We start from the raw sequence: 54,628 nt of genomic DNA, 5'->3' as shown, positions 1-54,628 counted from the left end.
ACGACCCGGACGGCGTCACGATCGCCTCGTACTCCCCGAACACCTCGGCGAAGTGCCGGGCCAGCGGCTCCGCCTCGTGCCGGTAGCCGGTGTTGTAGTGCGCCTGGCCGCAGCAGGTCTGGGCCATCGGGAAGTCGACCTCCACGCCCAGCCGGGACAGGAGCTTCACCACGGCACGGCCGGTGTCCGGATAGAGCGTGTCGTTGACACAGGTCAGGAACAGAGCGACACGCATCGCGGCTCCTCGGGGTCGATCATCGGATGGGTGCAGGGTAGTGCGGGGTCGGGGGAGGGGGCGGGAGGTCCGGCCCGCCGGACGGGGCGGGCGGGCCGGGGCTCGCCTCAGCGGGCGGCGAGCCGTTCCCGGGCCGCGCGCCAGCGCGCGGTGTCGCCGCGCGGCTCGTAACGGGTCAGCGGCTGGGTGCGGGTGAGCAGCCGCCGCATGTCGTCACGGTCGCCGACCAGGCCGTGCGCCCGCGCCTGCACCAGGACGTTGCCGAGGGCCGCCGCCTCGGTCGGACCGGCCACCACCGGCAGCCCGCAGGCGTCGGCGGTCAGCTGGCACAGCAGCGCGTTGCGCACCCCGCCGCCGACGATGTGCACCACGTCCACGGACGTCCCGGCGAGCCGCTGGGCGTCCTCGATCGCCCGGCGGTGGGCGAGCGCGAGGGAGTCGAGGATGCACCGGGTGATCTCGGCGGGCGTCTCGGGCACCGGCTGCCCCGACGCCCGGCACGCCTCGGCGATCCGCTCCGGCATCCGGCCCGGCGCCAGGAACGCGGCGTCCCCGGCGTCCACCACCGACCGCAGCGTCGGCACCACGGCCGCCGCCCGCAGCAGCTCGCCGAGGTCCGGCTCGCCCCAGGCCCGTACGCACTCCTGGAGCAGCCACAGGCCCATGATGTTCCGCAGGTAGCGGACCGTGCCGTCCAGCCCCAGCTCGTTGGTGAAGTTGGCGGCGCGGCTCTCCTCGGTGAGCACCGGGGCGCTCAGCTCCAGCCCGGCCAGCGACCAGGTGCCGGTGCAGATGTACGCGAACCGTTCACCGCTCGCCGGTACGGCCGCCACCGCCGAGGCGGTGTCGTGCGAGCCGACCGCCGTCACCGGCACGGGCCCGGTCAGGCCCGTCTCCTCCAGCACCTCGGCGCGCAGCACGCCCGCCGGGTCGCCGGGCTGCCGCAGCGGGGCGAACAGGCTGAGGTCGATGCCCAGCCGCGCCGCCACGTCGTACGCCCAGTCCCCGGTGCGCGGGTCGACGAGCTGGGTCGTCGAGGCGTTGGTCAGCTCGGTGCCCTGCTCGCCGGTGAGCCAGTACGCCATCAGGTCCGGGACCATCAGCAGCCGCTTGGCCTGGGCGAACTGGGCGGACGAGCGGGCCGCGGTGAGCTGGTACAGCGTGTTGAACGGGGCGTACTGCAGGCCGGTCGCCGCGTACAGCTCGGCGGCCGGCACGGTCGCCCACACCGCTTCCGCGATGCCCTCGGTGCGCGGGTCGCGGTAGTGCACGGGGTTGCCGAGCAGCGCCCCGTCGGCGTCCAGCAGGCCGTAGTCCACGGCCCAGCTGTCGACGCCGACGGAGTCCAGCCGGCCGCCGGCGGCGGCGCCCGCCGCCCGCAGCCCGTCCAGCACCCCCGCGTACAGCGCGAGCACGTCCCAGCGCAGGCCCTCGGGCAGCCGCACGGGCCGGTTCGGGAAGCGGTGCGCCTCGGTCAGCTCCAGGGTGTGCGGGCCGACCCGGCCGACCATGACGCGCCCGCTGGACGCGCCGAGGTCGACCGCGGCGTACGACTTGACGGAGGTCACCGGCGTCACCGCAGGAACGCGGCGGCGACGCCCGCGTCGACCGGGACGTGCAGACCGGTGGTGTGGGTGAGGTCGCCGCCGGTCAGCGCGAACACCGCGTTCGCCACGTGCTCCGGCAGCACCTCGCGCTTGAGCAGCGTGCGCTGGGCGTAGAACTCGCCCAGCTTCTCCTCCGGCACCCCGTACACGGCCGCGCGCTGCGCGCCCCAGCCGCCCGCGAAGATGCCCGAGCCGCGCACCACACCGTCGGGGTTGACGCCGTTGACCCGGATGCCGTGCTCGCCCAGCTCGGCGGCGAGGAGGCGCACCTGGTGGGCCTGGTCGGCCTTGGTGGCGGAGTAGGCGATGTTGTTGGGGCCGGCGAACACGGCGTTCTTGCTGGCGATGTAGACGATGTCGCCGCCCAGCCCCTGCGCGATCATCGCGCGGGCCGCCTCGCGGGAGACCAGGAAGGAGCCGCGGGCCATGATGTCGTGCTGGAGGTCCCAGTCCTTGGCGGAGGTCTCCAGCAGCGGCTTGGAGATGGAGATGCCGGCGTTGTTGACGACCAGGTCCACTCCGCCGAAGGCCAGCGCCGCCGCCTTGAACGCCTCGGCGATCTGCTCCTCGGAGGTCACGTCCACGGTGACGGCGACGGCCTTGTCGGGCCCGCCCAGCTCCTCGGCGACCGCGGCGGCGTTCGCCCCGTCGAGGTCGGCGATGACGACGCAGGCGCCCTCGGCGACCAGCCGCTGCGCGATGGCCTTGCCGATGCCGCTGCCCGCGCCGGTCACCAGCGACACCCGGGTCGCCAGCGGCTTGGGCTTCGGCATCCGCTGGAGCTTGGCCTCCTCCAGGGCCCAGTACTCGATGCGGAACTTCTCCGACTCCTCGATCGGCGCGTACGTCGACACCGCCTCGGAGCCCCGCATCACGTTGATGGCGTTGACGTAGAACTCGCCCGCCACCCGCGCGGTCTGCTTGTCCTTGCCGAAGCTGAACATGCCCACGCCCGGGATCAGCACGATCGCCGGGTCGGCGCCGCGCATGGCGGGGGAGTCGGGCTCGGCGTGCCGCTGGTAGTAGGCGGCGTACTCCTCGCGGTACGCGGCGTGCAGCTCCTTCAGCCGCGCGATCGCCTCGTCCAGCGGGGCCGTCGGCGGCAGGTCGAGGACCAGCGGCCGCACCTTGGTGCGCAGGAAGTGGTCGGGGCAGGAGGTGCCGAGCGCGGCCAGCCGCGGGTGCTCGGCGCGGGCCAGGAAGTCCAGCACCACGTCGGTGTCGGTGAAGTGCCCGACCTGCGGCCGGTCCTGCGAGGCCACCCCCCGCACGTACGGCGCCAGCGCCGCCGCCCGCTCATGCCGCTCGGCCTCGTCCAGCGGCTCGTAGCCCTCGACCACCGGGCCGAAGGGCTCCGCCTTGCCGTGCTCGGCGAGGAACGCCTCGGCGGTGCGGATGATGTGCAGCGAGTTGCGCTCGCACTCCTCGGCGGTGTCGCCCCACGCGGTGATGCCGTGCCCGCCGAGCACACAGCCGATGGCCTGCGGGTTGGCCTCCTTGACGGCGGCGATGTCCAGACCGAGCTGGAAGCCGGGCCGCCGCCACGGCACCCACACCACGCTGTCCCCGAAACACTCGGCGGTCAGCTTCTCCCCGTCGGCCGCGCAGGCCAGCGCGATGCCGGAGTCGGGGTGCAGATGGTCGACGTGGGCCGCGTCCACCAGTCCGTGCATCGCGGTGTCGATCGACGGCGCCGCCCCGCCCTTGCCGTGCAGGCAGTAGTCGAACGCGGCGACCATCTCGTCCTCGCGCTCCACACCCGGGTAGACGTCGGTCAGCGCCCGCAGCCGGTCCAGCCGCAGCACGGCCAGTCCGGCCTCGGTGAGCGTGCCGAGGTCGCCGCCGGACCCCTTCACCCACATCAGCTCCACGTCACCCCCGGTCACGGGGTCGGTGTCGGTGCCCTTGGCGGACGCGTTGCCGCCGGCGTAGTTGGTGTTGCGGGGGTCGGAGCCGAGCCGGTGCGAACGGGCGAGGAGGGCGGCGGCTTCGGGATGGGGTGCCATGAGCATTCAGTCCTCAGTGAGAAGAAGTTCCAGCTGGGCGCCCGGATCGGGCGCGGAGCGCCCGCTCAGGGGCGCGGGGAACTGCGCGACCAGCCGCGACCGGCCGGCAGTCCGAAGATCACAGAACCCGACGGACGCTCACGCCCCCCAGCCGGCCTGCTGCCCGCCGATCCGCTCGGCGGCGATCTTCTCGGCCCACCCGGAGCGGGCGTACGCGGCGATCGGGTCGGGGTCCAGCCCCATCTCCTCGCGCACCTCGCGCAGCAGCGGACGGACGTCCGTGTTGTACGCGTCCATCAGCACCGCGTTGGCGCCCAGCACGTCACCGGAGGCCTGCGCCTCGGCCAGCGCGGCGCGGTCCACGAGCAGCGCCTTCGCCGTGGCCTCCTGCACGTTCATCACCGAGCGGATGATCGCGGGGATCTTCGCCTCGATGTTGTGGCACTGGTCCAGCATGAAGGCGACGTCCGGGGTGAAGCCGCCGCCGCGGATCACCTCGTACATGATCCGGAACAGCTGGAAGGGGTCCGCGGCGCCGACCATCAGGTCGTCGTCCGCGTAGAAGCGCGAGTTGAAGTCGAATCCGCCGAGCTTGCCCTCCCGCAGCAGCGTCGCCACGATGAACTCGATGTTGGTGCCCGGCGCGTGGTGTCCGGTGTCGACGACGACCTGCGCCTTGGGGCCCAGCTTCAGGCAGTGCGCGTACGCCGTCCCCCAGTCCGGCACGTCCGTGGTGTAGAACGCGGGCTCGAAGAACTTGTACTCCAGCAGCATCCGCTGGTTCTCGCCCAGCCGCTCGTACACCGCGGACAGTGCCTCGGCGAGCCGGTCCTGGCGGGCGCGGATGTCGTCCTGGCCGGGATAGTTGGTGCCGTCGGCGAACCACAGCTTCAGATCGGCCGAGCCCGTCGCGTCCATGATGTCGACGCACTCCAGGAGGTGGTCGACGGCCTTGCGCCGCACCGCCGCGTCGGGGTGGCAGATGCTGCCCAGCTTGTAGTCGTCGTCCTGGAAGGTGTTGGAGTTGATCGCGCCCAGTTTCAGGCCGCGCTCCTCGGCGTGCTTGGCGAGCGCCGCGTAGTCGTCGACCTTGTCCCACGGGATGTGCAGGGCGACGGTGGGCGCGACACCGGTGAACCCGTGCACCTGGGCCGCGTCGTCCAGCTTCTCGCGCGGGTCACGGGGCACGCCCGCCTGCGCGAACACCTTGAACCGGGTCCCCGAGTTCCCGTACGCCCACGACGGCGTCTCGACTGCCTGGGTCTTGAGCGCGGCCTTCGCCGCGGCGAGATCGGTCACTGCTGGGCTCCTGTTGCTCAACGGGTTGCTACACCGATTCAATGAAACGATTCAGAACGGCAAGCTATGAGCCCTCCGAGGGGGTGTCAAGCGCTGTGACCAACCCCGTTGTCCGTGACCCCGCCGTGACCTTCCACTTTCGAAATTTTTTCGACACGGACCCATTGACGCGACATGGCTGCCCCGCCTAACGTCCCGGCAATCCAGTTGAAACCTTTCACGACGCCGTGAGAACCGCCACGCCGTTCCCGCCGTGTCGTCGAGGAGCCCCTCATGACCCACCCCGACACGGGGCCGACCCCGGTGCTGGCGCTCCAGGGCATCTCCAGGTCCTTCGGCGCCGTACGCGCCCTGCGGGACGTGTCCCTGGAACTGTTCCCCGGCGAGGTCCACGCCCTCGCCGGCGAGAACGGCGCGGGCAAGTCGACCCTGATCAAGACGCTCGCCGGAGTGCACCGGCCGGACGCCGGCCAGGTGCTGCTCGACGGCGCGCCCGTCGTCTTCCACGGCCCCAAAGACGCACGCGACGCCGGTATCGCCGTGATCTACCAGGAGCCCACGCTCTTCCCCGACCTGTCGATCGCCGAGAACATCTTCATGGGCCGGCAGCCCCGCCGCGCCCTCGGCCGCATCGACCACAAGGCCACCCGTGCCGCGACCGCCGACCTGATGCGGCGCCTCGGCGTCGACCTCGACCCCGACCGGCCCGCCCGCGGACTGTCCATCGCCGACCAGCAGATCGTGGAGATCGCCAAGGCGCTCTCCTTCGACGCCCGCGTCCTGATCATGGACGAGCCGACCGCCGCCCTCACCGGCAGCGAGGTCGCCCGTCTCTTCGGCGTCGTGCGCACCCTGCGCGAACAGGGCGCCGCCGTCCTGTTTATCTCCCACCGGCTGGAGGAGATCTTCGAGATCTGCCAGAAGGTGACCACCCTGCGCGACGGCGCCTGGATCGCCAGTGAACCACTGGACGGCATGACCGAGGACGACCTGGTGCGCCGGATGGTCGGCCGCGACCTCGACGAGCTCTATCCCAAGCAGCAGGTGACCCCCGGCGAGGTCGCGCTCAGCGTGCGCCGCCTGACCCGCGAGGGCGTCTTCACCGACGTCTCCTTCGAGGTGCGGCGCGGAGAGATCGTCGGCCTCGCCGGACTGGTCGGCGCCGGCCGCACCGAGGTCGCGCGGGCCGTCTTCGGCATCGACCGGTGGGACGCCGGCGAGGTCGAGGTCGAGGGACGCAAGCTCGTCAACGGCGCCCCCTCCACCGCCATGGCCGCCGGGCTCGCCCTCGTCCCCGAGGACCGCCGCGCCCAGGGCCTGGTGATGGACATGTCCATCGAGCGCAACATCGGCCTCACCGGACTCCGCACGACGGTGAAGGCCGGACTGATGGACCGCGGCGCCGAACGCAGCCGCTCCCTCGACTGGGCGGTCAGGCTCCAGGTGAAGTACGCCCGGATCGCCGACACCGTCAACACCCTGTCCGGCGGCAACCAGCAGAAGGTCGTCCTCGCCAAGTGGCTCGCCACCGGCCCCAAGGTGCTGATCGTCGACGAGCCCACCCGCGGCATCGACGTCGGCACCAAGGCCGAGGTGCACCGGCTGCTGAGCGAGCTGGCCGCCGACGGCGTGGCCGTGCTGATGATCTCCTCCGACCTGCCCGAGATCCTCGGCATGGCCGACCGCGTGCTGGTGATGCACGAGGGCCGGCTGACCGCCGAGATCCCCCGCTCCGACGCCACCGAGGAAACCGTGATGGCCGCAGCCACGGGGAGGGCCGCCGCATGACGGTCGCCACTCCCCAGCAAGCCCCCGTGCCCGACGTGGCCAAGTCCGGTGGCACCCGCCTGGTGGACCGCGTCTTCAAGATGCGCGAACTCGCCATCCTGCTCGTCTTCCTGGTGATGATCGCCGTCACCCAGGCCGGCAACAGCGAGTTCCTGTCCGAACAGGGCATCAAGGACCTGCTGCTGAACGCGACCATCCTGGTCCTGGTCGCCACCGGCCAGTCCCTGGTCGTGATCACCCGCAACGTCGACCTGTCCGTCGGCTCCACCCTCGGCATCAGCGCCTTCGCCGCCGGCACCTACCTCCAGGACGGCGGCGACCCGGTGGTGGCCGTCCTCCTCGCCGTCCTGCTGGGCGTCGGCTTCGGCCTGCTCAACGGACTGCTGGTCAGCCTCGGCCAGGTGCCCGCCCTGGTCGTCACCCTCGGCACCCTCTACATCATCCGCGGCATCGACTCCATCTGGGTCGGCTCCCGCCAGATCACCGCCGCCGACCTGCCCGGCTCCTTCGTCGACTTCGGCTCCGGCGGCCTCTCGGCGGTGCCCTGGCTGGCGATGATCGCGCTCGCCGTCCTGGTCGCCACGGCCTACTACCTCAAGCACTACGGCAGCGGCCGCGAACTGTACGCGCTCGGCTCCAACCCCGAGGCCGCCCGGCTCGCCGGCATCCCGGTCCGCAAGCGCATCCTCGCCGCGTACACCTTCTGCGGAGCGCTCGCCGGACTCGCCGGCGCCCTCTACCTGGCCCGGTTCGGCAACGTCGACTCCGGCACCGGCAACGGCTACGAACTCACCGTCGTCAGCGCGGTCGTGGTCGGCGGCGTCGTCTTCACCGGCGGCTCCGGCAGCGTCTACGGCGCGGCACTCGGCGCACTGCTGCTGACCTCCATCAACAGCGTCCTGCCCGCCCTCGGCGTCAGCTCGGTCTGGGTGCTCGCGATCAACGGCATCCTGCTCATCCTCGCCATCGCCGTCGACCGGATCGTCGCGGTGCGTGTGGCCACCGCCCTGAAGAAGAGGAACGCCCGCCATGCCTGAGTCCCTCACACGAGCCGTCAGGTGGGACACGGTCGTCGGCGCCCTGCTGATCGTCCTGCTGCTGATGTCGTTCACCTTCGTGGACGGCTTCGGGAACGCGCTCAACCTGTCCTTCCTGATCGGCAACACCCTGCCCATCGCACTGATCGCGCTGCCGATGACCCTCCTGGTCGTCTCCGGCGAGATCGACCTCTCCGTCGCCTCCACCGCCGGGCTCTCGGGCGCGGTGATGGGCGCCCTGTGGAACCAGGGCATGACCATCGAGACGATCATCCCGGTCTGCCTGCTGCTCGGCGTGGTCTGCGGACTCGTCAACGGCCTGCTCGTCACCCGGCTCGGCCTGCCCTCCCTCGCCGTCACCATCGGCACCCTCGCCGCCTACCGCGGCATCGCCCAGATCGTGCTCGGCTCCGACGCCGTCACCGACTTCCCCGCCCCGTACCTGGACTTCGCCGCCGGACGGATCGGCGACACCTTCCTCCCGTACGCCTTCCTGCCGTTCCTCGTGCTGCTCGCGATCGCCGTGGTCGCCCTGCACGCCACCCCGTTCGGCCGCTCCCTGTTCGCGATCGGCGCCAGCGAGGAGGCCGCGCGGTTCGCCGGCATCAGGGTCAAGCGGCAGAAGCTGATCCTGTTCACGCTGACCGGCCTGATGGCCTCCCTCACCGGCGTCTTCTGGGCCCTGCACTACGCCAGCGCCCGCTACGACAACGCGACCGGCCTCGAACTGTCCGTCGTCGCCGCCGTGCTGCTCGGCGGCATCGACTTCGACGGCGGCAAGGGAACGCTCGGCGGCGCCGTCGCCGGTGTCTTCCTGCTGGGCGCGCTGCAGAACGTGATGAGCCTCCAGGACGTCTCGGCCCAGTCGCAGATCGTCGTCACCGGTGTGCTGCTCGTGCTGTCCGTGCTCGGTCCCCGGGTCGCACGGCAGATCGCCGTCGCACGCGCCGGACGCAGAGCGGCCGCCACACCGTCCTCCTCCTGAACCCTCCCTCGCAAAGGACTCCCGCCATGCGCAAGTCGTCCCTCCGCCGCACCGCCGCGGCCCTCGCCGCCGTCACCTCCCTCGCCCTGGCGGCCACCGCCTGCGGCGGCACCACCAAGGAAGACGTGAAGAACGAGGGCGGCTCGGCCGCCTCGGCCGGCAAGGCCGACCCGAACGCCGCCACCAAGAAGGGCCTGACCGTCGGCTTCCTGCCCAAGCAGGTCAACAACCCGTACTTCACCACCGCCGACAAGGGCGGCGAGAAGGCGGTGAAGGAGCTGGGCTCCACCTACAAGGAGGTCGGCCCGTCCAGCGCCACCGACACCTCCGGCCAGGTCTCCTACGTCAACACCCTCACCCAGCAGCAGGTCGACGCGATGGCCGTGTCCGCGCAGGACCCCGGCGCCCTGTGCACCGCGCTCAAGCAGGCCATGAGCAACGACATCAAGGTCGTCACCTACGACTCCGACACCAAGCCGGAGTGCCGCAACGCCTTCGTCTCGCAGGCCTCCGCCGAGGACCTGGGCCGCACCGAGGTGCAGCTGCTCGCCGAGCAGATCGACTACAAGGGCGAGATCGCGATCCTGTCCGCCGCGCAGACCGCGACCAACCAGAACACCTGGATCGAGTTCATGAAGGACGAGCTCGAGGACCCCAAGTACAAGGACATCAAGCTGGTCAAGGTCGCCTACGGAAACGACGACGCCCAGCAGTCCTTCCAGCAGACCCAGGGCCTGCTCCAGGAGTACCCGAATCTGAAGGGGATCATCTCCCCGACCACCGTCGGCATCAAGGCCGCCGCCCAGTACCTCTCCGGCTCCAAGTACAAGGGCAAGGTCAAGCTGACCGGCCTCGGCACCCCGAACGACATGCGCAAGTACGTCAAGAACGGCACCGTCGAGGCGTTCGAGCTGTGGGACCCGGCCAAGCTTGGCGAGCTGGCCGCCCGCACCGCCGTCGCGCTGGCCTCCGGCCAGATCACCGGCAAGGAGGGCGAGACCTTCACCGCCGGATCCATGGGCGAGTACACCATCGGCAAGGACGGCGTGATCAGCCTCGGCAAGCCGACCGTCTTCGACGCCAAGAACATCGACGACTTCGACTTCTGAGTCTCCGAGTCTCCTCACCCCGCTGGAGTGGTACTTCATGCAGCGCGTCTGCTTCCTGCTCAAGGTCCGCCAGGACAAGATCGCCGAGTACCGCGAACGGCATGCCGCCGTGTGGCCCGAGATGTGCGAGGCGCTCTCGGCCACCGGCTGGCACAACTACTCGCTCTTCCTGCGCGACGACGGCCTGCTCGTCGGCTACCTGGAGACCGACGACTTCCAGGCGGCCCTCGCCGGAATGGAGGCCACCGACGTCAACGCCCGCTGGCAGGCCGAGATGTCCCCGTTCTTCGAGGCGCTGGACGGTGCCCGTCCCGACGAAGCGATGAAACCGCTGACCGAGGTCTTCCACCTCGCCTGACCCGGAGCCCCGCATGAGAAGACGCACCGTCCTGGCCACCGCCCTGGTGGCCGCCGTGGCCGGCGCCCCGGGCACCGCCCGCGCCGCCGCGCCCGGCCCCTCGGTCACCCCGGCCGGCACCACCACGCTCGACGGCCGGGCGCTCTACTTCGTGTCCTACGACGGCCTGGTCAACAACAACTCCTTCCAGAAGAACGGCCTGCTCACCTACAAGGGCCACCAGTACGCCGCCTGGTACACCGCCGACCGCAACGCCGTCGTCGGCCGCCGCGCCCTCGGCGCCACCACCTGGCAGACTGTCAAGGTCGGGCACACCCTGCGCTACGACGACTCCCACAACGTCATCTCGATGGGCGTCTCGCGGCTCGACGGCCGGCTGCACCTGAACATGGACTCCCACAGCGACGGCTTCACCTACGTCAAGTCCGCCGCCGGCCTGCTGGACGATCCGTCCGGCCTCGGCTGGACCGCCGACCGCTTCGGCGCACCCGCGGCCACCCTCGACGGCCTCGCCCTCACCTCCCAGTTCACCTACCCCCAGTTCGTCGCCACCCCCGAGGGCAGGCTTCAGCTCAGCTACCGCGCGGGAGTCTCCGGCAACGGCCGCAACGCCCTCGCCGAGTACGACGGCACCCACTGGACGGCGCTCGGCGAGTGGACCAGCGCCACCGGCACGTACACCAGCGAGCACGGCTCCTCCACCGCCCGCAACATGTACCTGCACGGCATCGACTACGACCGCGCCGGCCGCCTGCACGCCTTCTTCACCTGGCGCGAGCAGAACGGCGCCGTGATGTGCGCGAGCGGCGGCATCACCAACCACGACACCGGCTACGTCCACTCCGACGACCGCGGCCGGACCTGGCGCAACGCCGCCGGCACCGTCGTCGGCAGCACCGGCGGCCCCGACCGGGTGTCCGTCACCGACGCGGGTCTGGTCGTGGACCCGCTGAACCCCGATCATTCCCTGATGAACCAGGAGAGCCAGTTCACCGACTCCGCGGGTCGGCCGCACGCGATCATCTCCTACGTCCCCGGCCGCTTCGGCCAGTGCACCACGAACTACGTCGCCGACCGCACGGCGTACGGCCGCGCCTTCCACCTGCGCCGGAACGCCTCCGGCAGCTGGCAGAAGACCGAGATCCCGGTCCCGCTCGCCTCCAGCCAGCGCACCCGGCTGGTCCTGGACAGGTACGACAACGCGTACGCGGTGTTCCCCTACGGCCGCATCGCCGCGGCCTCCGCCGCCTCCGGACACACCGACTGGAGGCTGCTGTACGACGGCGCGGGCCTGAACGCCTTCGGCGAGGTGGTGATCGACGAGACCCGGATCGCGCAGGACCACGTCCTGTCGGTGATGTACCAGGAGAAGTCCAGCGGTACGACACCGTCGGCGCTGCGCGTCGCCGACTTCCGCCTGCCCGCGTGACCGAGCCGCACCGCGGCGGCATGACGGTACTGTGAAGGCCTTCCCGCCGCCCCACGTTCCCCTGGAGGTCCCTGCCCGATGGCCCAGTCGGTGGGTATCAAGGACGTCGCCCGCGCCGCCGGAGTCTCCGTCGGCACGGTGTCGAACGTCATCAACCGTCCGGACACGGTCGCCACGGAGACCCGGGCGCGCGTGCTGTCCGCGATCGACCGGCTCGGCTACGTCCGCAGCGAGTCCGCGCGCCAGCTGCGCGCGGGCCGCAGCCGGATCATGGGGCTGCTCGTGCTCGACATGGGCAACCCGTTCTTCGTCGACGTCGCCCGCGGCGCCGAACGGGCGGCCCGCGACGCCGGGCTCGGCGTGATGGTCTGCAACAGCGCCCAGAACCCGGGCGAGGAGGCCGAGTACCTGTCGCTCTTCGCCGAGCAGCGGGTGCGGGGCGTGCTGCTCACCCCGGCCGAGGCGACCGGGCGGAACATCGACGCCTTCCGCCGGCACGGCATCCCGTTCGTGCTGGTCGACCGGGTCGCCGAGGGCACCACCGAGTGCTCGGTCTCCGTCGACGACGTGGCGGGCGGCGCGCTGGCCGTCCGTCATCTCGTCGACGCCGGACACCGCACGATCGCCTACGTCAGCGGACCGCCCGGCCTCAACCAGGTCCGCGACCGGCGCACCGGCGCGCTGAACGCGCTCGCCGAGGCCGGCCTCGGCCCCGAGGCCCTGCGGGAACTGCCCACCGAACGCCTCGACGTCGCCGCGGGCCGGGACGCCGGCGCCCGGCTGCTCGGCCTCGCCGACCGGCCGACCGCGGTGTTCTGCGCCAACGACCTGCTCGCCCTCGGTGTGCTCCAGGCCCTGTACGCGGCCGGCGTCAGCGTCCCCGACGACCTCGCCATCGTCGGCTACGACGACATCGAGTTCGCCGCGGCCGCGGCCGTCCCGCTCACCTCGGTGCGCCAGCCCGCCGTCACCATGGGCGCGCTCGCCGCCGAACTGCTGCTGGAGGAGACCGTGACGGACACCGGCCGCCGGCCTCACGAGCACCGCCGGGTGGTCCTCCAGCCGGAGCTGGTGGTGCGCCGCTCCAGCCTGGCGGGGCGCTGAACGGCCGGTCAGCAGGGGGCGAGGGCGGGTGCCCGGGGCTCGCTGAACCGCCGGTCAGCAGCGGGCGCGGCCGGTGCGGCCGGTCCGGCTGAACCGGCGTTCAGCAGCCGATGGTGATCCCCGCTCCCGCCCGGCCGGCGGACATGTGCTGAACTGGGACGCGGTCCGCACTGCCGTCCGTTCCGGGAGACCTGTTGAGCGTCAGCTACCGCCAGCCCGGCGTCGTCCTCACCGACCGCCGTTTCACCGTGCCCCTCGACCACGCCGACCCGGCGGGGGAGACGATCGAGCTCTACGCGCGCGAGGTCGTCGCGAACGACAAGGCGCACCAGGACCTGCCCTGGCTGCTCTACCTCCAGGGCGGCCCCGGCTTCGGCGCGAACCGTTTCGTCGGCAGGCAGGCCTGGCTCGGCCGCGCGCTCAAGGAGTACCGCGTGCTGCTGCTCGACCAGCGCGGCACCGGCGCCTCCACCCCCGCCAACCGCCAGACGCTGCCCCTGCGCGGCGGCCCCGCCGAGCAGGCGGAGTACCTGGCCCGCTTCCGCGCCGACGCCATCGTCCGCGACTGCGAGCTGGTCCGCCGCGAGGTCACCGGCGGCGCTCCCTGGACCGTCCTCGGCCAGAGCTTCGGCGGCTTCTGCACGGTGAACTACCTCTCCACCGCGCCCGAGGGCCTGACCGCCGCCGTCGTCACCGGCGGCCTGCCCTCCCTGGACGCCCACGCCGACGACGTCTACCGGGCGGCCTACCCGCGTATCGAGCGCAAGGTCGCCGCCCACTACGCCCGCTACCCGCAGGACGTCGAGCGCGCCCGCCGGATCGCCGACCACCTCCTCACCCACGACGTGGTCCTGCCGAACGGCTACCGGCTCACCGTGGAGGCGTTCCAGTCCCTCGGCATCCTCCTCGGCGGCAGCGAGGGCAGCCACCGCCTGCACTTCCTCCTGGAGGACGCCTTCGTCCGCACCCCGCACGGCCCGGCCCTCTCCGACGCCTTCCAGGAGGAGGCGCAGGGCCTGCTGTCGTACGCCGGGCACCCGCTCTACGCCCTGGTCCACGAGGCGATCTACGGCCAGGACGGGCGCCCCACCGCCTGGGCCGCCGAGCGGGTCCGTGCCGAGTTCCCGCAGTTCGACGCCGCCAAGACGCTCACCGGCGACGGGCCGCTGCTGTTCACCGGCGAATGCGTCTACCCCTGGATGTTCGAGACCGACCCCGCGCTGCGCCCGCTGCGCGAGACCGCCGAACTCCTGGCCGCTCGCACCGACTGGCCGCCCCTGTACGACACCGCCCGCCTCGCCGCCAACGAGGTACCGGTCGCCGCCGCCGTCTACCACGACGACATGTACGTCGACACCGCCCACTCGCTGGCGACCGCCCGTGCGATCCGCGGTCTGCGCACCTGGGTCACCGACGAGTTCGAGCACGACGGCGTCCGGGCGGGCGGCCCGCGGGTGCTGGACCGGCTGCTGGCCCTGACACGGGACGAGGCGTGAGACCGCCGGCCGTTCCGCGGCGCTAGCCTGCGGCCATGACAGAGTCGACCACGCTGAAGCCCATGCCCGACGACTGGCAGCGCGCCCTGGCGGTCGTCGCCCACCCGGACGACCTGGAGTACGGCTGCTCCGCGGCCGTCGCCCAGTGGACCGAGGCCGGCCGCGAGGTGGCGTACGTCCTGGCCACCCGCGGCGAGGCGGGCATCGACACCCTGGCACCCGCGGAGGCGGCCCCGCTGCGCGAGCGCGAGCAGCGGGCGAGCGCGGCGGTCGTCGGCGTACCGGTGGTGGAGTTCCTGGACCACCGGGACGGAGTGATCGAGTACGGCACCGCGCTGCGCCGCGACATCGCCGCCGCGATCCGCCGCCACCGTCCCGAGCTGGTGATCACCCTCAACCACCGGGACACCTGGGGCGGCGTCGCCTGGAACACCCCGGACCATGTCGCGGTCGGCCGCGCCACCCTGGACGCGGCCGGCGACGCCGGGAACCGCTGGATCTTCCCGGAACTCGTCGAGCGGGGCCTGGAGCCGTGGGACGGCGTGCGGTGGGTCGCCGTCGCGGGCTCCACGACCCCCACCCACGCCGTGGAGGCGACGGCGGGCCTGGAGGCGGCGGTGCGCTCGTTGCTCGAACACCGGGCGTACATCGAGGCGCTGACGGATCAGGACCCCGAGACGTACGTCCGGGAGTTCCTGGCCATGACGACGGGAGCGGCGGGGGAGCGGTTCGGCGGGCGGCCCGCCGTGGCCTTCGAGCTGTTCGCCCGCTGAAGCGAGCGGCTGACGGTCACTCAGACCGCGGTGCTCGGCGCGACGGTGGTGCGGTGCGGGCGCACCACCCGTCCGTCCGGCAGGAGTTCACCGGTGTCGTCGAAGACGACGGTGCCGTTGCACAGCAGGTTCCAGCCCTGTTCGGGGTGGGCCGAGACGATCGTGGCCGTGTGGTGTTCCGGGCTGTCGGAGCTGGGGCAGGGCGGCTGGTGGCTGCACATGACGTCTCCTCGATGCGATCCGCGGGGCTCGCGCCCACCGGTCGGCTGCTCCCTCTGTAGTAGCCGAGGTTGTTTTCCGTGGGATGAGAGGACCCCCACACCGGCGGGAAACCGTCGGTGAGTTCTCGCTCCCGGCGCCCGCTTAGGGTGGAGCGCATGCGTGATCACAAAGGTGACCTGGCGGTGCTGCGCGGAGACTGCGGCAGCTGCTTCGGGCTGTGCTGCGTCGCCCTCCCCTTCGCCGCCTCGGCCGGCTTCGCCCGGGACAAGGCGGCCGGAAAGCCCTGCCCGAACCTCCGGGACGACCATCGCTGCGGCATCCACGACCGGCTGCGCACCGAGGGCTACAGCGGCTGCACGGTCTACGACTGCTTCGGCGCCGGGCAGCGGGTCTCCCAGGAGGTCTTCGGCGGCGAGGACTGGCGCGGCGGCTCCCCGGAGCACGCCCGCTCGATGTTCGACGTCTTCCCCGTGGTCCGCCAGCTCCACGAGCTGCTCTGGTACCTCACCGAGGCGCTGACCCTGCCCGCCGCCCGTCCGGTCCACCGGGAGCTGCGGGCCGCCCGCGCGCGGACCGAGGAGCTGACCCGGGGCACCCCCGAGGAGATCGCGGCGCTGGACGTCGCGGCGCACCGGCGGGAGATCGACGTACTGCTGCTGAGGACCAGCGAGCTGGCCCGGTCGGGCGCCGGCGGGCGCAAGAAGGAGCGCCGGGGCGCGGACCTGATGGGCGCCCGCCTCAAGGGCGCCGATCTGCGCGGCGCGAACCTGCGCGGTGCCTGGCTGATCGCCGCCGACCTGACCGGCGCGGACCTGCGCGGCGCGGATCTCATCGGAGCCGACCTGCGGGACGCCGACCTCACGGACGCCGATCTGACCGGCGCCTTCTTCCTGACCCAGCCGCAGGTCAACGCGGCGAAGGGCGGGCCGGGAACCCGGCTGCCGGAGACGGTGTCACGCCCGCCGCACTGGACGGCGCGGGGCTGATCGCCGGAGGTGGTTGGCGTACACCCCGATCTTCGATAGGTTAGGCAAGGCTTACCTAAGGAGGACTCGGATGGGTGTCGGCATGAGGGACGGTCATGTCTGGGCGGCCACGCCCGCCGCGGCGGAACGCGCCCGGTCGGTACTGGCCGCCGCGTGGTCGTGCGGGGTGACCACGGAGGGCGTCCGCGAGGAACTCGTCGGCACGCACACCGTGACCGAGGACGGCAGGATCGTCCTTCACGTACCCGACGACAGCGCCCTGCTCGCCGCCGCGATCTGCGCGCCGCGCGGCGAGCCGTCCGCCGTGCTGGAGTTCGCCGACGTCGCGCCGGTACCGCTGCGCAACCGCATCCGCGCCCGGCTCTGGCTCGCCGGCTGGCTCGCCGTCGACGACGGAACCCTCGTCTTCCAGGCCACCCGCGTGGTGCTGCGCGGGCCCGCCGGCGCCGAGGTGATCGACCTCGGCGAGTACGCCGCCGCCACACCCGACCCGCTGGCCACGGCCGAGGCCCGGCTGCTGACCCACCTCGCCGACGCCCACCCCGACGCCGTCGAACGGCTCACCCGCCTCGTCGAACCCGGCAGTCTGCACGGCGCCCTGCGGGTCCAGCCGCTCGCCGTCGACCGGCACGGACTCACCCTGCGCATCGAACGCCGGCGCGCCCACGGCGACGTACGCCTGGCCTTCCACCGGCCCGCCGACGACGTCGCCCAGCTCACCGAGCGGATGCACGTGCTGCTCTCCCAGGCCGGCGCGGCCAACTGCCCGCGCACGCTACAGCGGCAGCGCACAGACGGCGACGGGTGACGGGAACGGCTCACCCACGCGTTGCAGCCCACCGCTCGCGCGGTCCACACGGAAGACGGTGACCGTGCCGGACCGCTGGTTCGCCGCGAACAGCAGCCGCCCGTCCGGCGAGAAGGCCAGCTGCCGCGGGAAGTCGCCCGCCACCGGCACCGTGCCGAGCAGCCGCAGGCGGGCCCCGTCGTCCTCCACGGCGAAACGGGCGACGCTGTTGGCACCCCGGTTGGCCAGATAGGCGTACGCCCCGTCGGCGGTCACCAGGAACTGGGCCGGGTAGTTGGTGACACCGCCGCGGTCCCCGCCCGACCCCGTGGGCCGCGCCTCGCCGATGTCGAGACGGCCGGTGTCCGGGGCGTAGGCGCACACCGCGTACGTGTCGTCGACCTCGTTGGCCAGGTAGGCGTACCGGCCGCCGGGATGGAAGGTGAGGTGCCGTGGACCGGCGCCCGGCCGGGTGTGCGCCCGGGAGACCTCGCCCAGCGTGCCCTTCCGCGGGTCCAGCCGGTACGTGTACACGGTGTCCGTGCCCAGGTCGACCGCGAGGACGTGCCGGCCGTCCGGCCCGGTGATCACCTGATGGGCGTGCGGGCCCTCCTGCCCCGGCCCCGGCGCCGGACTCGTGTGCGTGACCAGGTCGGTGCGCTCACCCAGGGCGCCGGAGGCGTCGATCGGATGCACGGCCACACTGCCGGAGGTGTAGTTGGCGCTGAACAGCCAGCGGCCGCCGGGATGCACCGACAGATGACAGGGGCCCGCGCCGCCGGTGCTCCGGCTGCCCAGCACCTTCCGGTCCGCGAGCCGCACGGCGGTCACCGTGCCTTCCGGCCGCTCACCGACCGCGTACAGCACCCGCCCGTCCGGATGCGCCGCGAGATACGACGGATCCGGTACGCCGGTCAGGGTGCCGGCGCCGGTGATCCGCCCGGTCGCCGGATCGTACGAGGCCAGCCCGATACCGGCGCCGCCGCCTTCGGCGGAGGTGTAGGTGCCCAGATACAGCGGCCGGGGGCCGGACGGCGCGGGCGAGGCGGAGCCGGCACTCCCCGGCTGCTTCTCCGGCTGCTTCTCCGGCGGTTTCGCCGAGCTCGCCGGAGCCTTGGCGTCCGGCCCGCTCCCGCAGGCCGCCGCCGCGGGCAGCGCCGCGCACATGCCGAGGAAACGGCGCCTGCCACAGCCCATCGATTTGCCCCTCGGCCGTACCGGTCGTCTGTCGTCGTGTCGTGCTGGTCGTCCGAGGCTCTCATGCTCATGTGGTGCGGCGGGCGGCGGACAGCCGGTTCCGCAGCCGTCGCCGGGTGGTACGCGCCCGGTCCCGCATCCGGGTCAGCCACGGCCGGCGCTCACGCTGCTCCCGGGTGCTGCGGTCCAGCTCCTCCAGCAGCCGGCGCGAGCGGTGCTCGATGTCCAGCTCGTCGATGATCCGGTTGGCCTCGGCCAGCACGGCACCGTGCAGCTGCCACTGCCGCGGGTCCCGGCGCACCTCGTCCAGCATCAGCTGGGCCAGCTTGTCGCGGGTGGCCACCGCCTGGTGCAGCTCGTTGGCCAGCCGCTCCTCCGCCGACTCGGCGTTGGTGCTGACATGGGTGGTGACCAGCACCGCGAAGCTCACGATCGCGTCCGCGATCTCCGACAGCAGCTGCTCCACGACCGCGCCGGTCTCCGCCTCGAACAGCGGCTCCGGCTCGCGCTCCTTCGCCAGGTCGGTGAGGGAGCGCGCGATCACCCGCAGCACCACCGTGCAGATCTCCAGCGTGTCCAGGCCGGTGCGCAGCACGATCCGGTGCAGCAGGCCCTCGCGGACCCGCGGATTGAGCCGCAGGCTGTCCTCCGCCTGCCGCAGCGCCGCGTCCACCTGCACGATGTCGTGGTCCAGGCGGCGTGCCTCGTGCAGCCGCTCGGCGGCGCGCTCCACCGGCGTACGGCCGGCCGCCTCCTCGCCGACCCGCAGCATCAGCTGCCGCATCCGGCGCGCCAGCCCTTCGATCGACTCGCCGGCCTCGCCCACCCACACCGGTGGTGGCAGCAGCAGATTGCAGCCGAGGCCCACGACCGCGCCGATCAGCGTCTCCAGCACCCGCGCCCACGCGTAGTCCCCGACGGCGGTGACACCGAGGACCAGCATCGCGCTGATCGCCACCTCCGCGACGTACTCGTCGACCCGCACCAGATGGCCCACCCCGAGCGACACCATGATCACCAGCGCCAGGCTCCACCAGGTGAGGCCCACCAGCAGACTGAAGGCGATGGCGACCAGCACCCCGGCCACCACCGAGTTCACCCGGCGGATGCCGTTGGTGAGGGTGGCGTACAGGGTGACCTGGACGACGAGCAGGGCGGTCAGCGGCGCCGTGAGCGGCGCCGCCTCGGGACTGAGGTGCAGGGCCACGACGTACGCGACGGTCGCGGCGAACGTCGACCGCAGGGCCTGGACGACCACGGGTTCTCGAAACCGCTTGATCCATCGTGCGGCGGGATCCGGCCACTCACGTACAACTCGCATCCCTTGCGCTGTTCCCCGTCACCGCGGATGTCGAACGTACCTTTGCGATCAGTTCAGGCGTTCAGCTTGTCGAGGAACGCGAACAGGTTGCGCCTGGTGCGGTCGATCTGCTCGGCCAGAGTGAGGCTCTCCTCGAAACGGCCTCCGCTCTCCGGGACCTTCTTTCCGCGCAGGTAGAGGGAGCAGGCGAGGTCGGTGCACATGTACAGGCCGGCCGAGTTCCCCTCGCGGCCCGCCGCGCCGGCCTTGCGGGCGGTCATCAGCGAGACGCCGCCGCGCGGATGGGAGGTCAGGCACAGGGCGCACATGCTCCGCTGGAGGAAACCGCGCTGCGGAGGCGGGAACCGCAGGCTGATTCCGGCCAGTCCGCCGTCGTCGCGCTCGGCCACCAGATAGCTGCGGTCGGGCGCCCCCGGATCCCGCCAGCCGAGGAAGTCCAGATCGTCCCAGGGGCGCTCGGCGAGATCGCGGGGGAGGGGCAGGCGCTTGGCCTCGCCCTTGGAGCAGTTGACGAAGGAGTCGCGGATGTCCTTCTCGGTCAGCGGTCGCACGGGGCCTCCAGGGAAACAAACCGAAACCTAGGGGGTCTAGGTTTCGCGGAGTCCAGGGTAGGCGCGAGATACGTGGCGCTGCCATCGGATTTCCGTGGGCGCGCCGCCGGTCAGAGCCAGAGCAGTTCGACGACCTGGTACGGGACGAGGAAGAGCCCGAGCGCCAGCAGCGGGAGTCCGCCGAGGACGACGCCGAGCGTGCGCGCGATCCAGGTGCCCACCGGCAGCGCGGCGGCGGCCCGCTCCGGCTTTCGCGGGTCGTAGGTGACGCGCACCCGCTGCGGTGAGCCGCCGACCGCGCGGGCGGCACTGTCGGGCTCCACGAAGCGCTGGACGCCCCGCGCGTCGGTGAAGGTGAACATCCGCTTCTTGCCGTCGTTGCGGTGGAAGGTCGCCAGCACCGAGATGCCGCGGGCGCGCAGGATCACCCTGTCGTACAGAGCGGCGGCCGCCAGGCACAGGATGGCAACGCCGGCGAGCAGCGGCTTGACACCGAGGACGAAGAGCAACGCGCCGAGGATGTCGCCGTGCCAGATCAAGGTCACCAGACCGGTCAGGTAGAGGCCGGCCACGGCGACCACGGCGACCAGGACGAGGCTCGCGCCCGGATCCGGCCGGAACCGGCCGCGCGGCGGCAGCGCCTCCTCGGTCACCAGCCGCGCCCCGTCGCGGCGCTCGTCCGGGTCGCGCACCGGTATCGCCCGCTGGATCGCCTGTGCGAACGCGGCGACCGCCGCCGTCTTGCGGTCGGTCACCTCGTACACGGTGGGCGGAGCGCCGTCCGCGGCCGTCAGCACGATCCGACCGTGCGCGCGGCCGCGCCCTCCGTCTCCGCGCGCTCGACGGCGGCCAGCGGTATCCGTCTGCGGACGCCGCCCTGTTCCAGGTGCACGGCGTCGCCCTCCAGCCAGGCCGAACCGGAGCGTCCGCGCAGCGCGACGGAGGGCAGGGAGGAGCGGGTGGAATGCGTCGTCATGGCCGAACAGTAGCCATCCGGCGGCGAATTCGGACCAGGGTGCGCGCCGGATCCGCGCGCGGGCCCGTCGACGGCCCGCGGGCGCCGGGCGTGCGCGCAGCGTTCCGTACCCTGTACCGACAGCACGCGCGGGGGCCGGCCGGGAGGCTGCCGTCGCTCCGCGTCCCGCCCGCCCGCTCGCCGCGCTTCGCTCATCCCATTAATTAAGTGGTTGAGTAATATCGGGCGCACCAGGGTGGGCAGGCCGGGACGGGTATGGGGAGGAGCCACATGGCGGAGCGGAACGGGCGCACGGTACGGGACCTGAGGCGCGCCAACCGGACGGCCGTGCTGCAACGGCTGTACTTCGACGGACCGCTCAGCCGCTTCGAGCTGGGCCCGGCGACCGGGCTCAGCTCCGGCTCCGTGAGCAACGTCGTGTCCGACCTCGTCGCCGACGGCCTGGTCGAGGAGGCGGGCAGCGTCGACTCCGACGGCGGCCGGCCCCGCATCCTGCTGCGGGTGGCGCCCGGCAGCGGTCACATGATCGGCGTCGACGTCGGCGAGACCCGCGTGCGGGTCGAACTGTTCGACCTCAGCCTCACCGAGCTCGCCCGCACCGAGCGCCCCCTCGGCCGGCGGCAGTACGACGTCGACGTGATCGTCGGCCACATCCGCGACGGCGTCGCCGAAGTGACCGAGGCCGCCGGCGTCGACCCCGAACGGCTGCTCGGCGTCGGCATCGGCGTCCCCGGCATAGTCGAGCACACCCCGGACCGCGGCGCCGTCGTGCACGGTCAGACGATCGGCTGGGGCGCCGTCCCGCTGGAGGAACTGCTCCGCGCCGGCTCCCGGCTCCCCGACGCAGTCCGCTGGTTCATCGACAACGGCGCCCGCACCCTCGGCCAGGCCGAGATGTGGTTCGGCGCCGGACGCGGCGCCCGCAACGCGGTCGTGGTCCTCTTCGGCTCCGGCGTCGGCGCCTGCCTGGTCACCCCCGAGGTGGAACACGGACGGGCCCTCGAATGGGGGCATCTGACCGTACGGGTCCAGGGGCGCCGCTGCCGCTGCGGCGCGCTCGGCTGCCTGGAGGCGTACGCGGGCGCCGAATCGCTGCTGGAACGCTGGCGTGAGGAGGGCGGCCGGCCGCCGGAGGGCACCGACGAGGAGACCGCGCTGACCGCGATGCTCGCCGCCGCCTACCCGGCCGGCGACGACCCGGCCGACCCCGCCGCGCTCACCGTGCTGGAGGAGACCGCCGAGTACCTGGGCGCGGGCCTGTCCGACCTGATCAACCTCTTCCAGCCCGAACGCATCCTGATCGGCGGCTGGGCCGGACTCCAGCTCGGGGCCGGCTTCCTGCCCGCCGTACGCGGGCACGCCGCGGCGTACGCGCTGCGCCACCCCGCCGAGCAGGTGACGATCGACCTCGGACGGCTCGGGCCGGACGCGGTGACCGTCGGCGCCGCGATCCTGCCGCTGGCGGACTTCTTCGCCCGCGGCGGCCGCCGCCCCGAGCCCGCGCCCGAAGGGCCGGCCCCGGCCTGGCGGGCGGCGCTGGAGGAGCGGGTACCGCGCTGAGCGGCGGATTTCCACGCCCGGCGCGGGGTACTCGCGTGATCGCCCGGAGGCCCCGGGCGAACGGAAGGAGTACGCCGTGGACGAGCACCGCGAGGAAGAGCCGGGCCGTGGGACGCCCGCCGTACCGCGGGATCTGCCGGACCAGCAGGCTCGCGAGGACGAGGACCCGTGGGACGTGCCCACCGGCCCCTCAGGACCCAAGGCCGCGGAACGGCCGCGGGCCGCGGACACGGACACCACCGAGGACGGCGCTGAACCCGCGGACGTCCCGGACATCGACGAGGCGGGCGGAGGCCGCAAGGGCGGCCCCCAGACCGGCACGGTCCACCCCGAGCACCCGGCACCGGACGAGTCGACGGGCTGAGGCACGCACGGGCCAGAGACTCCCGCCTCCGCCGAGCATCCCCTCCCAGGGGACGGGCGAACTGACGGCCCGACCGCCCACGCTCGCGTCCCAGCCGTCCGGATCACAACCCGCAAGAGCCCCCGACGCGGCCCCGGTCGCGGGCTGTCACCTGTCTGACTCCGCCGCTTGTCTGACTGCGACCCCGGCGTCCGCCGCCGCATGGCGCCCGCTGACGGCCCGCGCCCGGCCGAGGCCGGGCACGGGCCGTCCGGCGCCATCGCGCCTCGCACCCGGCCGAGGCCGGGGCCCCTCCTGCGCCATCGCGCCTCGCACTCGGCGCAGGTGGCTGCGGCATCTGATCCGAGGGCCCAGGGGCGTCCGCTGCCGCGTCGCGGCTCGTACCCGCTGTCGTCGGCTGTCGTCGGCTGTCGTCGGCTGTCGTCGGGCCTCCGCCATCTCCCCGGATCAGCCGCTCGTCCCTGCGCGACCGGGCCATCGCCCGCCACCCGTCGACGTCGGCCGGCCCCGTGGCGCCGTGGCCGTCTCCGTGGATCCGCCGTCCGCAACGCCGCGAAGGGGGCCCGGGCCCGCTGTGCCGGCTCGCGCCCGGCCCCGGCGCCGTTCGACCCGGTGGCGGCAGGCGGCCGTCGGGGCATGTCGTGGCCGCCCGCCAGGGCCGTTCACCCCACCTTCCGCCCGCGCAGGGGTGCCGTGTCCGCGCCCGCGCCCTGTTGGAGGCCCTGGAGGAATTCCTCCATGACCTCGCTCGCGGCGAGGCGGGGCCGCCAGCCGAGTTCGCGGTGGGCGCGGGTGCAGTCCATCAGGGGGAGCCGGAGGACCGCGTCGAAGAGGTGCGGGGAGGCCGGCAGCAGCCGCAGGCCCCACGCGGCGGCGATCGCCGAGCGTGCCGCGGTGCGCGGCAGCCGCACCGGGCGGCTGTTCAGCAGTCCGCCCAGCAGCTCGGCGTCGACCGGCGGGTCGGAGGCGAGGTTGAAGGCGCCGCGCACCTGCGTGGCCAGCGCCAGCCGGTACGCCTCGGCCGCGTCGTCGGTGTGCAGCGCCTGCACCCGCAGCCCCGGGATGTCCGGCAGGAACGGCAGCAGTTCGGGGCGGGCCAGCGGGCCCGGCAGGAACCGGCCGCCGAAGATCCGCCGCTGCTCGCTCGCCGACTCCCGCTTGAACAGGAACGCGGGCCGCATCCGCACCACCCGGATGTCGGGATGGTCGCGCTCGAACGAGTCGAGGGTGCGTTCCAGGTAGGCCTTCTCCCGGCAGTACGCGGCGTCCGGCCACCCATGGGTCGGCCAGGACTCGTCGACCGCGCGGTCCTTCGGCCCCGGCGAGTACGCGCCGACCGAGGACGCGTGCACCAGGGTCCGCACCCCGGCCGCGGCCGCCGCGTCGAAGACCCGGATGCTGCCGAGCACGTTCGTCCGCCAGGTCCGCGCCGGATCGTGCGTCGGCTGGAACGCCCAGGCCAGGTGGATGACCGCGTCCGCGCCCTGGAACTCGCCGCTCAGATCGGTCCGGTCCGAGGCCAGGTCCACCGCCGACCACTCGGTCTTCGGCGGCGCCCACTGCGGGATCCGGCGGGCCAGCCCCAGCACGGAGCCGATCTGCGGATCCTCCGACAGGAGGCGCACCACACTGGTGCCGACATTCCCGGTGGCGCCCGTGACCACGACCCTGCTGCCCGCTGTGCTGCTCACCTTCGGCTCCTCTCGGCCGTTCGCTCGCGGGCGGGCCGAGTACCCCTGGGCAGGGCAGGAAAAAGCCCCGACCGGACGGGGGAATCACGGTCGGGGCGGTCAGTGGTGGGTACGGATGGCGGTCGCCTCTCGGCGAAAGGCTCCACAGGGCTTCAGCCGAACGATCGTCCCTGTGGGCAAAAGGTGAGGCCCGGGGACACTGTCCCATCCGTACCCACGGACGGTTCAACGGACAACCACTCGGATGTGTTCCGTCCTCCGCCGCCGCGCGCGGTGATCCGCGTCACGTCGTGGGTGCCAGCGGACTGTCCGCCAGGGACGCCAGCAGCTGCGCCGGGTCGTCGTACACGACGTCCGCGCCCGCCGCCTCCAGGTCGGCGCGTGGAATCCCCCCGCACAGCACTCCCACACAGCGCACCCCGGCCCTGCCGGCCGCCTGCATGTCCCAGACGGTGTCCCCGACGAACACCGCCCGCTCGGCCGGCACCCCGGCCAGTTCCAGGGCCTGTTCGACCGGTTCGGGCGAGGGCTTGCCCTCCGCCACGTCCTCGGCGCTCGCGGTGGCGGCGATCGCCTCGTCGGCGTCGATGGCGCGGCGCAGGGCGGAAAGTTCCGCGCCGCTCGCGGAGGTGGCGAGGACGACCGTCCAGCCGTCGCCGTGCAGCCGCCGCAGCAGGTTCCCGGCGTCCGGCAGCGCGGGCAGCCGGTCGAAGTACTGCCCGTACAACGCCTTGTGCGCGGCGTTCAGCGCCTCGTCCTGGTCCGTGTCGCGGTCCTCGCCGAGCAGATGTGCGATCAGATCGGTGGAGGGAAGCCCCACCGCCCGGTGCACGGCGTGCATCGGCACCCGGTGCCCCGCCTGGCGGAACGCCTCCCACCAGGCCGTGACATGGAGGTGATTGGTGTCGACCAGCGTCCCGTCGACATCGAACACCGCCGCGCGTTCCTTCATCCACCGCTCCTTCCGCGCCCGTGACACATCACCTCACGAGCAAGTCGCCCAACCGGCAGGCCGCCGAACCGGCACGTCGCCTCACCGTCGAAGCCGTCTCGCGAGCACGGCGTCCCACGGGACAGGTCGTCCCACGGGCCAGGTCGCCCCACGAACCGGTCGTCCCACGGACAGGTCGTCGCGTGAGCACGTAATCGCACGAGTACCACCTCACGCCCCCGGCACTCGCCCTTCCCGGGTCCACGCCAGCAGTTCGTCCGCCGACCAGGACGTCACCACCCGTTCGGGCGGCACCCCGCACTCCTCCGCGCGGGCGCATCCGTTGATCTGCCAGTCCAGCTGTCCGGGCGCGTGGGCGTCGGTGTCGACGGCGAACAGCACTCCCGCGTCGACGGCCCGGCGCAGCAGCCGGCGGGGCGGGTCCAGGCGTTCGGGGCGGCTGTTGATCTCCACCGCGGTGCCCGCCTCGACGCACGCGGCGAACACCTCGTCCGCGTCGAACTGCGACTCGGGCCGGCCCCGCCCGGTCACCAGCCGCCCGGTGCAGTGCCCCAGCACGTCCGCGTGCGGATCGCGTACGGCCCTCACCATCCGGCGGGTCATCGCGCGGGCGTCCATGCGCAGCTTGGAGTGCACGGACACCACGACCACGTCCAGCCGGTCCAGCAACTCGGGCTCCTGGTCCAGCGAGCCGTCGTCGAGGATGTCGCACTCGATGCCGGTGAGCAGCCGGAACGGCGCCCAGGTCTCGTTGAGCCGGGCCACCACGTCCAGTTGCTCGCGCAGCCGCTCGGGGGACAGGCCCCGGGCCACCGTGAGCCGCGGCGAGTGGTCCGTGAGGACCGTCCACTCGTGGCCCAGCCCGATCGCGGCCCGGCCCATCTCCTCGATCGGGCTGCCGCCGTCCGACCAGTCCGAGTGCGTGTGGCAGTCCCCGCGCAGCCGGGCCAGCAGTTCCTCGCCACCCCGCTGCGGGCGCGGCGCCATCGCCTCGCTCTCCAGCTTCTCCAGGTATCCCGGCACCTGCCCGGCCAGCGCCTCCCGCACCACCTGGGCGGTCTTCGGCCCGACGCCCTTCAGCGACTCCAGCGATCCGGCCTCGGCCCGCTGCCGCACCTCGTCGTCGGACAAGGCCGTCAGCACCCGCGCCGCCGTACGGAAGGCACGCACCCGGTACGTCGGCGCCAGGGACCGCTCCAGCAGGAAGGCGATCCGGTCCAGGGCCTCGACGGGATCCATCGCCACCTCCTCGTCCAGGCCTCCAGGGTTCCCCAGCCCCCGCGGCCCCGCACTCCGTACCCGGATCGTTTGTCCGCCCGCCTGCCGGGTACTGCCGACATCCGCAGGGCGCCGACGTCCGTACGAGGAGGGCCGCGATGTCCGTTCCGACCGCACGACACCCCAAGGTCGCCGTGATCACCGGCGCCGACTCCGGCATCGGCCGGGCCACCGCCGTACGGCTGGCCCGTGCGGGTCTGGACGTCGGCATCACCTGGCACAGCGATCTGAAGGGCGCCGAGGAGACCGCCGAGGAGGTCCGCGCCCACGGGCAGCGCGCGGAGGTGGCGCACATGGACCTCACCCGGCTGCCCGAGGCGGTGGACGCCGTGGACGAGCTGGCCGACCGGCTCGGCCGACTCGACGTGCTGGTCAACAACGCCGGCACGGGCACCGCCACCCCCTTCCTCGACCTGGAGCTGTCGGACGTCCGCTCGGTCCTCGACATCGACCTCGTCGGGCCCTTCCTGTGCGGGCAGCGGGCGGCCCGGCGCATGATCCGGCAGGGCGACGGCGGCCGGATCGTCAACGTCACCTCGGTGCACGAGCACCAGCCGCGGGTGGGTGCCGCCCCGTACTGCGCCGCCAAGGGCGGTCTCGGCCTGCTCACCCAGGTCATGGCACTGGAACTGGCCGAGTACGACATCACCGTGAACGCCGTCGCCCCCGGCGAGATCGCCACTCCCATGACCGGCCAGGAGGACACCGACGTGGAGACCGAGCGGCGTCCCGGCGTACCGCTGGGCCGGCCCGGTGACGCCCGCGAGGTCGCCGCCGTGATCGCCTTCCTCGCCGGCTCCGACGCCTCGTACGTCACCGGCGCCTCGTGGACGGTCGACGGCGGCATGCTGCGGATGGGCCCGCAGGCCGGTTCGCATCTGACCGCCGACGACTGGCGGCGGCCCTGAGAGCGCCCCGGACGGTCCCGACACCATGCGTCTGCGCAGCAGCGACTCGGAGCGGCCCGGCTTCACCCGGGTCCGCCACGGCCGGGGGTTCCGCTATCTCGACACCCACGGCGATCCCCTGACCGACCCGGACCAGCTGGCCCGCGTCCGCGCCCTGGCCGTCCCGCCGGCCTGGCGTGACGTCTGGATCTGCCCCTGGGCCAACGGCCACCTCCAGGCGGTGGGCACCGACGACGCCGGGCGCCGGCAGTACCTGTACCACGAGGAGTTCCGCGCCCGCCGCGAGCAGGCCAAGCACGAGCACGTCCGCGAGGTCGCCGCCGCCCTGCCCGAGCTGCGCCGCAGGGTCGCCGCCGACCTGTCCGGCCGCGGCCTGAGCCGGGAGCGGGTCACCGCCTGCGCGGTCCGCCTGCTCGACCTGGGCTTCTTCCGCATCGGCAGCGACCGGCACACCCGCCGCAGCGCGACCTACGGCCTGACCACGATGCTGCGCGAGCACGTCCGCTGCGGGCGCGGCGAGATCGCCTTCAGCTATCCGGCCAAGGGCGGCACCGCGATGGTGCGGGCGCTGGTGGACGACCAGGCCCACACGGTGGTCCGCTCCCTGCTGCGCCGTCCGCCGCGCGGCGGGGAGCGGCTGCTGGCCTTCTGGGAGCGGCGCGCCTGGCACGATCTGCGCGGCGCCGACCTCAACGAGGCGCTGCGCCGGCTGTCCGGGACCGAGATCACCGCCAAGGACTTCCGCACCTGGCACGCCACCGTGCTGGCCGCCGTCGCGGTGGCGGTGACCGCCGTGGGCGGTCGTGCCGCCCCGGCGACCCGCCGCCGGCAGGCGGCGCGAGCGGTGCGCGAGGTCAGCCACTACCTGGGCAACACGCCCGCGGTGTGCCGGGCCTCGTACATCGACCCACGTGTCTTCGAACTGTTCGAGCAGGGGAGGACGATCGCCCCCACGCTCAGCCGGCTCGGCGAGCACGGCGACTTCGGCCGGCCCGCCACCCAGGGAGCCGTCGAGGCGGCGGTCCTCGACCTGCTCACCGGGTGACCCGTGTCCGGATGCCGATGGCCGGAACCGTCCTACGCTTTATGGCATGACCGAAGTCGCGAGCCCGCATATGTCCCACCCGCGGATCATGGTGCTCGGTGTACAGCCGGGCAGTCCGCCGTTCCGCATCATGGAGATCGACGGTGAGGTCGTCGGTCAGGCCAGAACCGTCACCGACGTCCTGGAGACCGCCGCCGCCTTCGGCATCACGGTCCACGACCTCGACGACCCGGAGGTGGTCCGCTGGGTGGGCGGCGACAAGTTCACCTGGAAGCCCCGGTAGGTCCGGCGGCGGGTGCGGTCAGCCGACCGTCCACTTCTGGTTGGCGCCGCCGGTGCAGGTCCAGATCTGCAGCCGGGTGCCGTTCGCCGCGTTGTTGCCCGTCACGTCCAGGCACTTGTCGGCCTGTGGATTGACGATGTCGCGCGCCGCGGTGACCACCCACTTCTGGTTGGGGCCGCCGGTGCAGTCCCACAGCTGGACGGTGGAGCCGTCCGCGGTGCCGTTGGCGGTCACGTCGAGGCACTTGCCGAGCGCCCGGAGCGTGCCGTCCGCGCCGACGGTCCACTGCTGGGCGGCGGTGCCGTTGCAGTCGTAGAGCTGGACCGGGGTGCCGTTGGCGGGGTTCGCGCCGGCCACGTCCACGCACTTGCCGGCCAGGCCCCGGACGGCGGCGCCGACGGGCGTGCCGCCGGTGGTCACCGAGACGTGGTCGACGACCAGCTGCTGCGGGAGGACGGTGGAGCCGTCCGGGTCGCCGGGCCAGTAGCCGCCCACCGCGAGATTCAGGATCAGGAAGAACGGCTTGTCGAACACCCACTGGCGGCCGCCCAGGTCGGCGGGCGTACGGCGCTGGTAGACCTGGCCGTCGACCGACCAGCTGATCGAGTCGGGCGCCCAGTCGACGGCGAAGGTGTGGAAGCCGTCCGCGAAGGCCTGCCCACCGGGCAGGGTGTAGCCGGCGCCTATGCCGCCGGAGCCGGAGTAGCCGGGCCCGTGCAGCGTGCCGTGCACGGTGGAGGGCTCGAAGCCGACGTTCTCCATGATGTCGATCTCGCCCGAGTTCGGCCAGCCGACCTGGCTCAGGTCGTTGCCGAGCATCCAGAACGCCGGCCACATGCCCTGACCGCGCGGGATCTTCATCCGGGCCTCGACGTGCCCGTACTGGGCGGTGAACCGTCCGGCGGTGTTGAGCCGGGCCGAGGTGTACTGACAACTGCCGTACCAGCACTGGTAGCCCGCCGGGTTCTCCCGGCGGGCGGTGATCACCAGATGGCCCTGGCCGTCCAGGGCGGCGTTGCGGGTGCCGGCCGTGTAGTACTGCCGCTCGTGGTTGTTGACGTTGTCGCCGGTCTCGGTCTGCCACTTCGAGGAGTCGACGGCCGTGCCGGCGGGCCCGTCGAAGGTGTCCTGGAACGTCACCGCCTGGGCGCCGGCCGGTTCGGCCCGGGCGGGGACGACCGCGGCGGAGGCGACCAGGAGAGCGGACAGCGCGCCGAGCAGGCATCTGCGGAGCAGGCGTGGGGAGGCCACGGCGATCCCTTCCGTACGGCACACCGGTGCACGGGTGTGCCGACTGAGGTGGGGGGTAAGGGCGTCCCCTTGATTCAAGACCTGAACTAAGCCTCCGTCAATGCACTGGTACGGACCAAGTCTGGGTCGGTGTGGTGCGCCCCGGTCTCAGCGGCGCTTGTGCACCGCGCGGCTCATCCGCCGGCCCAGCAGCAGATAACCCACCAGCGCGCCGGTCGAGTTGAGGATGACGTCGTCGATGTCGAAGGCGCGGCCGGTGACCATCGCGCCCTGCGCCAGCTCCACCATCAGCATGACGATCGCGGTGAGCAGCAGCACGCGCAGGATCCCGCGCGCCCGCGGGGCGAGGACCGGCACCAGGATGCCGAAAGGCACGCCGAGCAGCAGATTGCCGCCCACCTGCTTCACCGCGTCGCGCAGTGCGGGCTGGTCCAGATAGGCCTGGATCGAGCGGCCAGGACGCAGATTGCTGTGCGTCAGCGCCTCGGAGGCGGGGGAGGGCTCCAGGGTGAGCCGGGCCAGCACGACCGCGAACGCCACCATCATCACGAAGGCGCACACCATCGCCAGCGCGCGGCCCAGCATCGGCAACAGCCGCCGCGGCGGGCGTTGCTCCCGTTCCGCCGCCCGCTCCGCCTCCCGCGCCTCCTCCCGCTTCTCACCGGCGGGACGGGGCCGCGACGGCACAAGGGAACTCAAGCGCATGGCTGGCCACGCCATTTCGATCCTCCCGTTTCTCGACTTCCATGGTCACGGAGCCCGGTTACCCCCGGTACCGCGAGTCGACGCCGGGTCAGGCGCCGTAGACGACGCGGACCTTCTCGAAGCCCAGTGAGCCCAGCAGGCCTTCGAGCATGTCGGTGGTGTTCTTCTCCGCCCGCGCGGTCAGCCCGCTCTCCTTCGCCGCGTCGCCGATGTGCCGCACCGCGAGCCGCTGGACGGCCTGTTCGCCGTTCGGGTTGTCCGAGAACAGATCGCCGAGCCGGTCCAGCAGGCCCCGCTGCTTGGAGACGGCGTAGGAGCGTTCGGGGTCGAGTGCGGGCGAGCCGAGCGCCGCGTGCGGCAGCCGCAGCGTGGCCGACGTGCGCTCCTCGTTCACGGTGACGTCGTTCTCGCGGACCTTGCCGAGGTCGACATAGGCGTCGACGGTGCCCGCGCCCACGTACAGGGTGCGGGTGCCGCGGAGCGCGTCCGGCAGGTACTTGGCGTCCTTCTCCAGGTCCACCACGACCTGGAAGTTGCCGGAGGCCGCCTCGTACCGGCTCATGTCCTGGATCGACTGGAGCAGCGCGGGTCCGGAGCGGTCGTGGGTCTCGGTGCCGAACACGTCCTTCAGGCCCGGCAGTCCGAGCAGCCGGAGCGCGGCGAGCAGCAGGACGAGCACCACCACCACGGCGGTCGCGGCCTTCGCCCAGCCCGGTATCCGTCCGAGAGAAGTCGTCATGGTGACGGGCCTCCTTCCTCCTCCCGTCCGGATGCCCGCCAAATTCCCTACCAGACCGCCGGGTTGGCGGATCTACGTCGATTGCGGGGGAGTGGGGGAGCGGACCGGAGGGGGTGGCCTACCGGGCCGGGCTCCCGGGCCGGTGCAGGGCCGCCTCGCGGGTGGGCAGCGGCGGCAGCAGCCGCGTCAGCCCCGCCACCCGGAGCACCCGCAGGACCGGCGGGTGGGCGCAGACCAGGTGGAGCCGCCCGTCACGGGCCAGCACCCGGCTGCGGGCCCGGTACAGCAGCCGGAGCCCGGACGCGTCGAGGAACACGGCCGGGCCGAGGTCGATCACGACCTGCGGCGCGGGCGCCGCCGTCGCCTCGTCCAGCCACGGGGCGATCTCCTCGGCCGCGACGATGTCGATCTCCCCGTGGAACTCCAGGACCGTGTGGCCACGGTCCTGGAGGACCCGCAGATAACGGGAGATCGGTGCAGGCTCCTGCTGCACGACGACATCGCCTCCAACCAGCCCCGAGTCGGCGCGCAACTGCGCGCCCTGCCCTGCAAGTTACCCTCGCGGACTGAATTTCAGCATGTTCGATTGACATATGTCTGTGAATTGCGGCCGAGTTCTTTCGTGTCGTGAACAAAGGCTGACAATCATGTCTCCGTCATGTCTCGGCCACGCCTCCGGCACGTCTCCGGCACGCCTCCCGCACGTGTCCGGCGGATGTCCGGCGGTCTCGGACCCGCGTCAGTCCACCAGCAGCACCAGCTTGCCGGTGGTCCGCCCGGTGTCACCGATCCGGTGCGCCTCGGCCGCCTCGGCCAGCGGGAAGGTGCCCGCGATCGTGGCGCGCAGGGCGCCCTCCTCGACGAGCCGCGCGATCTCCCGCATCCCGGCCCGGTCCGCGTCGACCAGCATCCGCACCGCCCGCACCCCGAGCCGCTCGGCCTCCCGGTGGAAGTCGTCCGAACCGACCGGCAGGATCGAGACCACGATCCCGCCCGGGCGCAGCACCCGCAGCGACCGCAGCGAGGTGTCGCCGCCGATGGTGTCCAGCACCACGTCGACGTCCTCGACCGCCTCGGCGAAGTCGGTCTCCCGGTAGTCGATCACCTCGTCCGCGCCCAGCTCCTTCACGAACGCGTGCTTGCCCGCGCTCGCCGTGCCGATCACATGGGCCCCGAGCGCCTTCGCGATCTGCACGGCCACGTGCCCGACCCCGCCGGCCGCCGCGTGGATCAGCACCCGCTGCCCGGGCCGCAGCTCCGCCCGCTCCACCAGCGCCTGCCAGGCGGTCAGCGAGACCAGCGGCAGCGCGCCCGCCTCGGTGTGGCCGATTCCGGCCGGCTTCGGCACCAGGGCACGGGCCGGCGCGATCACGTACTCGGCGTGCGAGCCATGGCCGAACGGGTACGGCAGCATGCCGAACACCTCGTCGCCGGGCTCGAACGCGGCCACGCCGATCCCGGTCGTCTCGACCACGCCGGAGACGTCCCAGCCGAGCACGAACGGCGGCTCGCCGAGAAAGCCCCCGGTGGCGCGGTGCTTCCAGTCGGTCGGATTGACCCCGGCGGCGCGCACCCGCACCAGCACCTCGTTCGGCCGCGGCGCCGGCCGCTCCGTCTCGATCTCGCGCAGCACCTCGGGACCGCCGAGGACGTCCTGACTGATGGCTCGCATGCTCTTCACATCGCTCATGGTGGACCAGCCTGCCCGGTGCCGCGCGTCCGCGAAATGGCAGGATTGCCAACATTCGATAGGATCATGCCATGCGAGGCGAACAGCGGACCGAACGGGTCGTGGTCCTGGCGCTCGACGGCGTCTACCCCTTCGAGCTGGGCATCCCCAGCCGGATCCTCGGCGCGGCCGACGGCCACTACCAGGTGCTGACCTGCACCGCCGACGGCCGTCCGGTGCGCACCAACGCGGACTTCACCATCGCCGTCGAGCACGGCCCCGAGCTGCTGGCCACGGCCGACACGGTGGTCGTCGCCCCCGTCGATCCGTACGCGCTGACCGCCGACCTCCCCGAGCCGGTGCGCGCCGCGCTCGCCCGCATCCGGCCCGGCACCCGGATCGTCTCCATCTGCACCGGCGCCTTCGTGCTCGCCGCCGCCGGACTGCTGGACGGCCACCGGGCGACCACCCACTGGCTGCTCGCCGACCACTTCCGGCGCCTGTACCCGCACATCCGGCTCGACCCCGATGTGCTCTTCGTCGACGACCACCCGGTCCTCACCTCCGCCGGGGCCGCCTCCGGTGTCGACGTCTGCCTGCACATCGTCCGCGAGGACCACGGCAGCCGGCTCGCCAACGCCGTCGCCCGGCGCTGTGTGGTGCCGCCGTTCCGGGACGGCGGCCAGGCCCAGTACATCGAGCAGCCTGTCCCCGAGACCGGCGCCGCGAGCACCGCGGCCACCCGCGCCTGGGCCTTGGAGCACCTCGGTGAGCCACTGGCCCTGGCCGACCTCGCCGCGCATGCCCGGATGAGCCTGCGCACCTTCGCCCGCCGCTTCCACGACGAGGTGGGCATCAGCCCCGGCCGCTGGATCGTCCAGCAGCGCGTGGCCCGGGCCCGGCAGCTGCTGGAGACCGGCGACCTGTCCGTGGACCAGATCGCCGGCCACGTCGGCTTCGCCACCGCCGCGTCCCTGCGCCAGCACCTGCACGCGGCGATCGGCGTCTCCCCGCAGGCCTACCGCCGTACCTTCCAGAAGGCCCGCTGAAGCCGCAGCGGCGGGATCCGTACGTCGGGCCACCGGACCGTCCGCCCATCCCTGCGGCCGCCCCCGAACCGAACGTTCCGCCCCGCTCTCGCGTCACAGGGTGGCGACAGACCTTCGGAGCCGCGGAGCTTCGGAGTCGCGAAGTCGCGGAGCTGGAAAGCCGCGGACTTCCGAGGAGAGGGGTGGCGGGTGCGCAGAGGACTGGTGGCGGTGGCGGTGCTGGTGAGCGTGGCGGCGGCGGGGGGCTGCGGCGACGGAGGGAAGGACGTCGTGGTCGAGGGCACACCCCCGGCCACCCCCTACCGAGGGCCGCTCCACGTGACGGCCCCGGACCTGGACGAGGACGGCCCGCGGGCCACCCGGATCGAGTCGGGGGCGGCCGGCCGGGCCCTGGAGTGCGACGGGGAGATCTACTCGGGCGGCGCGGGGGAGGTGTGGAGCGAGGGCGACGGCGGTGACACCCCGGAGGAGGGGCTGGCCGCGTTCTTCGACATCGAGCAGCCCGAACTGCCGCGCTCGGGATACCGGGTGGAGCGCGAGGAGGGCGGCCGCGTGCTGTTCTCCTACGACGTGGACGGCCGCACCAAGGTCGCGGTGATCGTCGCCGAGGACCGCGAGAACGCCCCCGGCTGGGGACCCGAGACCAGCGCCTCCTGCGACCCCGCCGAACTGCCCGCGAGTTTCACCGACTCTTTGGAGTACGAGGTGTGGACCGACGAGCACGGCGACCGCGTCCCGGTCACCCGGGTGCACAGCAGCGCGGGCGCGAGCCACTGCGACTGGCAGCGGGCCCACTTCCTGTCGGCCGGCCGCGACGCCGACGCCAGGCTGTACGCCCGCGACCCCGACGGCGTGCTCCCGGACGGGATGCTCACCTCGCCCTACGACGGCGACGTCCGGATGCCCGCCGACGCCCGCGACACCGGGTACCGGCGGGACGGCCGCGCCCTGTGGTTCACCCCCGACCGGTCGGTCGCGTACGTGCGCACCCCCGACGGGGCGGAGGCCTGGCCGAGGGTGAAGGACGGCCTGGGCTGCAAGTGACGGATCGGGTACCGGGGGGTGCTCGCGGGGACAACCGCACAGGTGAGTAAGGGTACTTGTCGACTCTCGCGCGGTTGGCGGAGAGTGACGGAACCCTCACCTCCGCAGCGGCCGTGAGGTTGATCCTTTAGCGATGAAACCAGATAAGCTCCCGACCGGCGCTGCGAGTTGACGCGATCGCGACGGGTCGGCTCACGGTGCGTACTCATGAGTGCGGTCCCCATGCACACCCCCCTGTTCGATTGTGTTGCCTCGAAGGATGCAGATGGAACTCGCCACTCCGCCGCCGGCGGCGCGGCCCCCTGTCGCCTGGTACAGCTGGTGGCTGATGCCACTCGCCTTAGGCGGCGGAACGGTTGCCGCCACGTTCATGAGCTCCGAGCGAATAGTCACGGCCGTGGCCGGTGCCGCCGCCACGGCGGCCGGTTCGGTGTGCGTACGCCTCCTCCTGCGTACCCGCGCCCAGCTCCGCCGCACGCAGGACGTCGCCCGCGCCGCGCAGGCCGAGCACTCCCAGCAGTGGCAGCAGCACGTGGCCGGCCTGGAGCACCGGCACGCCGCCGAACGCTCCGCCCAGGAGGCCCGGCTCGCCGAACAGGCGGAGGGCTACGAGGCCCGGCTCGCCGAACAGGCGGAGGGCTACGAGACCCGCCTCGCCGAACAGGCCGGCGGCTACGAGGCCCGGCTCGCGGAGCTGACCGAGAGCCACCAGGCGCGGCTCGCAGAGCAGACCGGCCACTGGCAGGAGCGGCTCGCCCACCAGCAGGCCGCGGTGTCCCGCCTCGCCGGCGAGCAGCTGCCCGACGCGCTGGCCCGGCTGCGGGCCGGCGACGCCATCGACGACCTGCTGCCCGCCGTGCGCCAGGACGCCGAGATCTCCCCGGAGCTCCAGGCCGACCTGCGCAAGGTGCTGCGCACCGCGCTGATCGGCGTCGAGGCGGAGTTCAACCGCTCCACCGCCGCCGAGCAGGCCGTCGTCGGCATCGGCAACCGCATCCACGTCCTCACCAGCAAGCTGCGCGGCCGGCTGCACGAGATGCAGGGCGAGCACGGCCGCCTCCCCGCCGTCGCCCGCGGCCTGATGGAGCTGGACCAGGCGATCGGCCCCGCCGACTGTCTCGCCGCCAGCATCGGTGTGCTCGGCGGTTCGGACCGCCCGGGACGGCAGTGGCAGGAGCCGCAGCGGCTGCTCAGCGTGGTCCGCGGCGGCATCGGCCGGATCAAGGAGTTCCACCGTGTCGACGTACGCCATCTGCCCGAACTGGGCGTGGACGGCGGTCTGGTGGACCACCTCACGCTGATCTTCGCGCACCTCCTGGACAACGCCACCCGCTACTCGCCGCCCACCGAACCGGTGATCGTCTCCGGCAAGGAGGTGCCCAACGGCGTCGGCATCGAGATCCAGGACGCCGGCAAGGGCCTGAACGAGGAGAAGAAGCGCGAGGCCGAGGAAGCCCTCGCCGGCACCGCCGCCGGACCGGGCCTCGGCGGCATCTCCGAGGAGGCCAACATCGGCCTGCGCGTCGTCGGCTCCCTCGCCCGCCGCTACGGCATCCGCGTCACCTTCGCGGACTCCCCCTGGCTCGGCACCTCGGTGGTGGTCGTGGTCCCGCACAAGTACTTCAGCGCGCTGCCCGCGGCCACCCCCGCCACCCCGGTCGCGGCCGCCGCCCCCGCCGCCGCGCCCCTCACGGTGTCCGCCCAGGTCCCGGCGGAGCCCGCCGACGACGTCGACACCACACCCGGCGGACTGCCCCGGCGCCGCAGCAGGCGCGGCGAGCCCGCCCGGCACGAGCCGGCCGAGCGCACCCGGCCGACCGAGGACAGCGCCGTCCTCGCCGTCCCGCCGGACGCCTCCTTCGCCGGCCTCGCCGCCTTCGCCACCGCCGGACGCCCGCCCGGCGACGACGGCCCCGCCGCCGCACCGACCGCCGGACGCGAGTCCGCAGAGCACCGCACTGAAGAGAGCGACTAGTCCACATGACGCAACAGGGAACCGACGTGAGCTGGGCGCTCCGCGATCTGGTGGAGAGCATCCAGGAGATCCGCTTCGCCCTCGTGGCCTCCAGCGACGGCAAGGCCATCACCTCCTACGGCGCCGAAGACCCCGACGACGTGGACCGCTTCGCGGCCGTGGTGGCCGGTCTCCAGGCCCTCGCCCAGCCGGTCGCCGAGCAGTTCCCCACCTACGCGGGACAACTGCGGCTGGCGATGATCGAGGTCGACGGCGGCCATCTCTTCGTGGTCCGCGCGGGCGTCGAGACCTATCTCGGGGTGCTCGCCCGCGAAGGCCTCGACCAGGGCCTGCTGGGTCATCAGATGAGGGACCTGGCCCGCAGGATGGGTGAACTCCTCGGCACCACTCCGCGCCTGGAGGAGCACTCTGGATGAGTGCTCCCCGCCGGCCGACGGACCCTCCCCCGAACTCTCGGCTTCGCTCGAACAGGGGGGACCCCCAGGGCCTCGAGCGTTACTACGTCCTCACCAAGGGGCGCAGCGGACCGGGCGGTTCGGCGTCGAGCCTCGACGTGGCGACCCTCATCGTCTCCCGCGCCGCCCCGGCGCCGGGCATGCAGCACGAGTACGCGGACATCCTGCGGCGCTGCCGCGAACCGCTGTCGGTGGCAGAGCTCGGCGCCCATCTGGGGCTGCCCTTCAACATTCTCGCGGTGCTCCTCGCGGACCTGCTCCAGGCAGGCCACGTCGAAGCCCGTGATCCCATCCCGGCGCACGGCGCCGGGCGCGGGCCCGACCTCGCGCTCCTGGAGGAGGTACTCAGTGGACTTGAAAGGCTTTGACCGGCCCGGCGCTCCGGCGTCCGGGGACACCCGCTCGGTGAAGGTGATGATCGCCGGCGGGTTCGGCACCGGGAAGACCACCATGGTCCGGTCGGTCAGTGACATCAAGCCGCTCACCACCGAGGAGACATTGACCCAGGCCAGCGTCGACGTCGACCACCTCATCGGCGTGACCGACAAGACGGAGACCACCGTCAGCCTGGACTTCGGCAAGATCAGCCTCAACGACAGCCTGATGCTGTACCTGTTCGGCACGCCCGGCCAGGAGCGGTTCTGGTTCCTGTGGAACGGCCTGTTCAAGGGCGCGCTCGGCGCGGTCGTCCTGGTCGACACCCGCCGGCTCGCCTCCAGCTTCCGGGCGATCGAGGAGATGGAGCGGCAGAACGTGCCCTTCGTCGTCGCCCTGAACGTCTTCCCCGACTCCAGGCAGTTCCCCGTCGAGGAGATCCGCGACGCCCTGGACATCTCGCCGGACATCCCGGTCGTCGCCTGCGACGCCCGCGACCGGGCCTCCAGCCGTGACGTCCTCGTCGCCCTCATACGTCACCTCAAGGAACGGTCCGCCGCAGCACTGGAGCCCCGATGAACGACCAGACGTTAAGCGGCCCCGACGCGCCGCGCGGATGCCCCTTCGGACACGGCGGGGACGACCTCACCCGGCTGTACGGGCCGGAGGCCGCGACCGACCCGGTCGGGATCTACGAACGGCTGCGCAAGGAGCACGGCACGGTCGCGCCGGTCCTGCTGGAGGGCGACGTCCCCGCCTGGCTGGTGCTCGGCTACCGCGACAACCGGCGGGTGCTGGACACACCGTGGCAGTTCAGCCGGGACGCCCGGATCTGGCGGGACTGGCGGGAGGGCCGGGTCGCGGAGACCTCGCCGCTGGTGCCGATGCTCGGCTGGCGGCCCGACTGCGTCTCCCAGGACGGCGAGCCGCACCGCAGGCTGCGCGGCGCCGTCACCGACGGGCTCCAGGCGGCGGCCACGCGCGGCATCCGGCGGCACGCCACGCACTTCGCCCACAAGCAGATCGACGCGTTCGCCGGGACCGGCCGGGCCGACCTGGTGGCGGACTACGCCGAGTACCTGCCGATGCTCGTGCTCACCCGGATCCTCGGGCTGGCCGAGGGGGAGGGGCGGCGGCTGGTCGAGTCCTGCGCGCAGGTCCTCAAGGGCGGTGAGGAGGCCGTCGTCCACAACGACCGGATCATCGAGATCCTCGGTGAACTCGCCGAGCGCAAGCGGTCCGAGCCCGGCTCCGACTTCACCACCGCGCTGCTGGAGCACCCGGCCGGCCTGGACACCGACGAGGTCATCAGCCATCTGCGGCTGGTGCTGATCGCCGCGCACACCACGACCAGCAACCTGCTGGCCCGGGTGCTGCAACTGGTCCTCACCGACGTGTCCCGGCTGTCCGGACTGATCGGCGGCCAGCTGAACATCTCCGCGGTGGTGGAGGAGGTCATGTGGAACTCCCCGCCGCTCGCCGTCATGCCGGGCCGGTTCGCCGCGGCCGACCTGGAGCTGGGCGGTCACCACATCGCGGAGGGCGACCTGCTGGTCCTCGGTCTCGCGGCCGGCAACACGGACCCCGAGGTGCGGCCCGACATCGGCGTCTCCGTCCAGGGCAATCAGTCCCACCTGGCGTTCAGCGCCGGTCCGCACGAGTGCCCCGGGCAGAACATCGGCCAGGCCATCATCGAGACCGGCGTCGACGTGCTGCTGCACCGGCTGCCGGGGCTGCGGCTCGCGGTACCGGCGGAGGAACTGTCCTCGACGGCCTCCACCTGGGAGTCGCGGCTGGACAGCCTGCCGGTGGAGTTCACCGTCTGAGGCCTGTCACCAGGACCCCGTCCGCCGCGTGCCGCCCGCCGCGCACGGACGCGCGCCCGGCCGAGGTCACAGGCCGGGCGCGCGACGGTGGCGCGGTCGGTGCGATCAGCGACGTGGCGCCGTCACACGGTCAGCAGATCGTCCACCGAGCCCCGGCCGGCGAGTTCGGCCGTGGCCACCGGGCCCTCCTTGGCGGCGGCGTACCGGCCGCTGGTGAGAGCCCACTCGTAGTTGCCGTTGATCCAGTGCTGGATGGCCTCCACGCCCATCCTCACCCGGGCCCGCTCCGCCGCGTCGAGGCCCAGCTCGTCGCACATGTCCGGGACGCGCGCCTCCAGCTCCAGGTACTCGGCCAGGCACGCGCTGGTCATGCGGTACGCCTCGGCGGCGGCGTCCTCCCAGGAGCAGCCGCGCTCTTCGCGCAGGACGCATATCAGGTTGTGGCCGTCGCCGCGGCGCCGCTCGCGCTCGAAGGAGTGGATGTCGTTCATGAAGCCGATGGTGTCGGCGGCCAGGTCCCGCATCCGTTCCATCAGCGGATGCGCCATCGCCTGCGCGGGCACTTCGAAGCGGCGGCTGCGCTCACCGGCGTCGATGCTGTGGTGGATGCCGACCGTACGGCGCCGGAACCCGGCGTACACGGGCAGCGCGAGGCCGCCGGCCAGGCCGTGCGCCGCGAGGTCGACCTCCTCGCAGTGCGCGACCAGGAACCGTCCCCAGGACGCGGCGAACCGGGACTGCCATGTCAGGGACATGCCATCCGAGAGGTGTTCCCAGACCTGCGCCCACGCCACGGTGATCGGGCACACCACCCGCGGCCGGCTGCCCGCCGGGCGCAGCGGGGTCACGATCAGCTCGCGCGCCACCTCGGCGATCCGGTCGGCGCGGTCGGGGCGACCGGCGTCGAACTGGTCGTCGAAGAGGAAGGCGAGGGAGAACCAGTTCATCAGCACGACCATGTCGTCCGCCGAGGCGTACGGATAGGTCCGGGCCGCGGCCTGCGGCAGATCCCACGACTGGTACTCGTCGAACCCTGTCTGGCTGCGCACCAGCCCCATCTCCCACACCCAGCGCAGGTGCCGCGCGCGGGCGTACTCCAGATGCGGGCTGACCGGAGTGTCGAAGGGGAGGTCGAACCGGACGTCCTGAGGCATGCGCTTCCTTTCGGGAGACGGACCGCAGAGCCCCCCGCCCCTGCGAGCGGGCGGCCGCGCTGCCGCCCACGCACTCGAACTGGCCTTCGTGGCTCGAAAGTTGAACCTAGAAGCGGTACGAGGCTGCCCCGAGCGTAAATGATCTACACAGCACAACGTCCGTGATCTCCGTTACTGCACAAGCCACTTGAGCTGCGTATACTCACTCGTCTCACTTCCGCACCGGCCTTGGCGTCCGGTGCCGGCCGGGCCCTAGAGCCCCGGCCGACCGAGTCCGGCGAAACCCGATGGCTCCTCGGGGCCCGCTCTGCATACGTTCGGCCGCATGGCTGACGACTGCTTCCGGCATCCACGACTCGCCGCGATCTACGATCCGCTGGATCCCGACCGCCGCGATCTCGACGCCTACCTCCGGACGGCGGAGGAGTTCGGGGCGCGGCGAGTCCTGGACATCGGCTGCGGCACCGGGGTGTTCGCACTGCTCCTGGCCGACCGCGGGATCGAGGTCGTGGGCGTCGACCCCGCCCGGGCGTCCATCGACGTGGCCCGGGCCAAGCCGGGCAGTGAACGCGTCCACTGGATCTGCGGAGACGCGACGGCCCTCCCGCCACTGCGCGTCGACCTCGCGACGATGACAGCCAATGTCGCCCAGGCCGTCGTCGACCGGGACACCTGGCAGAAGACCCTGCGAGGAACCCGCGAGGCACTACGGCCCGGCGGCCACCTGGTCTTCGAGACCCGTGATCCGGCCGGACGCGCCTGGGAGAAGTGGACCCGCGAGAACTCCCGCCGCGTGACGGAGATCCCGGGCGCCGGCTCCGTCGAGAGCTGGGTCCAGGTGATCGAGGTGAGCGGGCCCCTGGTGGCCTTCCGCTGGACCTACGTCTTCGCTGCGGACGGGCAGGTGCTGACCTCGGACTCGACGCTGCGCTTCCGGGAGCGCGAGGAGGTCGAGTCGGACCTGGCCGGGCACGGCTACGTGCTGCGAGAGGTGCGTGACGCGCCCGACCGGCCGGGCAGGGAGTTCGTCTTCCTCGCTCGACGCCCCTGATCCTCGGTCCGCCACGCCACCAGAACCCCGAGGGCACACGCTCGACGAGCGACGGCGGCGCGGCCCGCGCGGCGGCCGACTGAATCCGGTGGCGCGGGATATCCGCAAGGTACAAGGGCGCGGGGCGGACCCCCGGGTCCCGAACCCTGCGGAGGAGACATGCCATTGGTCAGCGCGGGCGTCGTGGTGCTCGACTGTGCCGAGCCCGACAAGCTCGCCGCGTTCTACAAGCAGCTCCTGGACGCCGAGGAGACCGAAGCGACCGCCAACCGGGTGGAGATACGCAGCCCCGACGGCACCCGGCTGGCGTTCCGCCGGGACGTCAACGCCACCCCGCCGAGCTGGCCGCGCCCCGAGAACTCCCTCCAGGCCCACCTGGAGTTCGTGGTCACCGACCTCGACGCGGCGGAACGCCGGGTCGTCACCCTCGGCGGCCGTCCCATCGACGCCCAGGACCCCGCCGGCACCTTCGAGTCCCGAGGCTGCGCCGACCCGGCGGGCCACCCGTTCACCCTCCGCCGCTCGGTGCCGGTGGGGCCCAAGCAGGGCTGAAGAGGGTCCGGGTGTCCTGCCCCTGAGTGCCGCGCCGTCCGCGGCCACCCGCGGCACCGGGGTGTCCGTGCGGTCGTCCCGCAGCGGTCCCACCGTGTCGGCCACCGCCTCGGGGAAGGCCGGCTCGGAGGGCCGTCCGCCCACTTCGACGACAGGCGCGGCCGGCGTTCACAAGGACTCCCGCAGCAACACCGCCGTGTGTGCGTCCGCGGGGAAGAACGTCTCGATGGCGATCTCGTCCAGCGTCACATCGCGCGGCGAGCCGAACACCGTCGTGGTGTACAGCAGGGCGAGTTCGCCGCGCTCCGTCGACATCCGCAGCGGAACGACCAGGTCGTCCGGGAACGCCTCGGCTTCCGTCCCGCTCCCGCCAGGGGCCGGATAGCTCTCCAGTTCCGCCAGCAGCTCGGCCAGACCGGCCGCCGAGGTGCGGTCCAGCTGACGCCGGACCCGGCGCAGCACATGGGCTCGCCACTGCGCCAGGTTGCGGATGCGGCCCGCCAGACCGTCCGGGTGCAGGGTCGCCTTGAGCACGTTGAACGGCTGCCGTGACGACGTGCCGTCGACATCGCCGAGGAACACTTCCATGGCCCGGTTCGCGGCCAGCAGTTCCCAGCGCACATTGACGGCGAGCGCGGGATTCGGCTCGTGGCCGGTCAGCACGGCCTCCACGGCGGCCCGCGCCGCGCCGAGGTCGGCGAAGGGCCGCTCGGGATGCACCGGGGCGAAACCCGCGGCCAGATAGAGCGCGTTGCGCTCCCGCAGCGGCACGTCGAGCTCGTCGCACAGGCGGCGGATCATGTCGCGGCTCGGATGGGCCCGGCCCGTCTCGATGCAGCTGAGGTGCCGGGTGGACAGCTCGGCGGCGAGCGACACGTCGAGCTGCGACCGGCGGCGCCGCTCGCGCCACCGCCGTACCAGCGTCCCGACGGGCTCGGTGGTCGTCGTCATGACGAAAGGGTCCACGGCCCGCACGGGGCACGGCAATGACCTCGCAGGTCATCGACAGCCGTCCGCGGCCGGTTCAGAGTCGGTCCCCGGCACGGTGCGCAGCCCGGCGACCCGTGCGACGACGCGATCGACGAGACGACGAGACGACGAGACGACGAGACGACGAGACGACGAGACGACGAGGGGACCACGCCATGACCGAGACGGCGGAACACATCCGAATGCGCGACGGAGCCGAGGCCGCCCTGGAGCGGTACGTGCGGTTCTGGAACGCCACCACCGAGCCGGAACAGCGCCGCCTCGCGGCGGCGGCCTTCACCGACGGCGTCGAGTACCGCGCCGAGATCGGCATCCTCAGCGGCGCACAGGCGTTGATGGACTTCCGCAACCGGTTCCTCGCCCACGTGGGCGCCGCCTCCCTCCGCCTGCGCGAACAGCCGAGGATCCACCACGACCGGGCCAGGCTGAAGTGGGAGATCCTGACCGGCGACGACGGGAACGCCACGTCGTTCGCCGAGGGAACCGATGTGATCGTCCTCGACGGGAACGGCCGGATCAGCGCCGTCACCGCGTTCCTCGACCGGGCACCGGAGGGGTTCGACCCGGCCGCGCAGCACTGACAGGCATACGCAGGGCCCGGGCCGCCGAGGGCCCGGGCCTCCTGGGAAGGGGGACGGTCGGGTCAGTCCCGGCCGCCCTTGTCCTTGGCCGGCCACACCCCGGTCGTACGGGCGATGGCCTTGGCGCCGGTGCGGTCGACCGCGCTGCGCACCGCGGCGAAGATGGCGCCCTGGATCGCGGCGGCCAGCAGGATCTCGCCCCAGCCGCGGTCCGGGTCGAGCGCGTCCGGCGCGTCCTCCTCGTCCCGGATCGCCATCCAGACCTTGCGGAAGGCGAGGCCCGCCAGCGCACCTCCCGACCAGCCCAGCAGCCAGCCGACCGGCTGGTAGACGGCGGGCAGTTTCCGCTTCTTGCTCTTGGCCACCTGCATCTCCTTCATCTCGTACGACGGTTGCGGGGGATCACGGCCGGCCCGCGGCCGGGACCTCCTCACCGGCCCGCACCGGCCCCGGCGGTGTGCCGTCCCCGAACGGGTGCCCGCCCAGCCGCTCACGGTGATGGGCTGTCAGCCAGCCGGACAGGTCCGGTCCGAGAGGCACGAGCCGGGTCGGGTTGATACCGGTGTGCACCTGGTAGTAGTGCCGCTTGATGTGGTCGAAGTCGACGGTGTCCCCGAAACCGGGGGTCTGGAACAGGTCGCGGGCGTACGCCCACAGCACCTCGTTCTCCGTCAGCTTCCAGCGGTTGCACTTGAAGTGGCCGTGATAGACGGCGTCGAAACGCACCAATGTGGTGAAGAGCCGGATGTCCGCCTCGGTGATCGTGTCCCCGACCAGGTACCGCTGCCCGGCCAGTCGCGGGGTCAGCAGCTCCAGCCGGCGGAAGACGTCGGAGCAGGCGGCCTCGTACTCCGCCTGGTCCGTGGCGAAGCCCGCCCGGTACACGCCGTTGTTGACGTCCGTGAAGACCTCCGCCATCACGGTGTCGATCTCGTCGCGCGACCGCTGCGGGTACAGGTCCGGCGCCCCTTCCCGGTGCAGGGCCGTCCACTCGGTGGCGAAGTCCAGGGTGATCCGCTGGTAGTCGTTGGTGACCAGCTTCCCCGTGGACACGTCGACGATCGCCGGGACGCTCACCCCGCCCGGATAGCCGGTCTCCCGCCGGTCGTACGCCTCGCTGAGGAAGCGGATGCCGAGCACGGGGTCGCGGCCGTCCGGGTCGAGACCGAAGTGCCAGCTCCGGTCGTCCTGCACGGGGTCGGTGATCGCCAGCGAGACCGCGGACTCCAGGCCCAGCAGCCGGCGCGAGATCACCGCCCGGCTCGCCCACGGACAGGCACGGCTGGCCACCAGCCGGTAGCGGCCCGCCGCCACCGGCCAGCCGTCCCGCCCGTCCGCGGTGATCCGGTCGGCGAAATGGCTTCTGGACCGCTTGAAGGACTTCCGGCCGTAGGCGCTGTTGCCGTCGCCCGCGCCGCTCATGCCTGGCTCCTCTCGTCATGTGGACCCTGTCCACCGGTGTCCCGAGTTCCCCCGTTCACGCGGTCCGCACGGTGTGATGCGAGCCGACCGGGGCATCCGGCGGTGGTGAGTGGGACATCCTCGAACGCAGACGGGCAGCAGCGGTCGGTATCGGACCGGGAGGGGCGCACACCGGATGAGGAGAAGCGGCGGGCCCTGGCGGCCGGCCCACGGCAGCCGCCGGGCGAGACACCCGCCGCCCGGCAGGCGGCGCACGAGGCAGCGCGCGAGGCGGACAGCAGGACACGGGTCACCGTGCTGGTGGCGCTGGCGGCCAATCTGGTGATCGCGGTCGCCAAGACGATCGGCGGCCTGCTCGCGGGCTCACCGGCCCTGCTGTCCGAGGCCGCCCATTCGGTCGCCGACAGCCTCAACGAGGTCTTCCTGCTGGCCGCGCTGCGCCGCAGCCGCCGCCCCGCCGACCGCCGCCACCCCTTCGGCTACGGCAAGGAACGCTTCTTCTGGTCGCTGCTCGCCGCCGTCGGGATCTTCATCATGGGCGGCTGCTTCTCCTTCTACCAGGGGGTGGAAGCTCTCACCAAGGGCACCGAGGAGAGCTTCGGCGGCTATGTGGCCGGCATGGTGGTGCTCGGGGTGGCCCTGCTCGCCGAGGGCGCCTCCTTGCTGCGGGCGCTGCACCAACTGCGCGGCCAGGGAGTCTCCGACGGACTGCGCGACCCGGCGCTGCGCACGGTCGTCGCCGAGGACGGCACGGCGGTGCTCGGCGTGACCCTCGCCCTCGTCGGGATGGCCCTGCACATGACCACCGGGCAGGTGGTGTGGGAGGCCTCCGCGTCGCTGGCCATCGGCACCCTGCTGGTGTACGTCGCCTACCGGCTGGGCCGGGACGCCCGCGACCAGCTGATCGGCGAGGCCGCCGACCCGGAGGCGAGCGGCCGGATCCGCGCCCTGCTGCGGGCCCAGCCGGAGATCGACAGCGTGGAGGCGCTGTTCACCATGAAGACGGGGATCGACTCGCTGCTGGTCGCCGCGCGCGTCGACCTGGTGCCCGGTCTGGACAGCGAGCGGGTCGAGGAGGTGGCGGTGCGGATCAAGCGCTCGATCGGCGGCACGGTCCCCGAGGCGGACCAGATCTTCCTCGATGTGACCGACCGGCTGGCGCAGGAGGCACGAACAAGCCCCGCCGCGACGGGGGAGCGCGGCGGGGCCTGACGTGCGGGTGCCCGGGGCGTGTGGTTCCATGCGCTCCGGGCCCGACTTTTTTCCGCGGGCGGTTCGCGCCGGCCGGTCAGTCCAGCGGTTCGAGCACGAACACCGGGATCTCGCGGTCGGTCTTCTTCTGGTAGTCGGCGTACGGCGGGTAGGCCGCGACGGCCCGCTCCCACCAGGCGGCCTTCTCCGCGCCGGTGACCTCGCGGGCCTTCATGTCCTTGAGCACCGTGCCGTCGCGCAGTTCCACCCGCGGATCGGCCTTGATGTTGTGGTACCAGACGGGGTGCTTCGGGGCGCCGCCCAGGGAGGCGACGACGGCATAGCGCCCCTCGTGCTCGACGCGCATCAGCGGGGTCTTGCGGATCTTGCCGCTTCTGGCGCCTCGCGTGGTCAGCAGGACGACGGGCATTCCGGTGTCCAGCAGGGTCGTGCCCTGGGTCCCGCCGGAGCTCTCGTACAGCTCCACCTGCTCGCGCACCCACTGGGTCGGGCTGGGTTCGTACTCCCCCTCAAGAGGCATGTCATCCGTCCCATCGTCGAGTTCACCCGGTCACACGTTCCGAACCGGACCGATCTGCACGGTGCTTCAACACCGCGGGCCGGTCAAATCATCCGCGCCGCGTCGGCGACTTCACGCCACCACGAGCGAGGCATGCTCAGGAGGCCGCGTCCACCAGCAGCCGCGCCGCCTCCCGGGCCTGGGCGGCCGGCTCGGTGCCGCCGGTGATGCCCGCCGTCACCATGGCGCCCTCCGCCAGCAGGAACAGCGGCCCGGTGAGCGCGGCGGGCAGCCCCGCGTCCGCCACCAGCCCGGCCAGGTAGTCCCGGAACGCCGTCTTGTGCGCCCGGACCCGCCGCTCCACCGCCGCCGAGGTGGCGCCCAGTTCGCCGTACGCGTTGATCCAGGCGCAGCCGCGGAAGCCGGGCTCGGCGAACCAGCTCTCCAGCCAGTCGAAGACGGCGAGCAGCCGCCGCCGCGGATCGTCGTGACCCGCCACATGTGCGGCGAGCCGTCCGCGCCAGCGGGTGTCGCGCCGCTCCAGGTACGCCTCGACCAGCTGCTCCTTGGCCGGGAACAGCTGGTACAGACGCTTGAGCGAGACCCCGGAGGCGCCGCGGATGTCGTCCATCCCGACCGACTGGAGGCCGCGCCCGTAGAAGAGGCGTTCCGCCGCGTCCAGGGCCTGTTCCCGGGCGACCGCGCTGTCCATGAGCAACCTTTCCTGGCCTGGTGCCGGCCTTCCGGCCGCGCCGCTCCCGGTCCTTCCTTGACGCGAGAACGAGCGTTCTCCTACGGTAGCAGCTGATGCGGAGAACGCTCGTTCTCCCGCCTGGCCGAACGGAGCCGACCATGAACACCCGCCCGCCGCTGCCGCCTTTCACCCGGGCGAGCGCCGCCCGGAAGGTGCAGGCCGCCGAGGACGCCTGGAACACCCGCGACCCGCACAAGGTGGCGCTCGCCTACTCCGAGGACTCGGTGTGGCGCAACCGCGACACCTTCGTCACCGGCCGCGCCGGGATCGTCGCGTTCCTCACCGCCAAATGGGCGCGCGAGCGCGACTACGCGCTGCGCAAGGACCTGTGGGCGTTCGACGGCAACCGCATCGCGGTCCGCTTCCAGTACGAGTCCCGGGACGCCGACGGCCAGTGGTGGCGGTCGTACGGCAACGAGCTGTGGGAGTTCGACGAGCACGGGCTGATGACCCGGCGCGAGGCCAGCATCGACGACGTGCGCATCGAGGAGCGGGAACGGCGGATCCACGGCCCCCGGCCGGAGGCGGAACGCGGACGGTCCTTCCCGCTGCGCTAGCTCGTTCGAGTACGTTTCCCCCGTGACCGAACAGGCCCGCAAACCCTTCCTCTACGTCGTCGTGTGCGCCGCCGGCATCGCCGCGGACGTCGGCCGGCTCATCAACGCCGCGCAGGAGCGGGACTGGGAGGTCGGCGTCATCGCCACCCCCGTCGCCCTGAACGGCTTCTTCGACACCGCCGCCGTCGAAGCCCGTACGGGCCGCCCCATCCGCTCCGCCTGGCGCACCCCCGGCGAACCCCGGCCCTTCCCCCCGCCGGACGCGGTGACCGTCGCGCCCGCCACCTTCAACACCATCAACAAATGGGCCGCGGGCATCGCCGACACCCTCGCCCTCGCCACCCTCAGCGAGGCGTACGGCCTCGGCGTCCCCGTCTCCGCCCTGCCCTGTGTCGCCGACGCCCTCGCCGCCCACCCCGCCTACCGGGAGAGCCTCGACCGTCTGCGCGGCATGGGCGTGCGCTTCGCCGACCCGCACCCGGGCGAGGCACGGGACGCCGCGGACTTCCCCTGGGAACACGCCCTGGACCTGCTCCAGCGAGCCCGGTAGCCGGCCGACCGGTCGGCACACGGCGGACGTCGGCGCCGAAGGGACGGCGTACGCTCCCCTCGGACCCCCACTCCGACGGCAGGAGCAGCAACGATGCAGTACGTGAAGCTCGGTTCGACGGGCCTGGACGTCTCCCGGATCTGCCTGGGCTGCATGACCTACGGCCTTCCCGACCGGGGCGTGCACGAGTGGACCCTCGACGAGGAGGCGTCCCGCCCGCTGATCCGGCAGGCCCTGGAGGCCGGGATCACCTTCTTCGACACCGCCAACGTCTACTCGGACGGCACCAGTGAGGAGATCGTCGGCCGGGCGCTGCGCGACTTCGCCCGCCGCGACGAGATCGTGCTGGCGACGAAGGTGCACGGCCGGATGCGGCCCGGCCCGAACGGCGCGGGGCTCTCCCGCAAGGCGATCATGACCGAGATCGACCACAGCCTCGCCCGCCTCGGCACCGACCACGTCGACCTCTACCAGATCCACCGCTTCGACCCGCACACCCCGGTCGAGGAGACGATGGAGGCGCTGCACGACCTGGTCAAGGCGGGCAAGGTGCGCTACCTGGGCGCCAGTTCCATGTACGCCTGGCAGTTCTCCAAGATGCAGTACACCGCCGAACGCCACGGCTGGACCAGGTTCGTCTCCATGCAGAACCACTACAACCTCCTCTACCGCGAGGAGGAGCGCGAGATGCTGCCGCTCTGCGCGGACCAGGGCGTCGGCGTGCTGCCGTGGAGCCCGCTCGCCCGCGGCCGGCTCACCCGCGACTGGGGCACGGTCACCGAGCGCAGCTCCCGCGACGACTTCGGCAGCACCCTCTACCAGGAGGGCGACCACGCCATCGTGGACGCCGTCACCCGCATCGCCGAAGAACGCGAAGTGCCGCGCGCCCAGGTCGCCCTGGCCTGGCTGCTGCACCAGCGGACGGTCGTGGCCCCGATCATCGGCGCCGCCAAGCCGTCGCACCTGGAGGACGCCGTGGCCGCCGTGGACCTCGTCCTCACCGACAAGGAGATCGAGGAACTGGAACGCCCGTACGCCCCGCACCCCGTCGCCGGACACTGACACCCCGCCGCAACGCCCGACCGGGTCCGCACGGCACGCCCGCCCCGCCGCCCGGACCCGCTCGGGCCCGCCCCGCTCACACCCCGACGACCCGCAGCGACACCCACAGCGCGACGACCGCACCGGTCAGCGCGAGCGGCACGCTCAGCAGCCCCAGCCGTGTGAACTCCCCGACGCCCACCCGCTCTCCCCGCTCGCGCAGGATCCGCCGCCACAACAGCGTCGCCAGCGATCCGGCGTACGTCAGGTTGGGCCCGATGTTCACTCCGAGCAGCACCGCCAGCACCGCACCGGCCCCGCCGTCGACCGCGAGCGGCAGCAGCACCAGCACGGCCGGCAGATTGTTGATCAGGTTCGCCAGTACGGCGGCCACCGCCGCGATGCCGAGCAGCGCCGGCAGCCCCGACCCGTCGGGCAGCACCCGCCCCAGCGCGTCCGCGAGCCCGTTGTCGACCACCGCCCGTACCACCACGCCGAGCGCCAGGACGAACGCGAGGAAGGCCGGCGCGGAGGCCCGCACCACCGTCAGCGGTGTCGCCTCCCGCCGGACGAACGCCCGCCCCGCCAGCACCAGCGCACCCGCCAGCGCCACCCACGCCGGTTCCACCCCCACCGCGGACGCCACGACGAAACCGGCGAGGGTGCCGGCCACCGTGACCAGCGCGAACACCGGCCGCTCCACCGCCCGCGGCGCCTCGGGAGCGGCGGCGGGCGCCGCGAGGTCGGCGGCGAAGAACCGCCGCAGGACCAGGTACTCAGCCCCGATCGCGACCAGCCACGGCAGGGCCATCAGCGCCGCGAAGCGGGTGAAGCTCAGCCCGCTCGCCGTGAACGCCAGCAGATTCGTCAGGTTGGAGACCGGCAGCAGCAGCGACGCCGTGTTCGACAGATGCGCGCAGGCGTACAGATGCGGCCGGGCCCGGACGCCCGCACGGGCGGCGGTGGCCAGCACCACCGGGGTGAGCAGCACCACGGTGGCGTCCAGGCTGAGCACCGCCGTGATCGCCGAGGCCAGCGCGAACACCGCCGTCAGCAGCCGCCGAGGCCGGCCGGCGGCCCGCCGCGCCAGCCACGCCCCGCAGGCCCGGAAGAGCCCCTCGACATCGCAGAAGTGGGCGAGCACCAGCACCGCGGCGAGAAACCCCACCACCGGCGCGAGGCGTTCGACCTCCGCCAGCGCGTGCTCCGGCGAGATCGCCCCGGCGGCGACCGCCAGTCCGGCCGCCGGGACCGCGACCACCGCCTCCGGCAGGCCGGACGGCCGGAGCACCGCCCACGCGAGCACGGCCACGAGCAGGACGACGGACAGGGACTCGGTGAGCGGGGCGTTCAGGGCGGGATCCTCGGGACGGAACGGGCGGGTGGAGCCCGACCATCACATCACGGCCCACCGGCCGCCCTCGCGAAGCCCCGTCCGCCGCCCGACGGGAGCCGCCGCCCGGCCGGAGAGGACGCCCGACGGGAGAGGACGCCTCACTCCTCCTCGATCAGCGCCAGCTCCGCCCAGATCGTCTTGCCCTCGGGAGTGTGGCGGCTGCCCCAGCGCTGGGTGAGCTGGGCGACCAGCAGCAGACCCCGCCCGCCCTCGTCGAAGGTCTTGGCCCGACGCAGATGCGGGGCGGTGTGGCTGGTGTCGGAGACCTCGCAGATCAGGGTGTCCGCGTCGTGGATCAGCCGCAGCCGGATCGGGTGCGAGCCGTACCGGATGGCGTTGGTGACCAGCTCGCTCACCACCAGCTCGGTGGTGAAGGAGGCCTCGGGGAGCCGCCAGGTGCTCAGCTGTTCGACGACCTGCTTGCGGATCGGCGCGACCAGCGCCGGATCGGCGGGGATGTCCCAGGTGGCGACCTGCGAGGCGGCCAGGCCGTGGGTGCGGGCGATGAGCAGCGCCACGTCGTCGCAGGCGCCACCGGAGGGGAGCAGGGCGCGCAGGACGCGGTCGCAGGTCTCGTCGAGGGAGAGGCCGCCCGGGCGGTCGCTGTCCTCCGCCAGCGCCTCGCGCAGCAGCCGGTGCGCGGCGCCGAGGTCCAGCTCGGGGTTCTCGACCAGCCCCTTGGTGAAGAAGGAGAGCACCGTGCCCTCGTGCAGATACAGCTCGGCCGCCTCGAACGGCAGTCCGCCCATGCCCAGCGGGGGACCGGCGGGCAGGTCGAGCTCCTGGGGCTCACCGCCCGGCGGCACCATGATCGGCGCGGGATGCCCGGCGCGGGCGAGGGTGCAGCGCCGGGAGACCGGGTCGTAGACGGCGTACAGACAGGTGGCGCCGACCTCGCCGGGGCTGCCGTCGGCGCCGGCCTCCTCGGACAGCCGGACCACCAGATCGTCGAGGTGGGTGAGGAGTTCGTCGGGGGCGAGGTCGATGTCGGCGAGGGTGCGGACGGCGGTGCGCAGCCGGCCCATGGTGGCCGACGCCGGGATGCCGTGGCCGACGACGTCCCCGACGACCATCGCGACCCGCATGCCGGACAGCGGGATCACGTCGAACCAGTCGCCGCCGACTCCGGCCCGCGCGGCCGGGAGGTAACGCGAGGACGCCTCCAGCGCGGCGGTGCTCGGCAGTCGGCGGGGCAGCAGGCTGCGCTGCAGGGCGAGAGCGGTCTCGCGCTCGCGGGAGTAGCGGCGGGCGTTGTCGACGCAGACCGCGGCCCGGGCGGTGATCTCCTCGGCCAGCAGCACGTCGTCCGGGGTGAACGGCTCGGGCCGCCGGGTGCGGTTGAGGACCGCGACGCCGAGCGTGGTGCCGCGGGCCTGGATCGGCACGGACATCGTGGAGTGGATGCCGTACCGCCGGTAGCGCTCGCGGCGGATGTCGTCCTCGGCCAGCCAGCGCTCCAGGTCGCCCGCGGCGGTCGAGGCGATGATCGTGGCGCCGGACATCAGCGAGGCGGCCTGCGGGGACGAGGCGGGGTAGGCCTGGGTGTCGCCCGGCGCGACCACGGCCTCCGGGCTTCCCGGGGTCAGCGACCGGTGGGCGACGCGGCGCAGCACCACCGGCGCGGTGACCCGCTGCGGGGGTTCGCCGCCGTGCTCCGGAGGGTCGAGCAGGTCGATGCTGACGAAGTCGGCGAGCGCGGGCACACACACGTCGGCGAGCTCCTGCGCGGTGCGGGTCACGTCGAGGGTGCTGCCGATGCGCACACTGGCCTCGTTGACCAGATGCAGCCGTTGCCGGGCGAGGTAGTTGTCGGTGACGTCGTGGGCGGCCAGGCACACCCCGCGCACCCGTCCTTCCGCGTCGGTGACCGGTGCCATCCGGGCCAGCCAGGCGTGCGCCCGGTCCTCCCCGCCGGCGCGCATATAGGTCTGGACGTCCTGGGCCCGGCCGGTGGTGAGGACCTGGAGAAGATGGCGCTCCAGTTCCTCGCTCTGCGGCTTCCCGCCGATCTCGGCGAGCCGCAGTCCCCGGACGTGCTCCTCGGACAGGCCGATCACGGCGGCCATCGCGTCGTTGAGCGTGCGCAGGCGCAGTCGCTCGTCGTAGACGGCCACGGCGCACGGGGACTGGCTCAGGGCGACCGCGTCCAGCGGGTCGTCGGGGGAGCGAGGGCCGCCGCCCTCCAGCGGGGTGACCACCAGCCAGTGGCCCGGGCCGCCGTCGGCCGGCCGCCGGTGATGGGCGAGCAGCCACACGGTCTCGGTACGGCCCGCGCGGTGACGCAGCGCGAGGGTGCCGTCCCAGCGGGGGGCGCGCACCTCGGCGCGCACCTGGGGAGCGGGGTCCTGGAGCAGCCGGGCGGCCGGCCGGCCCACCACCTCGTCGGCGCTCCAGCCCAGCAGCCGCCGCGCGCCCTCGTTCCAGGCGGTCAGCG

Annotated in this window: 56 protein-coding genes (2 of these 56 running past the window's edge); 30 read left to right on the top strand and 26 right to left on the bottom strand. The window is 72.8% G+C overall.

Annotated elements, in window-relative coordinates; genetic code table 11:
* The 4 genes from ABT232_RS21230 to rhaI form a co-directional block, all read right to left on the bottom strand.
* A protein-coding gene (locus ABT232_RS21230) for a (Fe-S)-binding protein (RefSeq protein ID WP_351842111.1) crosses the window boundary here: on the bottom strand, positions 1-235 show its 5' portion. The gene continues 521 nt to the left of window position 1, outside the view; 235 of the gene's 756 nt are visible here — the first part of the coding sequence; the start codon lies at positions 233-235; its stop codon lies beyond the left edge, outside the window.
* Positions 236-342: 107 nt separating this feature from the next.
* On the bottom strand, positions 343-1,746 hold the full coding sequence (locus tag ABT232_RS21225; RefSeq protein WP_351842163.1) for a rhamnulokinase: 1,404 nt from the start codon (positions 1,744-1,746) through the stop codon (positions 343-345).
* 62 nt (positions 1,747-1,808) lie between these two features.
* Complete coding sequence (locus ABT232_RS21220) at positions 1,809-3,848, bottom strand: bifunctional aldolase/short-chain dehydrogenase (protein WP_351842109.1); 2,040 nt, start codon at positions 3,846-3,848, stop codon at positions 1,809-1,811.
* A gap of 138 nt (positions 3,849-3,986) precedes the next feature.
* The gene (gene rhaI, locus ABT232_RS21215; protein WP_351842107.1) at positions 3,987-5,147 is read right to left on the bottom strand and encodes an L-rhamnose isomerase; all 1,161 of its coding nucleotides are present in this window, start codon (positions 5,145-5,147) and stop codon (positions 3,987-3,989) included.
* A gap of 273 nt (positions 5,148-5,420) precedes the next feature.
* Between rhaI and ABT232_RS21210 the strand changes: the two genes are divergently transcribed.
* From ABT232_RS21210 to ABT232_RS21170, 9 genes are all read left to right on the top strand, one after another.
* The gene (locus ABT232_RS21210; RefSeq protein WP_351842105.1) at positions 5,421-6,935 is read left to right on the top strand and encodes a sugar ABC transporter ATP-binding protein; all 1,515 of its coding nucleotides are present in this window, start codon (positions 5,421-5,423) and stop codon (positions 6,933-6,935) included.
* Positions 6,932-7,972: an ABC transporter permease gene (locus tag ABT232_RS21205; RefSeq protein WP_351842103.1), complete on the top strand. Its 1,041-nt coding sequence runs from the start codon at positions 6,932-6,934 to the stop codon at positions 7,970-7,972. Before ABT232_RS21210 ends, ABT232_RS21205 begins: the two co-directional genes overlap by 4 nt.
* On the top strand, positions 7,965-8,957 hold the full coding sequence (locus tag ABT232_RS21200; RefSeq protein WP_351842101.1) for an ABC transporter permease: 993 nt from the start codon (positions 7,965-7,967) through the stop codon (positions 8,955-8,957). The genes ABT232_RS21205 and ABT232_RS21200 overlap by 8 nt, the downstream gene beginning before the upstream one ends.
* Before the next feature lie 26 nt (positions 8,958-8,983).
* A complete protein-coding gene (gene rhaS / locus ABT232_RS21195; protein ID WP_351842099.1) occupies positions 8,984-10,066 on the top strand; it encodes a rhamnose ABC transporter substrate-binding protein in 1,083 nt (360 codons plus the stop codon).
* A gap of 37 nt (positions 10,067-10,103) precedes the next feature.
* On the top strand, positions 10,104-10,424 hold the full coding sequence (locus tag ABT232_RS21190; RefSeq protein ID WP_351842097.1) for an L-rhamnose mutarotase: 321 nt from the start codon (positions 10,104-10,106) through the stop codon (positions 10,422-10,424).
* 13 nt (positions 10,425-10,437) lie between these two features.
* Complete coding sequence (locus ABT232_RS21185; RefSeq protein WP_351842096.1) at positions 10,438-11,853, top strand: BNR repeat-containing protein; 1,416 nt, start codon at positions 10,438-10,440, stop codon at positions 11,851-11,853.
* Positions 11,854-11,931: 78 nt separating this feature from the next.
* Positions 11,932-12,957: a LacI family DNA-binding transcriptional regulator gene (locus ABT232_RS21180; protein WP_351842094.1), complete on the top strand. Its 1,026-nt coding sequence runs from the start codon at positions 11,932-11,934 to the stop codon at positions 12,955-12,957.
* 194 nt (positions 12,958-13,151) lie between these two features.
* A complete protein-coding gene (locus ABT232_RS21175; RefSeq protein WP_351842092.1) occupies positions 13,152-14,453 on the top strand; it encodes an alpha/beta fold hydrolase in 1,302 nt (433 codons plus the stop codon).
* A 35-nt stretch (positions 14,454-14,488) separates the two neighbouring features.
* Positions 14,489-15,226 carry a PIG-L deacetylase family protein gene (locus ABT232_RS21170; protein ID WP_351842090.1) on the top strand — a complete coding sequence of 246 codons (738 nt, stop codon included), beginning with the start codon at positions 14,489-14,491 and terminating at the stop codon, positions 15,224-15,226.
* A 20-nt stretch (positions 15,227-15,246) separates the two neighbouring features.
* Here ABT232_RS21170 and ABT232_RS21165 read toward each other — a convergent pair whose 3' ends face one another.
* The gene (locus ABT232_RS21165; RefSeq protein ID WP_351842088.1) at positions 15,247-15,447 is read right to left on the bottom strand and encodes a DUF5999 family protein; all 201 of its coding nucleotides are present in this window, start codon (positions 15,445-15,447) and stop codon (positions 15,247-15,249) included.
* A 156-nt stretch (positions 15,448-15,603) separates the two neighbouring features.
* Between ABT232_RS21165 and ABT232_RS21160 the strand changes: the two genes are divergently transcribed.
* On the top strand, positions 15,604-16,434 hold the full coding sequence (locus tag ABT232_RS21160) for a pentapeptide repeat-containing protein (protein WP_351842086.1): 831 nt from the start codon (positions 15,604-15,606) through the stop codon (positions 16,432-16,434).
* An 82-nt stretch (positions 16,435-16,516) separates the two neighbouring features.
* Positions 16,517-17,242 (top strand): DUF2470 domain-containing protein, encoded by a 726-nt coding sequence (locus ABT232_RS21155; protein ID WP_351842161.1) that lies wholly within the window; start codon positions 16,517-16,519, stop codon positions 17,240-17,242.
* Here ABT232_RS21155 and ABT232_RS21150 read toward each other — a convergent pair.
* From ABT232_RS21150 to ABT232_RS21130, 5 genes are all read right to left on the bottom strand, one after another.
* Positions 17,210-18,418: a lactonase family protein gene (locus tag ABT232_RS21150; RefSeq protein ID WP_351842084.1), complete on the bottom strand. Its 1,209-nt coding sequence runs from the start codon at positions 18,416-18,418 to the stop codon at positions 17,210-17,212. The two genes, ABT232_RS21155 and ABT232_RS21150, sit on opposite strands and share 33 nt — an antisense overlap.
* Before the next feature lie 67 nt (positions 18,419-18,485).
* The gene (locus tag ABT232_RS21145; protein WP_351842082.1) at positions 18,486-19,739 is read right to left on the bottom strand and encodes an FUSC family protein; all 1,254 of its coding nucleotides are present in this window, start codon (positions 19,737-19,739) and stop codon (positions 18,486-18,488) included.
* A 53-nt stretch (positions 19,740-19,792) separates the two neighbouring features.
* Positions 19,793-20,290, bottom strand: a complete 498-nt coding sequence (locus ABT232_RS21140) for an FBP domain-containing protein (protein ID WP_351842080.1) — start codon at positions 20,288-20,290, stop codon at positions 19,793-19,795.
* 110 nt (positions 20,291-20,400) lie between these two features.
* Complete coding sequence (locus tag ABT232_RS21135; protein ID WP_351842078.1) at positions 20,401-21,087, bottom strand: hypothetical protein; 687 nt, start codon at positions 21,085-21,087, stop codon at positions 20,401-20,403.
* The gene (locus ABT232_RS21130) at positions 21,081-21,266 is read right to left on the bottom strand and encodes a hypothetical protein (RefSeq protein ID WP_351842076.1); all 186 of its coding nucleotides are present in this window, start codon (positions 21,264-21,266) and stop codon (positions 21,081-21,083) included. Before ABT232_RS21130 ends, ABT232_RS21135 begins: the two co-directional genes overlap by 7 nt.
* 270 nt (positions 21,267-21,536) lie before the next feature.
* Between ABT232_RS21130 and ABT232_RS21125 the strand changes: the two genes are divergently transcribed.
* Together ABT232_RS21125 and ABT232_RS21120 are read left to right on the top strand one after the other, a co-directional pair.
* Entirely contained in the window at positions 21,537-22,826 is a 1,290-nt protein-coding gene (locus ABT232_RS21125; RefSeq protein ID WP_351842074.1) for an ROK family protein, read from the top strand.
* 76 nt (positions 22,827-22,902) lie between these two features.
* Positions 22,903-23,190: a hypothetical protein gene (locus tag ABT232_RS21120; protein WP_351842072.1), complete on the top strand. Its 288-nt coding sequence runs from the start codon at positions 22,903-22,905 to the stop codon at positions 23,188-23,190.
* Between the two features lie 662 nt (positions 23,191-23,852).
* Here the strand turns inward: ABT232_RS21120 and ABT232_RS21115 are convergent.
* The 3 genes from ABT232_RS21115 to ABT232_RS21105 form a co-directional block, all read right to left on the bottom strand.
* Entirely contained in the window at positions 23,853-24,881 is a 1,029-nt protein-coding gene (locus ABT232_RS21115; RefSeq protein WP_351842070.1) for an SDR family oxidoreductase, read from the bottom strand.
* Between the two features lie 283 nt (positions 24,882-25,164).
* On the bottom strand, positions 25,165-25,833 hold the full coding sequence (locus ABT232_RS21110; protein ID WP_351842068.1) for an HAD family hydrolase: 669 nt from the start codon (positions 25,831-25,833) through the stop codon (positions 25,165-25,167).
* 210 nt (positions 25,834-26,043) lie between these two features.
* On the bottom strand, positions 26,044-27,072 hold the full coding sequence (locus ABT232_RS21105; protein WP_351842066.1) for a PHP domain-containing protein: 1,029 nt from the start codon (positions 27,070-27,072) through the stop codon (positions 26,044-26,046).
* 137 nt (positions 27,073-27,209) lie between these two features.
* Here ABT232_RS21105 and ABT232_RS21100 point away from each other — a divergent pair, with 137 nt between their 5' ends.
* Genes ABT232_RS21100 through ABT232_RS21090 form a run of 3 tightly spaced genes read left to right on the top strand, consistent with a single transcriptional unit; the run spans position 27,210 to position 29,347 of the window.
* Positions 27,210-28,019, top strand: coding sequence for an SDR family oxidoreductase (locus ABT232_RS21100; protein WP_351842064.1), 810 nt, complete (start codon positions 27,210-27,212; stop codon positions 28,017-28,019).
* Positions 28,020-28,044: 25 nt separating this feature from the next.
* Positions 28,045-29,064, top strand: a complete 1,020-nt coding sequence (locus ABT232_RS21095; protein ID WP_351842062.1) for a DNA topoisomerase IB — start codon at positions 28,045-28,047, stop codon at positions 29,062-29,064.
* A gap of 46 nt (positions 29,065-29,110) precedes the next feature.
* Positions 29,111-29,347: a hypothetical protein gene (locus tag ABT232_RS21090; protein WP_351842060.1), complete on the top strand. Its 237-nt coding sequence runs from the start codon at positions 29,111-29,113 to the stop codon at positions 29,345-29,347.
* Between the two features lie 18 nt (positions 29,348-29,365).
* Here the strand turns inward: ABT232_RS21090 and ABT232_RS21085 are convergent, their stop codons facing one another.
* From ABT232_RS21085 to ABT232_RS21065, 5 genes are all read right to left on the bottom strand, one after another.
* Positions 29,366-30,598: a ricin-type beta-trefoil lectin domain protein gene (locus ABT232_RS21085; protein ID WP_351842058.1), complete on the bottom strand. Its 1,233-nt coding sequence runs from the start codon at positions 30,596-30,598 to the stop codon at positions 29,366-29,368.
* A gap of 147 nt (positions 30,599-30,745) precedes the next feature.
* On the bottom strand, positions 30,746-31,303 hold the full coding sequence (locus ABT232_RS21080) for a VanZ family protein (RefSeq protein WP_351842056.1): 558 nt from the start codon (positions 31,301-31,303) through the stop codon (positions 30,746-30,748).
* Between the two features lie 88 nt (positions 31,304-31,391).
* The gene (locus tag ABT232_RS21075) at positions 31,392-32,042 is read right to left on the bottom strand and encodes a DUF4230 domain-containing protein (protein WP_351842054.1); all 651 of its coding nucleotides are present in this window, start codon (positions 32,040-32,042) and stop codon (positions 31,392-31,394) included.
* A 118-nt stretch (positions 32,043-32,160) separates the two neighbouring features.
* A complete protein-coding gene (locus tag ABT232_RS21070; RefSeq protein WP_351842052.1) occupies positions 32,161-32,535 on the bottom strand; it encodes an anti-sigma factor antagonist in 375 nt (124 codons plus the stop codon).
* Between the two features lie 246 nt (positions 32,536-32,781).
* Positions 32,782-33,732 (bottom strand): NADP-dependent oxidoreductase, encoded by a 951-nt coding sequence (locus tag ABT232_RS21065; protein ID WP_351842050.1) that lies wholly within the window; start codon positions 33,730-33,732, stop codon positions 32,782-32,784.
* A gap of 71 nt (positions 33,733-33,803) precedes the next feature.
* Here ABT232_RS21065 and ABT232_RS21060 point away from each other — a divergent pair, with 71 nt between their 5' ends.
* The 7 genes from ABT232_RS21060 to ABT232_RS21030 all read left to right on the top strand — a co-directional run bounded on the left by ABT232_RS21060 (position 33,804) and on the right by ABT232_RS21030 (position 40,435).
* On the top strand, positions 33,804-34,760 hold the full coding sequence (locus ABT232_RS21060; RefSeq protein WP_351842048.1) for a GlxA family transcriptional regulator: 957 nt from the start codon (positions 33,804-33,806) through the stop codon (positions 34,758-34,760).
* 189 nt (positions 34,761-34,949) lie between these two features.
* The gene (locus ABT232_RS21055) at positions 34,950-35,804 is read left to right on the top strand and encodes a hypothetical protein (protein WP_351842046.1); all 855 of its coding nucleotides are present in this window, start codon (positions 34,950-34,952) and stop codon (positions 35,802-35,804) included.
* Between the two features lie 265 nt (positions 35,805-36,069).
* Positions 36,070-37,779, top strand: a complete 1,710-nt coding sequence (locus ABT232_RS21050) for an ATP-binding protein (protein ID WP_351842044.1) — start codon at positions 36,070-36,072, stop codon at positions 37,777-37,779.
* A 5-nt stretch (positions 37,780-37,784) separates the two neighbouring features.
* On the top strand, positions 37,785-38,195 hold the full coding sequence (locus ABT232_RS21045; RefSeq protein ID WP_097222428.1) for a roadblock/LC7 domain-containing protein: 411 nt from the start codon (positions 37,785-37,787) through the stop codon (positions 38,193-38,195).
* Positions 38,192-38,602, top strand: coding sequence for a DUF742 domain-containing protein (locus ABT232_RS21040; RefSeq protein WP_351842041.1), 411 nt, complete (start codon positions 38,192-38,194; stop codon positions 38,600-38,602). Before ABT232_RS21045 ends, ABT232_RS21040 begins: the two co-directional genes overlap by 4 nt.
* Positions 38,583-39,188 (top strand): GTP-binding protein, encoded by a 606-nt coding sequence (locus ABT232_RS21035; protein ID WP_351842039.1) that lies wholly within the window; start codon positions 38,583-38,585, stop codon positions 39,186-39,188. The genes ABT232_RS21040 and ABT232_RS21035 overlap by 20 nt, the downstream gene beginning before the upstream one ends.
* Positions 39,185-40,435 (top strand): cytochrome P450, encoded by a 1,251-nt coding sequence (locus ABT232_RS21030; RefSeq protein ID WP_351842037.1) that lies wholly within the window; start codon positions 39,185-39,187, stop codon positions 40,433-40,435. Before ABT232_RS21035 ends, ABT232_RS21030 begins: the two co-directional genes overlap by 4 nt.
* A gap of 122 nt (positions 40,436-40,557) precedes the next feature.
* On the opposite strand, the gene ABT232_RS21025 is transcribed toward ABT232_RS21030, so the two are convergent.
* Positions 40,558-41,589 (bottom strand): 7-epi-alpha-eudesmol synthase, encoded by a 1,032-nt coding sequence (locus ABT232_RS21025; RefSeq protein ID WP_351842035.1) that lies wholly within the window; start codon positions 41,587-41,589, stop codon positions 40,558-40,560.
* A gap of 325 nt (positions 41,590-41,914) precedes the next feature.
* Here ABT232_RS21025 and ABT232_RS21020 point away from each other — a divergent pair, with 325 nt between their 5' ends.
* Entirely contained in the window at positions 41,915-42,640 is a 726-nt protein-coding gene (locus ABT232_RS21020) for a class I SAM-dependent methyltransferase (protein ID WP_351842033.1), read from the top strand.
* Between the two features lie 159 nt (positions 42,641-42,799).
* On the top strand, positions 42,800-43,192 hold the full coding sequence (locus ABT232_RS21015; RefSeq protein WP_351842031.1) for a VOC family protein: 393 nt from the start codon (positions 42,800-42,802) through the stop codon (positions 43,190-43,192).
* A 168-nt stretch (positions 43,193-43,360) separates the two neighbouring features.
* Here ABT232_RS21015 and ABT232_RS21005 read toward each other — a convergent pair whose 3' ends face one another.
* Positions 43,361-44,143 (bottom strand): helix-turn-helix domain-containing protein, encoded by a 783-nt coding sequence (locus ABT232_RS21005; RefSeq protein ID WP_351842029.1) that lies wholly within the window; start codon positions 44,141-44,143, stop codon positions 43,361-43,363.
* Positions 44,144-44,337: 194 nt separating this feature from the next.
* On the opposite strand from ABT232_RS21005, the gene ABT232_RS21000 reads away from it, so the two are divergent.
* Complete coding sequence (locus tag ABT232_RS21000) at positions 44,338-44,763, top strand: isomerase (protein ID WP_351842027.1); 426 nt, start codon at positions 44,338-44,340, stop codon at positions 44,761-44,763.
* A gap of 62 nt (positions 44,764-44,825) precedes the next feature.
* Here the strand turns inward: ABT232_RS21000 and ABT232_RS20995 are convergent, their stop codons facing one another.
* Together ABT232_RS20995 and ABT232_RS20990 are read right to left on the bottom strand one after the other, a co-directional pair.
* The gene (locus ABT232_RS20995; RefSeq protein WP_351842159.1) at positions 44,826-45,134 is read right to left on the bottom strand and encodes a DUF4235 domain-containing protein; all 309 of its coding nucleotides are present in this window, start codon (positions 45,132-45,134) and stop codon (positions 44,826-44,828) included.
* Between the two features lie 31 nt (positions 45,135-45,165).
* Positions 45,166-46,185, bottom strand: a complete 1,020-nt coding sequence (locus tag ABT232_RS20990) for a glutathione S-transferase family protein (RefSeq protein WP_351842025.1) — start codon at positions 46,183-46,185, stop codon at positions 45,166-45,168.
* A gap of 105 nt (positions 46,186-46,290) precedes the next feature.
* On the opposite strand from ABT232_RS20990, the gene ABT232_RS20985 reads away from it, so the two are divergent.
* The gene (locus tag ABT232_RS20985; RefSeq protein WP_450871732.1) at positions 46,291-47,397 is read left to right on the top strand and encodes a cation diffusion facilitator family transporter; all 1,107 of its coding nucleotides are present in this window, start codon (positions 46,291-46,293) and stop codon (positions 47,395-47,397) included.
* A gap of 76 nt (positions 47,398-47,473) precedes the next feature.
* Here ABT232_RS20985 and ABT232_RS20980 read toward each other — a convergent pair whose 3' ends face one another.
* Entirely contained in the window at positions 47,474-47,917 is a 444-nt protein-coding gene (locus ABT232_RS20980; protein WP_351842023.1) for a nitroreductase family deazaflavin-dependent oxidoreductase, read from the bottom strand.
* Positions 47,918-48,053: 136 nt separating this feature from the next.
* Complete coding sequence (locus ABT232_RS20975; protein ID WP_351842021.1) at positions 48,054-48,608, bottom strand: TetR/AcrR family transcriptional regulator; 555 nt, start codon at positions 48,606-48,608, stop codon at positions 48,054-48,056.
* Between the two features lie 140 nt (positions 48,609-48,748).
* On the opposite strand from ABT232_RS20975, the gene ABT232_RS20970 reads away from it, so the two are divergent.
* From ABT232_RS20970 to ABT232_RS20960, 3 genes are all read left to right on the top strand, one after another.
* A complete protein-coding gene (locus ABT232_RS20970) occupies positions 48,749-49,207 on the top strand; it encodes a nuclear transport factor 2 family protein (protein WP_351842019.1) in 459 nt (152 codons plus the stop codon).
* Between the two features lie 22 nt (positions 49,208-49,229).
* Complete coding sequence (locus ABT232_RS20965; RefSeq protein ID WP_351842017.1) at positions 49,230-49,757, top strand: flavoprotein; 528 nt, start codon at positions 49,230-49,232, stop codon at positions 49,755-49,757.
* A 93-nt stretch (positions 49,758-49,850) separates the two neighbouring features.
* Positions 49,851-50,819, top strand: a complete 969-nt coding sequence (locus ABT232_RS20960) for an aldo/keto reductase (protein WP_351842015.1) — start codon at positions 49,851-49,853, stop codon at positions 50,817-50,819.
* Positions 50,820-50,895: 76 nt separating this feature from the next.
* On the opposite strand, the gene ABT232_RS20955 is transcribed toward ABT232_RS20960, so the two are convergent.
* Positions 50,896-52,152, bottom strand: coding sequence for an SLC13 family permease (locus tag ABT232_RS20955; RefSeq protein WP_351842155.1), 1,257 nt, complete (start codon positions 52,150-52,152; stop codon positions 50,896-50,898).
* Between the two features lie 140 nt (positions 52,153-52,292).
* A protein-coding gene (locus tag ABT232_RS20950; protein ID WP_351842013.1) for a SpoIIE family protein phosphatase crosses the window boundary here: on the bottom strand, positions 52,293-54,628 show its 3' portion. 64 nt of this gene lie beyond the right edge of the window; the window shows 2,336 of its 2,400 coding nt (coding positions 65-2,400); its start codon lies beyond the right edge, outside the window — the gene reads right to left on this strand; it ends in the stop codon at positions 52,293-52,295.

It is taken from the genome of Streptomyces sp. NPDC001532, assembly GCF_040298625.1.
Lineage (GTDB): Bacteria > Actinomycetota > Actinomycetes > Streptomycetales > Streptomycetaceae > Streptomyces.
Note: the sequence above shows the minus strand (reverse complement) of the source record. Positions and strands in the feature narration are given on the sequence as shown.

What these genes read in the sequence shown, in the direction of transcription:
- ABT232_RS21225 (WP_351842163.1), bottom strand. Translation starts at nt 1,746, where the DNA reads ATGGTCGGCCGGGTCGGCCCGCACACCCTGGAGCTGACCGAGGCGCAC.
- ABT232_RS21220 (WP_351842109.1), bottom strand. Translation starts at nt 3,848, where the DNA reads ATGGCACCCCATCCCGAAGCCGCCGCCCTCCTCGCCCGTTCGCACCGG.
- ABT232_RS21210 (WP_351842105.1), top strand. Translation starts at nt 5,421, where the DNA reads ATGACCCACCCCGACACGGGGCCGACCCCGGTGCTGGCGCTCCAGGGC.
- ABT232_RS21205 (WP_351842103.1), top strand. Translation starts at nt 6,932, where the DNA reads ATGACGGTCGCCACTCCCCAGCAAGCCCCCGTGCCCGACGTGGCCAAG.
- ABT232_RS21200 (WP_351842101.1), top strand. Translation starts at nt 7,965, where the DNA reads ATGCCTGAGTCCCTCACACGAGCCGTCAGGTGGGACACGGTCGTCGGC.
- rhaS (WP_351842099.1), top strand. Translation starts at nt 8,984, where the DNA reads ATGCGCAAGTCGTCCCTCCGCCGCACCGCCGCGGCCCTCGCCGCCGTC.
- ABT232_RS21190 (WP_351842097.1), top strand. Translation starts at nt 10,104, where the DNA reads ATGCAGCGCGTCTGCTTCCTGCTCAAGGTCCGCCAGGACAAGATCGCC.
- ABT232_RS21185 (WP_351842096.1), top strand. Translation starts at nt 10,438, where the DNA reads ATGAGAAGACGCACCGTCCTGGCCACCGCCCTGGTGGCCGCCGTGGCC.
- ABT232_RS21180 (WP_351842094.1), top strand. Translation starts at nt 11,932, where the DNA reads ATGGCCCAGTCGGTGGGTATCAAGGACGTCGCCCGCGCCGCCGGAGTC.
- ABT232_RS21170 (WP_351842090.1), top strand. Translation starts at nt 14,489, where the DNA reads ATGACAGAGTCGACCACGCTGAAGCCCATGCCCGACGACTGGCAGCGC.
- ABT232_RS21165 (WP_351842088.1), bottom strand. Translation starts at nt 15,447, where the DNA reads ATGTGCAGCCACCAGCCGCCCTGCCCCAGCTCCGACAGCCCGGAACAC.
- ABT232_RS21160 (WP_351842086.1), top strand. Translation starts at nt 15,604, where the DNA reads ATGCGTGATCACAAAGGTGACCTGGCGGTGCTGCGCGGAGACTGCGGC.
- ABT232_RS21155 (WP_351842161.1), top strand. Translation starts at nt 16,517, where the DNA reads ATGAGGGACGGTCATGTCTGGGCGGCCACGCCCGCCGCGGCGGAACGC.
- ABT232_RS21150 (WP_351842084.1), bottom strand. Translation starts at nt 18,418, where the DNA reads ATGGGCTGTGGCAGGCGCCGTTTCCTCGGCATGTGCGCGGCGCTGCCC.
- ABT232_RS21145 (WP_351842082.1), bottom strand. Translation starts at nt 19,739, where the DNA reads ATGCGAGTTGTACGTGAGTGGCCGGATCCCGCCGCACGATGGATCAAG.
- ABT232_RS21130 (WP_351842076.1), bottom strand. Translation starts at nt 21,266, where the DNA reads ATGACGACGCATTCCACCCGCTCCTCCCTGCCCTCCGTCGCGCTGCGC.
- ABT232_RS21125 (WP_351842074.1), top strand. Translation starts at nt 21,537, where the DNA reads ATGGCGGAGCGGAACGGGCGCACGGTACGGGACCTGAGGCGCGCCAAC.
- ABT232_RS21110 (WP_351842068.1), bottom strand. Translation starts at nt 25,833, where the DNA reads ATGAAGGAACGCGCGGCGGTGTTCGATGTCGACGGGACGCTGGTCGAC.
- ABT232_RS21105 (WP_351842066.1), bottom strand. Translation starts at nt 27,072, where the DNA reads ATGGATCCCGTCGAGGCCCTGGACCGGATCGCCTTCCTGCTGGAGCGG.
- ABT232_RS21100 (WP_351842064.1), top strand. Translation starts at nt 27,210, where the DNA reads ATGTCCGTTCCGACCGCACGACACCCCAAGGTCGCCGTGATCACCGGC.
- ABT232_RS21095 (WP_351842062.1), top strand. Translation starts at nt 28,045, where the DNA reads ATGCGTCTGCGCAGCAGCGACTCGGAGCGGCCCGGCTTCACCCGGGTC.
- ABT232_RS21090 (WP_351842060.1), top strand. Translation starts at nt 29,111, where the DNA reads ATGACCGAAGTCGCGAGCCCGCATATGTCCCACCCGCGGATCATGGTG.
- ABT232_RS21080 (WP_351842056.1), bottom strand. Translation starts at nt 31,303, where the DNA reads ATGCGCTTGAGTTCCCTTGTGCCGTCGCGGCCCCGTCCCGCCGGTGAG.
- ABT232_RS21075 (WP_351842054.1), bottom strand. Translation starts at nt 32,042, where the DNA reads ATGACGACTTCTCTCGGACGGATACCGGGCTGGGCGAAGGCCGCGACC.
- ABT232_RS21065 (WP_351842050.1), bottom strand. Translation starts at nt 33,732, where the DNA reads ATGAGCGATGTGAAGAGCATGCGAGCCATCAGTCAGGACGTCCTCGGC.
- ABT232_RS21060 (WP_351842048.1), top strand. Translation starts at nt 33,804, where the DNA reads ATGCGAGGCGAACAGCGGACCGAACGGGTCGTGGTCCTGGCGCTCGAC.
- ABT232_RS21050 (WP_351842044.1), top strand. Translation starts at nt 36,070, where the DNA reads ATGGAACTCGCCACTCCGCCGCCGGCGGCGCGGCCCCCTGTCGCCTGG.
- ABT232_RS21045 (WP_097222428.1), top strand. Translation starts at nt 37,785, where the DNA reads ATGACGCAACAGGGAACCGACGTGAGCTGGGCGCTCCGCGATCTGGTG.
- ABT232_RS21040 (WP_351842041.1), top strand. Translation starts at nt 38,192, where the DNA reads ATGAGTGCTCCCCGCCGGCCGACGGACCCTCCCCCGAACTCTCGGCTT.
- ABT232_RS21030 (WP_351842037.1), top strand. Translation starts at nt 39,185, where the DNA reads ATGAACGACCAGACGTTAAGCGGCCCCGACGCGCCGCGCGGATGCCCC.
- ABT232_RS21025 (WP_351842035.1), bottom strand. Translation starts at nt 41,589, where the DNA reads ATGCCTCAGGACGTCCGGTTCGACCTCCCCTTCGACACTCCGGTCAGC.
- ABT232_RS21020 (WP_351842033.1), top strand. Translation starts at nt 41,915, where the DNA reads ATGGCTGACGACTGCTTCCGGCATCCACGACTCGCCGCGATCTACGAT.
- ABT232_RS21015 (WP_351842031.1), top strand. Translation starts at nt 42,800, where the DNA reads ATGCCATTGGTCAGCGCGGGCGTCGTGGTGCTCGACTGTGCCGAGCCC.
- ABT232_RS21005 (WP_351842029.1), bottom strand. Translation starts at nt 44,143, where the DNA reads ATGACGACGACCACCGAGCCCGTCGGGACGCTGGTACGGCGGTGGCGC.
- ABT232_RS21000 (WP_351842027.1), top strand. Translation starts at nt 44,338, where the DNA reads ATGACCGAGACGGCGGAACACATCCGAATGCGCGACGGAGCCGAGGCC.
- ABT232_RS20995 (WP_351842159.1), bottom strand. Translation starts at nt 45,134, where the DNA reads ATGCAGGTGGCCAAGAGCAAGAAGCGGAAACTGCCCGCCGTCTACCAG.
- ABT232_RS20990 (WP_351842025.1), bottom strand. Translation starts at nt 46,185, where the DNA reads ATGAGCGGCGCGGGCGACGGCAACAGCGCCTACGGCCGGAAGTCCTTC.
- ABT232_RS20980 (WP_351842023.1), bottom strand. Translation starts at nt 47,917, where the DNA reads ATGCCTCTTGAGGGGGAGTACGAACCCAGCCCGACCCAGTGGGTGCGC.
- ABT232_RS20975 (WP_351842021.1), bottom strand. Translation starts at nt 48,608, where the DNA reads ATGGACAGCGCGGTCGCCCGGGAACAGGCCCTGGACGCGGCGGAACGC.
- ABT232_RS20970 (WP_351842019.1), top strand. Translation starts at nt 48,749, where the DNA reads ATGAACACCCGCCCGCCGCTGCCGCCTTTCACCCGGGCGAGCGCCGCC.
- ABT232_RS20960 (WP_351842015.1), top strand. Translation starts at nt 49,851, where the DNA reads ATGCAGTACGTGAAGCTCGGTTCGACGGGCCTGGACGTCTCCCGGATC.